Annotated in this window: 62 protein-coding genes and 1 pseudogene (2 of these 63 cut by a window edge); 39 read left to right on the top strand and 24 right to left on the bottom strand. The window is 38.8% G+C overall.

Annotated elements, in window-relative coordinates; all coding sequences use genetic code 11:
- Positions 1-373, top strand: partial view of a spermidine/spermine N(1)-acetyltransferase gene (gene paiA, locus AC59HZ_RS08965; protein WP_496545468.1) — the 3' portion only. 143 nt of this gene lie to the left of the window's left edge; only the last 373 of its 516 coding nucleotides appear in the window; its start codon lies beyond the left edge, outside the window; the stop codon is at positions 371-373.
- Positions 374-460: 87 nt separating this feature from the next.
- Here paiA and AC59HZ_RS08960 read toward each other — a convergent pair whose 3' ends face one another.
- Entirely contained in the window at positions 461-877 is a 417-nt protein-coding gene (locus AC59HZ_RS08960) for a MerR family transcriptional regulator (protein ID WP_496546016.1), read from the bottom strand.
- Positions 878-1,141: 264 nt separating this feature from the next.
- Between AC59HZ_RS08960 and AC59HZ_RS08955 the strand changes: the two genes are divergently transcribed.
- The 6 genes from AC59HZ_RS08955 (at position 1,142) to AC59HZ_RS08930 (ending at position 5,868) form a co-directional block, all read left to right on the top strand.
- Positions 1,142-2,182 (top strand): NAD(P)-dependent alcohol dehydrogenase, encoded by a 1,041-nt coding sequence (locus AC59HZ_RS08955; protein ID WP_496545467.1) that lies wholly within the window; start codon positions 1,142-1,144, stop codon positions 2,180-2,182.
- Positions 2,183-2,485: 303 nt separating this feature from the next.
- Entirely contained in the window at positions 2,486-3,850 is a 1,365-nt protein-coding gene (gene glnA / locus AC59HZ_RS08950) for a type I glutamate--ammonia ligase (RefSeq protein ID WP_496545466.1), read from the top strand.
- Positions 3,851-3,978: 128 nt separating this feature from the next.
- Entirely contained in the window at positions 3,979-4,197 is a 219-nt protein-coding gene (locus tag AC59HZ_RS08945; RefSeq protein ID WP_496545465.1) for a DUF1540 domain-containing protein, read from the top strand.
- Positions 4,198-4,286: 89 nt separating this feature from the next.
- Positions 4,287-4,418, top strand: coding sequence for a hypothetical protein (locus AC59HZ_RS08940; RefSeq protein ID WP_335443977.1), 132 nt, complete (start codon positions 4,287-4,289; stop codon positions 4,416-4,418).
- Between the two features lie 97 nt (positions 4,419-4,515).
- Positions 4,516-5,007 carry a CDP-diacylglycerol--serine O-phosphatidyltransferase gene (pssA, locus tag AC59HZ_RS08935; RefSeq protein WP_223587618.1) on the top strand — a complete coding sequence of 164 codons (492 nt, stop codon included), beginning with the start codon at positions 4,516-4,518 and terminating at the stop codon, positions 5,005-5,007.
- Positions 5,008-5,313: 306 nt separating this feature from the next.
- Positions 5,314-5,868, top strand: a complete 555-nt coding sequence (locus tag AC59HZ_RS08930) for a DUF4865 family protein (RefSeq protein ID WP_496545464.1) — start codon at positions 5,314-5,316, stop codon at positions 5,866-5,868.
- Positions 5,869-5,925: 57 nt separating this feature from the next.
- Here the strand turns inward: AC59HZ_RS08930 and AC59HZ_RS08925 are convergent, their stop codons facing one another.
- Together AC59HZ_RS08925 and AC59HZ_RS08920 are read right to left on the bottom strand one after the other, a co-directional pair.
- Positions 5,926-6,876: an LCP family protein gene (locus tag AC59HZ_RS08925; RefSeq protein WP_496545463.1), complete on the bottom strand. Its 951-nt coding sequence runs from the start codon at positions 6,874-6,876 to the stop codon at positions 5,926-5,928.
- 145 nt (positions 6,877-7,021) lie between these two features.
- Positions 7,022-7,480: a BclA C-terminal domain-containing protein gene (locus AC59HZ_RS08920; protein WP_496545462.1), complete on the bottom strand. Its 459-nt coding sequence runs from the start codon at positions 7,478-7,480 to the stop codon at positions 7,022-7,024.
- Between the two features lie 188 nt (positions 7,481-7,668).
- Here AC59HZ_RS08920 and AC59HZ_RS08915 point away from each other — a divergent pair, with 188 nt between their 5' ends.
- The 3 genes from AC59HZ_RS08915 to AC59HZ_RS08905 all read left to right on the top strand — a co-directional run bounded on the left by AC59HZ_RS08915 (position 7,669) and on the right by AC59HZ_RS08905 (position 9,931).
- Positions 7,669-8,613, top strand: a complete 945-nt coding sequence (locus tag AC59HZ_RS08915) for a Gfo/Idh/MocA family protein (RefSeq protein ID WP_496545461.1) — start codon at positions 7,669-7,671, stop codon at positions 8,611-8,613.
- A 137-nt stretch (positions 8,614-8,750) separates the two neighbouring features.
- Entirely contained in the window at positions 8,751-9,197 is a 447-nt protein-coding gene (locus AC59HZ_RS08910) for a MarR family winged helix-turn-helix transcriptional regulator (RefSeq protein ID WP_496545460.1), read from the top strand.
- Positions 9,198-9,295: 98 nt separating this feature from the next.
- Positions 9,296-9,931, top strand: coding sequence for an FMN-dependent NADH-azoreductase (locus tag AC59HZ_RS08905; protein ID WP_496545459.1), 636 nt, complete (start codon positions 9,296-9,298; stop codon positions 9,929-9,931).
- 93 nt (positions 9,932-10,024) lie between these two features.
- Here AC59HZ_RS08905 and AC59HZ_RS08900 read toward each other — a convergent pair whose 3' ends face one another.
- Complete coding sequence (locus tag AC59HZ_RS08900) at positions 10,025-11,398, bottom strand: dipeptidase (RefSeq protein WP_496545458.1); 1,374 nt, start codon at positions 11,396-11,398, stop codon at positions 10,025-10,027.
- 319 nt (positions 11,399-11,717) lie between these two features.
- Here AC59HZ_RS08900 and AC59HZ_RS08895 point away from each other — a divergent pair, with 319 nt between their 5' ends.
- Together AC59HZ_RS08895 and AC59HZ_RS08890 are read left to right on the top strand one after the other, a co-directional pair.
- Positions 11,718-11,972 carry a hypothetical protein gene (locus AC59HZ_RS08895; RefSeq protein ID WP_496545457.1) on the top strand — a complete coding sequence of 85 codons (255 nt, stop codon included), beginning with the start codon at positions 11,718-11,720 and terminating at the stop codon, positions 11,970-11,972.
- Positions 11,973-12,071: 99 nt separating this feature from the next.
- Positions 12,072-12,263 carry a hypothetical protein gene (locus tag AC59HZ_RS08890; RefSeq protein WP_496545456.1) on the top strand — a complete coding sequence of 64 codons (192 nt, stop codon included), beginning with the start codon at positions 12,072-12,074 and terminating at the stop codon, positions 12,261-12,263.
- Positions 12,264-12,311: 48 nt separating this feature from the next.
- Here AC59HZ_RS08890 and AC59HZ_RS08885 read toward each other — a convergent pair whose 3' ends face one another.
- The 3 genes from AC59HZ_RS08885 to acpP form a co-directional block, all read right to left on the bottom strand.
- Complete coding sequence (locus AC59HZ_RS08885) at positions 12,312-13,127, bottom strand: EcsC family protein (RefSeq protein WP_496545455.1); 816 nt, start codon at positions 13,125-13,127, stop codon at positions 12,312-12,314.
- A 106-nt stretch (positions 13,128-13,233) separates the two neighbouring features.
- Positions 13,234-13,908, bottom strand: a complete 675-nt coding sequence (gene rpiA, locus AC59HZ_RS08880; protein WP_496545454.1) for a ribose-5-phosphate isomerase RpiA — start codon at positions 13,906-13,908, stop codon at positions 13,234-13,236.
- A 547-nt stretch (positions 13,909-14,455) separates the two neighbouring features.
- Entirely contained in the window at positions 14,456-14,686 is a 231-nt protein-coding gene (acpP, locus tag AC59HZ_RS08875; RefSeq protein WP_496545453.1) for an acyl carrier protein, read from the bottom strand.
- A 183-nt stretch (positions 14,687-14,869) separates the two neighbouring features.
- Here acpP and AC59HZ_RS08870 point away from each other — a divergent pair, with 183 nt between their 5' ends.
- The 3 genes from AC59HZ_RS08870 (at position 14,870) to AC59HZ_RS08860 (ending at position 17,152) form a co-directional block, all read left to right on the top strand.
- Positions 14,870-15,742: a LysR family transcriptional regulator gene (locus tag AC59HZ_RS08870; RefSeq protein ID WP_496546015.1), complete on the top strand. Its 873-nt coding sequence runs from the start codon at positions 14,870-14,872 to the stop codon at positions 15,740-15,742.
- Positions 15,743-15,889: 147 nt separating this feature from the next.
- Entirely contained in the window at positions 15,890-16,207 is a 318-nt protein-coding gene (locus AC59HZ_RS08865; protein WP_496545452.1) for a hypothetical protein, read from the top strand.
- Between the two features lie 18 nt (positions 16,208-16,225).
- A complete protein-coding gene (locus AC59HZ_RS08860) occupies positions 16,226-17,152 on the top strand; it encodes an AEC family transporter (protein ID WP_496545451.1) in 927 nt (308 codons plus the stop codon).
- A 283-nt stretch (positions 17,153-17,435) separates the two neighbouring features.
- On the opposite strand, the gene AC59HZ_RS08855 is transcribed toward AC59HZ_RS08860, so the two are convergent.
- Positions 17,436-18,308 carry a nuclease-related domain-containing protein gene (locus tag AC59HZ_RS08855; RefSeq protein WP_496545450.1) on the bottom strand — a complete coding sequence of 291 codons (873 nt, stop codon included), beginning with the start codon at positions 18,306-18,308 and terminating at the stop codon, positions 17,436-17,438.
- A 185-nt stretch (positions 18,309-18,493) separates the two neighbouring features.
- Here AC59HZ_RS08855 and AC59HZ_RS08850 point away from each other — a divergent pair, with 185 nt between their 5' ends.
- Positions 18,494-19,120, top strand: a complete 627-nt coding sequence (locus AC59HZ_RS08850) for a DNA-3-methyladenine glycosylase (RefSeq protein WP_496546014.1) — start codon at positions 18,494-18,496, stop codon at positions 19,118-19,120.
- A 12-nt stretch (positions 19,121-19,132) separates the two neighbouring features.
- Here AC59HZ_RS08850 and AC59HZ_RS08845 read toward each other — a convergent pair whose 3' ends face one another.
- The 6 genes from AC59HZ_RS08845 to AC59HZ_RS08820 form a co-directional block, all read right to left on the bottom strand.
- Positions 19,133-19,912 (bottom strand): DUF3891 family protein, encoded by a 780-nt coding sequence (locus tag AC59HZ_RS08845; RefSeq protein WP_496545449.1) that lies wholly within the window; start codon positions 19,910-19,912, stop codon positions 19,133-19,135.
- Positions 19,913-20,031: 119 nt separating this feature from the next.
- Positions 20,032-20,673 (bottom strand): amino acid ABC transporter permease, encoded by a 642-nt coding sequence (locus AC59HZ_RS08840; protein WP_496546013.1) that lies wholly within the window; start codon positions 20,671-20,673, stop codon positions 20,032-20,034.
- 33 nt (positions 20,674-20,706) lie between these two features.
- Positions 20,707-21,345, bottom strand: a complete 639-nt coding sequence (locus AC59HZ_RS08835; protein WP_496545448.1) for an amino acid ABC transporter permease — start codon at positions 21,343-21,345, stop codon at positions 20,707-20,709.
- 153 nt (positions 21,346-21,498) lie between these two features.
- The gene (locus AC59HZ_RS08830) at positions 21,499-22,305 is read right to left on the bottom strand and encodes a transporter substrate-binding domain-containing protein (RefSeq protein WP_496545447.1); all 807 of its coding nucleotides are present in this window, start codon (positions 22,303-22,305) and stop codon (positions 21,499-21,501) included.
- Positions 22,306-22,320: 15 nt separating this feature from the next.
- On the bottom strand, positions 22,321-23,049 hold the full coding sequence (locus AC59HZ_RS08825) for an amino acid ABC transporter ATP-binding protein (RefSeq protein WP_496545446.1): 729 nt from the start codon (positions 23,047-23,049) through the stop codon (positions 22,321-22,323).
- 270 nt (positions 23,050-23,319) lie between these two features.
- On the bottom strand, positions 23,320-23,826 hold the full coding sequence (locus AC59HZ_RS08820) for a CotY/CotZ family spore coat protein (protein WP_496545445.1): 507 nt from the start codon (positions 23,824-23,826) through the stop codon (positions 23,320-23,322).
- 208 nt (positions 23,827-24,034) lie between these two features.
- Here AC59HZ_RS08820 and helD point away from each other — a divergent pair, with 208 nt between their 5' ends.
- The 6 genes from helD to AC59HZ_RS08790 all read left to right on the top strand — a co-directional run bounded on the left by helD (position 24,035) and on the right by AC59HZ_RS08790 (position 29,062).
- Entirely contained in the window at positions 24,035-26,341 is a 2,307-nt protein-coding gene (gene helD, locus AC59HZ_RS08815) for an RNA polymerase recycling motor HelD (RefSeq protein WP_496545444.1), read from the top strand.
- 200 nt (positions 26,342-26,541) lie between these two features.
- A complete protein-coding gene (gene spxA / locus AC59HZ_RS08810) occupies positions 26,542-26,937 on the top strand; it encodes a transcriptional regulator SpxA (RefSeq protein WP_496545443.1) in 396 nt (131 codons plus the stop codon).
- A 28-nt stretch (positions 26,938-26,965) separates the two neighbouring features.
- Positions 26,966-27,100, top strand: coding sequence for a BA3454 family stress response protein (locus tag AC59HZ_RS08805; RefSeq protein ID WP_496545442.1), 135 nt, complete (start codon positions 26,966-26,968; stop codon positions 27,098-27,100).
- A 109-nt stretch (positions 27,101-27,209) separates the two neighbouring features.
- Positions 27,210-27,623, top strand: a complete 414-nt coding sequence (locus AC59HZ_RS08800) for an RrF2 family transcriptional regulator (protein ID WP_496545441.1) — start codon at positions 27,210-27,212, stop codon at positions 27,621-27,623.
- Between the two features lie 75 nt (positions 27,624-27,698).
- Entirely contained in the window at positions 27,699-28,016 is a 318-nt protein-coding gene (locus AC59HZ_RS08795; RefSeq protein WP_496545440.1) for an IDEAL domain-containing protein, read from the top strand.
- 17 nt (positions 28,017-28,033) lie between these two features.
- Positions 28,034-29,062, top strand: a complete 1,029-nt coding sequence (locus tag AC59HZ_RS08790; protein ID WP_496545439.1) for a pirin family protein — start codon at positions 28,034-28,036, stop codon at positions 29,060-29,062.
- 171 nt (positions 29,063-29,233) lie between these two features.
- Here AC59HZ_RS08790 and AC59HZ_RS08785 read toward each other — a convergent pair whose 3' ends face one another.
- Entirely contained in the window at positions 29,234-29,491 is a 258-nt protein-coding gene (locus AC59HZ_RS08785) for a hypothetical protein (RefSeq protein ID WP_496545438.1), read from the bottom strand.
- Between the two features lie 413 nt (positions 29,492-29,904).
- Between AC59HZ_RS08785 and AC59HZ_RS08780 the strand changes: the two genes are divergently transcribed.
- The gene (locus AC59HZ_RS08780; protein WP_496545437.1) at positions 29,905-31,095 is read left to right on the top strand and encodes an iron-containing alcohol dehydrogenase; all 1,191 of its coding nucleotides are present in this window, start codon (positions 29,905-29,907) and stop codon (positions 31,093-31,095) included.
- A gap of 284 nt (positions 31,096-31,379) precedes the next feature.
- Here AC59HZ_RS08780 and AC59HZ_RS08775 read toward each other — a convergent pair whose 3' ends face one another.
- The gene (locus AC59HZ_RS08775) at positions 31,380-32,231 is read right to left on the bottom strand and encodes a hypothetical protein (RefSeq protein ID WP_496545436.1); all 852 of its coding nucleotides are present in this window, start codon (positions 32,229-32,231) and stop codon (positions 31,380-31,382) included.
- Positions 32,228-32,428 (bottom strand): hypothetical protein, encoded by a 201-nt coding sequence (locus AC59HZ_RS08770; RefSeq protein WP_496545435.1) that lies wholly within the window; start codon positions 32,426-32,428, stop codon positions 32,228-32,230. The genes AC59HZ_RS08775 and AC59HZ_RS08770 overlap by 4 nt, the downstream gene beginning before the upstream one ends.
- Before the next feature lie 134 nt (positions 32,429-32,562).
- Between AC59HZ_RS08770 and AC59HZ_RS08765 the strand changes: the two genes are divergently transcribed.
- The 8 genes from AC59HZ_RS08765 to AC59HZ_RS08730 all read left to right on the top strand — a co-directional run bounded on the left by AC59HZ_RS08765 (position 32,563) and on the right by AC59HZ_RS08730 (position 43,453).
- A complete protein-coding gene (locus AC59HZ_RS08765; RefSeq protein WP_496545434.1) occupies positions 32,563-34,260 on the top strand; it encodes a sigma-54 interaction domain-containing protein in 1,698 nt (565 codons plus the stop codon).
- Between the two features lie 204 nt (positions 34,261-34,464).
- Positions 34,465-35,571, top strand: a complete 1,107-nt coding sequence (locus AC59HZ_RS08760; protein WP_496545433.1) for a DUF917 domain-containing protein — start codon at positions 34,465-34,467, stop codon at positions 35,569-35,571.
- Positions 35,552-37,132: a hydantoinase/oxoprolinase family protein gene (locus tag AC59HZ_RS08755; protein ID WP_496545432.1), complete on the top strand. Its 1,581-nt coding sequence runs from the start codon at positions 35,552-35,554 to the stop codon at positions 37,130-37,132. Before AC59HZ_RS08760 ends, AC59HZ_RS08755 begins: the two co-directional genes overlap by 20 nt.
- A gap of 15 nt (positions 37,133-37,147) precedes the next feature.
- Complete coding sequence (locus AC59HZ_RS08750; protein WP_496545431.1) at positions 37,148-38,464, top strand: purine-cytosine permease family protein; 1,317 nt, start codon at positions 37,148-37,150, stop codon at positions 38,462-38,464.
- Positions 38,465-38,496: 32 nt separating this feature from the next.
- Positions 38,497-39,591, top strand: a complete 1,095-nt coding sequence (locus tag AC59HZ_RS08745; protein WP_496545430.1) for an S-methyl thiohydantoin desulfurase family protein — start codon at positions 38,497-38,499, stop codon at positions 39,589-39,591.
- Complete coding sequence (locus AC59HZ_RS08740) at positions 39,591-41,171, top strand: ROK family protein (protein WP_496545429.1); 1,581 nt, start codon at positions 39,591-39,593, stop codon at positions 41,169-41,171. The genes AC59HZ_RS08745 and AC59HZ_RS08740 overlap by 1 nt, the downstream gene beginning before the upstream one ends.
- An 89-nt stretch (positions 41,172-41,260) precedes the next feature.
- Positions 41,261-41,986: an aspartate/glutamate racemase family protein gene (locus AC59HZ_RS08735; protein WP_496545428.1), complete on the top strand. Its 726-nt coding sequence runs from the start codon at positions 41,261-41,263 to the stop codon at positions 41,984-41,986.
- A 192-nt stretch (positions 41,987-42,178) separates the two neighbouring features.
- Positions 42,179-43,453 (top strand): LysM peptidoglycan-binding domain-containing protein, encoded by a 1,275-nt coding sequence (locus tag AC59HZ_RS08730; RefSeq protein WP_496545427.1) that lies wholly within the window; start codon positions 42,179-42,181, stop codon positions 43,451-43,453.
- A 70-nt stretch (positions 43,454-43,523) separates the two neighbouring features.
- Here AC59HZ_RS08730 and infC read toward each other — a convergent pair whose 3' ends face one another.
- The 5 genes from infC to AC59HZ_RS08705 form a co-directional block, all read right to left on the bottom strand.
- Positions 43,524-44,000: a translation initiation factor IF-3 gene (gene infC, locus AC59HZ_RS08725; RefSeq protein WP_496545426.1), complete on the bottom strand. Its 477-nt coding sequence runs from the start codon at positions 43,998-44,000 to the stop codon at positions 43,524-43,526.
- 130 nt (positions 44,001-44,130) lie between these two features.
- The gene (locus AC59HZ_RS08720) at positions 44,131-44,286 is read right to left on the bottom strand and encodes a type II toxin-antitoxin system antitoxin (RefSeq protein WP_098573206.1); all 156 of its coding nucleotides are present in this window, start codon (positions 44,284-44,286) and stop codon (positions 44,131-44,133) included.
- 13 nt (positions 44,287-44,299) lie between these two features.
- On the bottom strand, positions 44,300-45,160 hold the full coding sequence (locus tag AC59HZ_RS08715) for an SPFH domain-containing protein (RefSeq protein WP_496545425.1): 861 nt from the start codon (positions 45,158-45,160) through the stop codon (positions 44,300-44,302).
- Between the two features lie 166 nt (positions 45,161-45,326).
- On the bottom strand, positions 45,327-46,478 hold the full coding sequence (locus tag AC59HZ_RS08710; protein ID WP_496545424.1) for an SLC13 family permease: 1,152 nt from the start codon (positions 46,476-46,478) through the stop codon (positions 45,327-45,329).
- 110 nt (positions 46,479-46,588) lie between these two features.
- Positions 46,589-47,242 (bottom strand): fumarylacetoacetate hydrolase family protein, encoded by a 654-nt coding sequence (locus AC59HZ_RS08705; protein WP_496545423.1) that lies wholly within the window; start codon positions 47,240-47,242, stop codon positions 46,589-46,591.
- Between the two features lie 157 nt (positions 47,243-47,399).
- Between AC59HZ_RS08705 and AC59HZ_RS08700 the strand changes: the two genes are divergently transcribed.
- A complete protein-coding gene (locus AC59HZ_RS08700; RefSeq protein ID WP_496545422.1) occupies positions 47,400-47,840 on the top strand; it encodes a cell wall hydrolase in 441 nt (146 codons plus the stop codon).
- A gap of 50 nt (positions 47,841-47,890) precedes the next feature.
- Here the strand turns inward: AC59HZ_RS08700 and AC59HZ_RS08695 are convergent, their stop codons facing one another.
- The gene (locus AC59HZ_RS08695; RefSeq protein ID WP_496545421.1) at positions 47,891-48,268 is read right to left on the bottom strand and encodes a hypothetical protein; all 378 of its coding nucleotides are present in this window, start codon (positions 48,266-48,268) and stop codon (positions 47,891-47,893) included.
- 394 nt (positions 48,269-48,662) lie between these two features.
- Between AC59HZ_RS08695 and AC59HZ_RS08690 the strand changes: the two genes are divergently transcribed.
- Both AC59HZ_RS08690 and AC59HZ_RS08685 read left to right on the top strand, forming a co-directional pair.
- Complete coding sequence (locus AC59HZ_RS08690; protein WP_496545420.1) at positions 48,663-49,577, top strand: VOC family protein; 915 nt, start codon at positions 48,663-48,665, stop codon at positions 49,575-49,577.
- A gap of 201 nt (positions 49,578-49,778) precedes the next feature.
- A complete protein-coding gene (locus tag AC59HZ_RS08685) occupies positions 49,779-50,723 on the top strand; it encodes a hypothetical protein (RefSeq protein WP_496545419.1) in 945 nt (314 codons plus the stop codon).
- A gap of 46 nt (positions 50,724-50,769) precedes the next feature.
- Here the strand turns inward: AC59HZ_RS08685 and AC59HZ_RS08680 are convergent.
- A pseudogene (locus AC59HZ_RS08680) lies at positions 50,770-51,426 on the bottom strand (DsbA family oxidoreductase); the annotation flags it as partial.
- A 201-nt stretch (positions 51,427-51,627) separates the two neighbouring features.
- Between AC59HZ_RS08680 and AC59HZ_RS08675 the strand changes: the two are divergent.
- The 5 genes from AC59HZ_RS08675 to AC59HZ_RS08655 all read left to right on the top strand — a co-directional run.
- Entirely contained in the window at positions 51,628-51,750 is a 123-nt protein-coding gene (locus AC59HZ_RS08675; RefSeq protein WP_496545418.1) for a hypothetical protein, read from the top strand.
- Positions 51,751-51,977: 227 nt separating this feature from the next.
- Complete coding sequence (locus AC59HZ_RS08670) at positions 51,978-53,570, top strand: FMN-binding glutamate synthase family protein (protein ID WP_496545417.1); 1,593 nt, start codon at positions 51,978-51,980, stop codon at positions 53,568-53,570.
- Between the two features lie 2 nt (positions 53,571-53,572).
- Complete coding sequence (locus tag AC59HZ_RS08665; protein WP_496545416.1) at positions 53,573-55,204, top strand: acetolactate synthase large subunit; 1,632 nt, start codon at positions 53,573-53,575, stop codon at positions 55,202-55,204.
- A 16-nt stretch (positions 55,205-55,220) separates the two neighbouring features.
- Complete coding sequence (locus AC59HZ_RS08660) at positions 55,221-56,648, top strand: aldehyde dehydrogenase family protein (protein WP_496545415.1); 1,428 nt, start codon at positions 55,221-55,223, stop codon at positions 56,646-56,648.
- Between the two features lie 137 nt (positions 56,649-56,785).
- Positions 56,786-57,332 carry the 5' end (the start) of a spore germination protein gene (locus tag AC59HZ_RS08655; protein ID WP_496546012.1) on the top strand. The gene runs 965 nt beyond the window's last position, so only the first 547 of its 1,512 coding nucleotides appear in the window; its start codon is at positions 56,786-56,788; its stop codon lies off the right edge, out of view.

The following is a 57,332-nucleotide window of genomic DNA, read 5'->3' as shown; positions in this document are numbered from 1 at the left end:
ACAATTAGAAAAAGAATTATCCAATATTTCTTCACAATTCTTTTTTGTTTATTTTAATAATGAAGTCGCAGGATATTTAAAGGTCAATACCAACGATGCCCAGTCTGAAGCAATGGGTAATGAATCACTTGAAATCGAGAGGATTTATATAAAGAACAAATTTCAAAAACATGGGCTTGGTAAATATCTACTAAATAAAGCACTGGAAATTGCGATGGAAAGTAATAAAAAGAAAATCTGGCTTGGCGTATGGGAAAAAAATGAAAATGCGATTGCTTTTTATAAGAAAATGGGGTTTGTTCAAACTGGAGCCCATTCTTTTTATATGGGGGATGAAGAACAAATAGACTTTATCATGACTAAGCCACTCTAACAACTTTTTTGAAGGAATCAGCAGTATATGTAGAAATAAAGCCACCTGTATTTCATATACAATTTATGAAATACAGGTGGCTTTCTTTTAACTAGTAACGGAAATTCCTATTTTAGTGTTTTTATGTATATTCTCCGTGCCGGCATCCAATGCAGTCTTGTAATATAAGCATTTATGCTCAATGACTTCCATTGTTTTTTTTAGTTCTTCCATTTGTGCTTCTACAGTAGCTTTTCGTTCTAAAAACATGTCATATCTTTGTTGCAATGTGGAATCCCCATCAGAACACCAATCAATGAAATATTTAATTTCCTTGATTGGCATACCGGTTGATTTAAGACATTCAATTACTTTCAAAGCGGCAATATCGGATTCTTTAAACAATCGTATTCCGCTGGATGTCCGTTCTACAAAAGGCAAAAGACCCTCCTTGTCGTAGTAACGCAGGGTATATGGTGTAAGATTCAATTCTTTTGCAACTTCTCCGATAGAATATGTTTTCATCATTTATCTCCTATTCTGATTGATATAGACTTCGAGTTAACTCTAAGAGTTTATGGGATTTTATCACGGTATTTGCTGTATGTCAAAGACGTCCGACAGATCAAATGTTTTTTTAATTAACAGATTGACTTAGAGTTGACTATAAGGGTTAACATTAATTTTGCAAGAGAAAAGAGTAGGGATAAGAGTGATTGAAGGAGAAAGCATTAATGCCCGGTACAACCTAATTCTCTTGAAAAAATATAATTTATCGGAGGTTTTTTTATGATAACTGCTAAAGCACGAGCTGTAGATGGACCAGACAAACCCTTTCGAGTAGCTGAAATTAATCGACGCGACCTTGATTTGCATGATGTTCTAATTGAAATTAAATTTGCCGGTATTTGCCATTCTGACATCCATACTGCTCATGGCGAATGGGGTCCCGTGAACTATCCACTCGTACCTGGACACGAGATTGCGGGGATCGTCACGGAAGTAGGAGCAGAGGTCACAAAGTACAAAGTCGGTGACCGAGTTGGGGTCGGATGTATGGTGGACTCCTGTGGAAAATGTGAAAACTGCCGCCGAGGGGAGGAACAATACTGTCTAAATGGAAATGTCCCTACCTACAATGGTGTTGATAAATATGGAGAGCCAACACAAGGTGGCTATTCTACTCATATTGTCGTAACGGAGGAATTCGTAGTGAGAATTCCCGATAGCATTGAACTTGACGCCGCAGCACCCTTACTCTGTGCGGGAATTACGACATATTCTCCACTTAACCATTGGGGAGCCGGTCCAGGAAAGAAAGTAGCGGTTGTTGGTATGGGAGGTCTTGGTCATATGGCCGTTAAGATCGCACATGCGATGGGTGCCGAGGTCACGGTTCTATCACAATCATTAAGTAAAAAGGACGACGGCTTGCAATTCGGCGCAGACAACTACTATGCCACAAGCGATCCAGAAACATTCCAGAAACTTGCCAGATCCTTTGACTTAATTATTAACACGGTAAGTGCGAAAATTGACATTAATGCATATTTCTCCTTGCTGACTCTGGATGGTACTCTAGTAAACGTGGGTGCGCCAGCAGAGCCATTGTCAGTAAATGTGTTTTCTCTCATCGGTCATCGCCGTTCATTTGCAGGTTCAATGATTGGCGGTATTCGTGAAACTCAAGAAATGTTGGAATTCTGTGCGAAACACAACATTGTTCCTAAGATTGAAGTAATTTCAGCCAACCAAATTGACGAAGCCTACGAACGCGTATTAGCTTCCGATGTGAAGTATCGTTTCGTAATTGATACCAGCACAATGTGATTTGCGTAAATGATAAATTCTATGGTTATTTCGAGGATGTCCCAAAAGCCTAGCTTTTAGGACATCTTTTTTTATATATGTAACAAGAATACATATATTTGTATATTTATAAATAGAAACCCTTCGATCCATGGCGAAAAAATCAGCACCCTATTCAAATATATGAAAACGCTTACCTAAATTTCAGAATAAATATTCAAAAAAGTATGCAAAAAAAGATTGTCAAATGACCTTTTTTTAACTATAATCAAGTTATTAAATAGATGTGAGAAAATATAACATGAGACAGAGAGGTAATGTAACATGACTGAAACACTTATTTCAAATGTACCTGTAGATACTGCAATTCTTGAACAAATCAAAGAGACGATTAAAGAAAAAAGTGTGGAACTATTACACTTACAATTTGTCGATATTGAAGGAATTCTTAAGCACGTTACGGTAACAACTGAACAATTAGAAGATGTAGTCGAAGGCAAAATGATGTTTGATGGTTCTTCGATTAAGGGCTTTTCCCCAATTAATAAATCGGACCTTTACCTGCAACCAGATCTTAATACATTTGCTGTTCTTCCTTGGACAGTCGAAACTAATTATTCAGAAGCACGCTTCTTATGCTCTGTAAAGAATCCTGATGGAAGTCTTTTTGAAGGGGATACTAGAAACGTTCTCAAGAAAACCGTTGACCGTGCCGCTGACAATGGCTATACCATTTCAGTTGGACCAGAATTAGAATTTTTCCTTTTTAAAACAGACGAAAATGGTTATGCAACTCAAGAACTCGGGGATAAAGCAGGCTATTTCGAACCATCTCCACATGATCTTGGCGAGCGCGTTCGCTTAGAAATCTACCGTGCGTTAAAAGCAATGGGCTTTACGATTGAAGCCTCACACCACGAAGTAGCAGAAGGGCAGCATGAGATTAACTTTAAATATGCGGATGTCCTAACGGCTGCTGACCTTGCTACTACATATAAATGGGTCGTGAAGACGGTAGCGAAGAAATTCGGACTACATGCTACCTTCATGCCAAAACCAGTTTTTGGAATCAACGGATCTGGAATGCATGTTAATATGTCCTTCTTTGAAGGAAGCGAAAATGTCTTCTTTGATCCTTCAGATGAATTACAATTATCGGAAAAAGCATATCAATTTATTGCAGGTGTTCTTGAAAACGTGAAGAGCTTTACAGCAGTAACGAACCCGCTTGTAAATTCTTATAAGCGTTTAGTGCCTGGATATGAAGCGCCTTGTTATATTGCTTGGTCTGCTTCCAACCGTTCAGCTCTCATTCGAATTCCAGCTAAAAAAGGCTTGGCTACACGTGTGGAATTACGTTGTCCAGATCCATCGTCTAACCCATACCTAACCTTTGCAGTTATTGCCTCTGCAGGCTTAGACGGTATCGAAAAAGGACTTGAAGCACCAGCTCCAATTAATGAAGATATCTTCCACATGAATGAAGAGGAGCGAGCGTTCCGCGGAATCGAAAACCTGCCTGGCAGCCTAGCAGCCGCTATCAAGGAACTAGAATCAGGAGAAATTGCTGCTAATACACTGGGCGAGCACGTATACAACGAATATGTTTCCTTGAAGAAAGCCGAATGGGATAGCTATCGTACAGCTGTTCATACGTGGGAAATTGAAAATTATCATTCCAAATTCTAATAAAATACTTAAAAGGAGCCTATTTGGGCTCCTTTATTTGTTGGTTAGAGAAGAATTCACCTTGAATGAAATAATCGTTATTGTAAAAAATAAAAAAAGCAATGGACATTAAATTTGGAGGTAATAAAATGCCTAAGGTTGAAGTTTCTTGTGCGATCGCTAACTGTACGTATTATGGGGAAGGTAATGTTTGTACAGCTGAAAAAATCATGGTGGAACTAGATAGTCATGCCAGATATGATACGGAAATGTCTTCCGAATTAGGTGAAAAGAATCATCAGGATAAAGCTGTCAACTCAGCTGAAACATGTTGTAAAACATTTGAACCAAAACGAAGCGGATTTTAGAATTATTTTTCAAAAATATCATGCACATATCTTAACCTCTCACATATAGTAACTTCTGTGAGTATTTTGTTTGAGAGGAAGAAAAAGATATGAATAATAATGACTTCATTTTAAAAAACGAGTTAAAAGATGGAGAGAATGGATATAAGATCATTGAAATTAATGTATCTGATCCATCTGAAAATTTATTTGCAGTCGTGACTCCAATTAAAAAGCAATAAGAAAAAGCAGCGCGTACTTTGAATAATGAATAATGGAATAGGAGATAGAAAATGCTATAGAGGTAGAAGGAGTGTTAAAAGTCAGGGGGATTCTACCTTGTTGCAACCTCTAGTAAAATCTGTTCCTAATTTGTTTACAATCGGAAATTTATTATGCGGGGTATTTTCAATTACCTTCAATATGAGCGGTTATTTGAAAATGGCCTGCATTTTTATTTTCTTATCGGCAGTCCTAGATCTTCTGGATGGACGAATTGCGAGAAAATTAAAGGTGAATAGTGAATTTGGGGTAGAATTGGATTCATTAGCTGACATTGTTAGCTTTGGCGTCGCTCCTGCCCTTCTTTTTCATTCGCTGGCAGCGCCATCATTTTTTACCTCATTAGCCTTTATTCTTTTTCCTACGATGGGGGCATTAAGGTTGGCAAGGTTTAGCATCAAACCAACCATTGGGTACTTTAAGGGGCTGCCTATTCCTGCTGCTGGACTACCCTTAGCCGGAATGGGATTATTTCTATACAGCAATGCATGGATTACCATGATCCTGGCTCTTTTAATGGTAAGTCCCATTAAAGTTAAAAAAATATAATTTTTGTTAAAAAAGCTTGTCGCCTTTTTGAAAAGGGACTAGCTTTTTTGCTTTGGCTCTGTTAAACGATATTGTTTTTTTATACTTTGTTGATTGGAGCGGAAGGCACTCGACTCCTGCGGGAGTACGGGTCTGGGGAGACCCCACGGGCGCTAAAAGCGCCGAGGAGGCTCCCCGGCACGCCCGCGGAAAGCGAGCGCCTGGAGCGGAAATCAACAACCAAATTTAACAGAGCCTTTGCTTTTTTTCTGAGAATTTTTGGTAAAATAGCATTACAATAAAGAAGATAAAGGAGGTAAAAGTTAAATGATTGCGACACAATACAAGATAACCTTGCCAAGTGACTATGATATGAATATTATCAAAAACAGAGTAAGAGATAATGGTCATAAAACAGATGGATTTGAAGATCTCAAATTTAAACTGTATTTGGTAACAGAAAAGGGGACCAATAATAATATTCAAAATAGTTATTGTCCATTATATCTATGGAATGGCAGCAACGGGCTAAACAAGTTTTTATTTAATGGCTATTATGACAATATTTTACGATCTTTTGGCTGGCAGCGCGTAAATGTTGGAATTCCTCTAATTGATACGACTACATCGAAAATCAAAGAAAATAGGTATCTATTTCAAATCAAAAGAAAAATCCAACCACAGGAAAGTTTAAATAACTTAATAGAATCAATCGGAGAAAATATCCCAAAAATGGACCATGCAGAATATTTAGTTATCTATAACCCGGATATGTGGGAGTATGATGTCCTTTACTTTTTGAGCGATTTAGGCGGGGGAACAAAAATGGATGGAGTACTATATAACATTCTTCATATATCAGAAGGAGAACATTTTTATTAGGAATTCATCTCGAATCAAATCTCAAGACGGCACCCTGTGATTCAGGTGCCGTCTAAATTATTGGGGATCAACACTTTTACTGTCTAAAAAATTGCTAAGAGTTTCTTTATTTTTCTGGAAGTCCACGTCTAATACTTCACCAAGCTCATCAATATTTTTATTTTGAAAACTGCCCTCTTCAGGGATACGCAAAGTTTCTACATTTCTGCCTTTTTTAGTGAGCATGTCCTTGCCCATCGCCAAAAGAGTGGAGCTATCAATATTTGTATCTATGTATGTATTCAAAAGTCCTATTAGCTCAGGAAGTTTTATGATACTATGTAGTCCTACAGCTTGTTCAGTCAATTTTGAGACCACTTCCTGCTGTCTCTCGATCCGGCCGAAATCACTTAAACTGTCATGTCGGAAACGGACATATCCTAGCAGCTCTTTACCATGTAGTTGTTGTTTACCTTCTTCTAATGTCATACCTATTCCATAAGACATCTCATGTGGTACGTCTACTTCAATCCCTTTGGGAACAAGAAGATCGACAGCTTTTTCAAATCCTTTAAAGTCAACAATCGCATAATATTGTATATCTAACCCAAAATTTTCTTTTATGGTTTCACTTAATAACTCATGTCCTCCAAAAGCATAAGCTGCATTTAATTTTTGCTGCCCATGTTCAGGAACAGAGACTAACATATCACGCATTAGCGAAATTAGTTTCATTTTATGAGTTTGTGGATCATAATGGGCAACCATAATGGTATCCGTACGGGCATGATCCTCACCCCGTGAGTCACTTCCTAATAACAGAACATTAATGGCACTTAAATTTTGTTTCTCTTCTTGAACTGAAGGTTTTCCCTCCTTTTTTTGAAGTGGATGATCAAGCACCTGCATGGTTCCCTCAATGTATTGAAAAACTTGAAAAATACCAGCTGCAAGGATTCCTAATAAAAGGAAGGCACCAAACACTCTACCCCATTTAACTCTTTTTCTTTTCTTTCTCGTCCGTTCCAAACTTTGCACCACCTAGGTTGAATTAAAGATACAAACCCCCTTGAAATAGTGATTATCCCATATTTAGGTTACATTTCCTTGATATTCTGATTACATTTTTCTTAATTTAATAACCTCGCCATACTTAATCGTGGCGAGGTTATTTTCAACTTAGCTTTACAATCGATAAGGAAGCCGCATTTATACTTTGGCCAGCAAGCATAGTTAATAGGGTATCTGTTGAGGAACCTATATTTCTAAGCTGGAGGGTGGAATTTTTGTGAATATGGATAATCGCTTGTCCTACAAGCATTAGAGTAGCGTTATCCACTTGTCTTGTAATGCCAAAGTTAGTAAGATTATCTTGGACCAATGAATGATTCAAGATAATACCATAAACCGAAGTGGAAGCGAGACCATCTAATAGTAAAGTATACTCTATCTTATAGTCTCCGGATTCCAAGATGGTTAAAGAACCTTTTTGTTGGGAAAATCTTATATTTTCCAATGGCCCATGTTGATTAAAACGGATATTTTCATCTTTTTTTACAAATATCTTATCTGTACCCGTGAGTGTTACAAATCCATAGGCCGCTGAGGAATTCTTTGAGTTTTGATCCGACACTATTTATTCACCACCTTTATAAGCTATTAATATATGATATTAGAAAATGCTAGAAATGTTTGTACGGTAGAATTAAAGTTTTATGGTAATCTGCAATAATTGTTATTTAAAAAAGGCAATTACTGACGAGAAAGCGATTTTATATTTGATAATAATGTATAATGTAGGATAAAAAGGGAGGGATTTTCATGTTACATATCGGAATTATTGGCTTAGGAGCAATTGGTCAACGCTTAATTAAAAAATTCAAGGAACATCCCGATGTTGAAATCACAGCCGTTTGTGATCATTTAGAGTCACTAGCTTGTGATACAGCTAAAGTACTTGGTGGTGTTCAAGCTTATACAGACTATAAAAGCTTGATTGCTGATCAACAGGTCGACCTTGTCTATGTCGCAGTACCACCGAAATTTCATCATCCCATTGTGATGGATGTCCTGAAAGCGAAAAAGCACGTCCTATGTGAGAAGCCTTTAGCAAACTCATTGGATGAAGCAAAAGAGATGGCTCAAGCTGCAAAAGAAGCAGGTGTCATCCATGCGATGAACTTCCCGCTTAATTATGAGCAAGCAGCCACTAAATTTGCGGAATTGATAGGCCAAAAATACGTTGGCAAGCTGCGCCGATTACAACTCACCATGCATTTTCCAGAATGGCCGCGTTTATGGCAAAAAAATGACTGGGTAGGCGAGAGAGAGCAAGGTGGATTTGTTCTAGAGGTCGGTGTTCATTTTATCCAACAAACCTTAAAGCTATTTGGGGGCATCAAAAATATCCAAACCCGCTTAGAATTGCCAAATGATCCGCAAAAATGTGAGACTGGTGTGGTCGCAACGGGTGAGCTTGAAGATGGAACTCCGGTTTTAATCGAAGGCTTAAGCCACATAGCTGGTAAAGAACATATCGGGTTTACTGCCTTTGGATCAGAAGGAATATTATCACTAGAAAACTGGGGTGATTTAAGAGGGGGAAAAAATGGTGGAGAACTAAATCCCATTTCGTTTGTTGAAACAAAACCCAATCGCTTAATAGACGAATTAGTAAAAGCGGCAAATGGCCAGGAAGCAGAGCTTTATGATTTTGAAGTGGGGTATCTAGCACAAAATATTCTTGAAGAACTGCGGAAAATGTAAAGGTATTGAAAAATGAATTAATAAACGTTTCTTACATTATGTAAGGGGCGTTTTTTGGTTTTTTGATTGTTCCAATTATTGACAGGGTATTTTCATTTCAATAAAATTAGTTCATATGGAATGATAGGGGCTTTTACATGAAAGTTGTATTTAATGATTTTTTAAGTATTTTGATTCATCAAACAGACCTGACCCTAACCAGCTATATCAAAGCCAAGCTAGCACCGTTAAATATTGCGCCTGAACAAAATTTAATTTTGATGCTTCTCTGGAAAAAGGACGGGTTGACACAAAATGAAATTGCCAAAAAGCTCGAAAAAGATAAGACCAATGTTGCCCGTATGATATGCAATCTTGAAAAAAAAGGATTTATCACTAGACATATAAATGAAATTGACAATCGTTCGTTTCATGTATTTCTCACTGAAAATGGCAAAAAACTTGGTGAAATCATCAAACCGCTGGCGGAAGAATTCAACCGTACGGTGTGTGCAGGTATTTCAGATGAAGAACAACAAATTGTTAAACAAGTATTGTTAAAAATGAGACAAAACGTGGAAGTGAAATGTATTGAGCCAGAATAGTTGCACATGCAACTATTTTTTTGTTAGAATGAGCAGGTCTTGTAGTTGCTATAGCAACTAATATGATAGTTTTTTAATTATGAAGGGATTGGATAGAAATGACAAAAGTATTGTATATCACGGCTCATCCGCATGATCACTCTCAGTCATATAGTATGGCAGTTGGAAACTCATTTATTGAAACTTATAAACAAGTAAATCCAACTGATGAAATTGTGCATATTGATCTTTATAAAGAAAATATTCCACATATTGATGCTGACGTATTTAGCGGATGGGGGAAACTTCGTTCAGGGCAAGGCTTTGATGAGCTTTCTTCAGGGGAGAAAGCAAAAGTGAGCCGACTCTCTGAATTATCGGAACAATTTATTGCAGCCGATAAATATGTATTTGTAACCCCGCTTTGGAATTTTTCATTCCCGCCAGTCATGAAAGCATATCTTGATGCAGTAGCTGTTGCTGGCAAAACGTTTAAATACACAGAACAAGGTCCAGTTGGTTTATTGACTGATAAAAAGGCGCTGCATATTCAAGCTCGCGGAGGTTTTTATTCTGAAGGTCCCGCAGCTGAATTGGAAATGGGACACCGTTATCTAAATGTGATCATGCAATTCTTTGGAGTTCCATCCTTTGAAGGAATCTTTGTAGAGGGACAAAATGCTATGCCGGATAAAGCACAAGAAATTAAAGAAAATGCTATAGCTCGGGCAAAGGATTTAGCACATACCTTTTAATTTTGCACAAGAGTCAGCCTTAGGGTTGGCTTTTTTATTTTCCATAGTTTTGATAAAAAAGGGCTATCTCCCATGGAGCAGCCCTTTTGCTTCTTATAGTGATTGTTCGAGATCATACCAATAATAAGATAGTGTTTCCATGCCTTTATCGAAATTCTCTAAGTTGAAATGTTCGTTCGGTGCATGGAAATTTTCGTCTGGTAATCCGAATCCCATCAAAACTACTGGTTTTTCTAAAATTTGATCGAAAGCGGCCACAATTGGAATCGAACCACCTCCACGTGTATAAGAGGTCGGTACTTTATACACTTTTTCATAAGCTCTTCCGGCAGCTTGAATGGCCGAATGATCAAATGGTGTAACATATGCGGGGCCTTTATCAAAAAGAGACACATTGACCGTTACTCCCGGTGGGGTATGGGACTGTACATGTTTTTGTAGGTGTTCCACAATCTCATCAGGATCTTGATCAGGTACGAGTCGGCAGGTGATTTTGGCATGTGCTTCCGCTGGGAGAACAGTTTTAATGCCTTCACTTTGAAAGCCGCTATAAATGCCGTTTACTTCTAGCGTTGGCCGGACCCAATTTCTTTCTAAGGTGGTATAGCCTTCTTCCCCAAACATTTCAGGAACACCTAATTGATCAATAAAAGACTGATCGGTAATCCCCAGTGATTCATAAGCCGCTTTTTCGGCAGGGGTTAAGTCCGCTACTTTATCGTAAAAGCCATCCACTGTGATTTGTCCTTTCTCGTTGTGGAATGAATTCACAATCGCCACTAGAGCATGGATAGGATTTTGAATCATCCCTCCGAATAATCCGGAATGGAGGTCGCTTTTTGGACCTTTTACATCAATTTGTATTCCACATAATCCTCTTAATCCATAGCAAATGGCTGGCTTGCCTCGCTCCATCATGCTCGTATCAGAAATAACAATCACATCAGACGATAATAATTCCTTGTTTTCCTCAACGAATAAAGGCAGGTTAGGGCTTCCGATTTCCTCTTCGCCCTCAATTAGGAATTTAACATTAATCGGCAGGGTTCCAGTTGTTTTAAAAATGGCTTGCAACACTTTGAGGTGCATGAACACCTGGCCTTTGTCATCACTAGCCCCGCGTGCGTAGAGCTTCTCATCGCGAATTTCTGCCTCAAATGGAGGGTTGTCCCATAAATGAAGTGGGTCAACAGGTTGAACATCGTAGTGGCCATAAATCAGAACTGTCGGTTTTCCTTCTGCGTTTAACCATTCGCCATAAACTACTGGGTGGCCCTTCGTTTGGTGGACTTCAACCTTTTCCATACCGATTTCTTGAAGTGACTCCGCAACCCAATTGGCTGCTTTTTGAACATCATCCTTATGCTCAGGAAGAGAGCTAATACTCGGAATTGCCAAAAACTCCTTTAATTCAGCTAAATGCTTATCTCTGTTTTCCGAAAGGTATGTAAGAATTGCTTGATCCATGAAATACACTCCTTATTAATTTGTCTCCTTTATATCTATTTCTTTCTAAATAGAATTTTTCCTTCTTAGATCAAGAGCAATTCATTTGTATGTTGGTTTTCTATTTGAACATGTTGATAGGGAAGTTTAAGATTGTCCGAGATGAAGGGGAAAAAAGGGAGACGAACAGTGGCGAGTTCAGAGTGCCGTTAACAAAGAAAAATGAGTAGCAAGGGTTCTGTCTATGGGTCATTGCCCGAAAGTGAGGAATTTTCGTCTTTAAGGTAAATGAACGGCAGTTTCATTGCCCCAGGGAGGATAATTTTTGTCCCTAAGGTAAATGAAAGGCGGATTTTTTCCCCGAGGGAGGGCAGTTCAAGATTCATATTCAGAAACCGTTACTTTTAATGAAGATGAACCGAATACGGATGCACCAGATGTAATCGAAACAGCCTCTTCTAATGAGGATTTTACAAATATTGATAACGACACATATGAAGAAGAGGATAACTCATCCTTCAATTGGCTCTGGCTGATCCTCCCTTTGGCAGCGATAGTGATCGTTCGATTTTTATTACGGAGAACTAAGAAATAGAAGAAGGGATCATATCAAAAATCCCAAATCACAATTTAGAAGAATTTTATCCAAACAAACGCAGACAATAGTAAAAAAATAAACAAATGAGGTGAACAAATGAAGGATAATGAAAAAGACCCACAATTTCAAAGTGGTGAAATGGCCAATAAAGAGTTTAAAGGACTTTATGGACTTGATCCGGAAATGAGTTTACTTTCGGTGAATTTTGCAAGTGGAGAGAACTCATATTTAAACGAACATTATCAGGAGGATCCAAACGAAAACTCCGAATGCAACAATAATGATTAATAAAAAGGGGGTCAATTCTATTTGTATAGATGTGACCCCTTTTTATCATCAGGCTTTTTCTAATTGGTTAACCCTTTCCAATATTCTTCGTTTTCGGAATAACATCTGACCAGCCTCGGCGACATCTCCAATGGAGGAACGATTAATAAAGGCACCAAATATCATTCCGGCAATCGGGATCATTTGAAAAAGCTTTTTCCAGCCAAAATTATCACGATAAGTAGTCACAACTTCGCGCCATCCCTGTAATTGTGAAATCATTTGATTGTTCCGATTTTCTTCCTGAAAGGAAGATAGCTCTTCTAAAATAGCCTTTTTCCCAACAATATCGGAGGACGAAAATTGCAGACATTTTACAATAAATATCCTTTCCACCTTATCTTTAGGATCAAATCCGTAACTAATGGCCATCTCTTGCAATACTTTAAGGGACAATCCTAATAGGACAGGAACATCAATTGCTAAAGTAAAAATCCCGCCAATCCCTGTTGTTGCTCCTTGGATGGTTGCAAATTTTGTTCGTGAATTTTTGATTTCATTTGCAACCTCATCCATCTTGCTTAGGGGAAACTGGTCCAGATCCTCGATTCGCAGTAGATCCTGCCCAGGTAAAGATTCTTTCGGGGAAAACTTCTTTAGAATGCTTTCTTCCTTAACTAAATATTGTCCGCCCGTTTGTATGTAATTTCCTAATTCATCAATCGCCAATCCAATTTTTTCTTGGATGAATTTAGGCGTAATTTTATCCAGCAGTTTAAAGGGCAGACGGCCAATTTTTTCCCAAAACCATAAATCCTTTTGCGCGTTCTCCCAATCCTCAATCTTCTTTAATTCTGTCTTTAAAAAATCAGTTGTTTCCAACATAAACCAACTCCAAATGTTTTTAAAAAATAGATTTTATTAGTATACGTATAAAATACAAAGGAGTTTCAAATATTTCAAAACACATTGAAGTTGGATATCGAAATTTCTATTTTACACTGGTTATGTTTACATGATCATGATCCCCGACAATTAATATATCAACAATATTTAAAAACAAACCATGTTCAACAACGCCAGTCATATTTTTTAAAAATAAACTTAATTGTGCCATATTTTCTATTGCCTTCAAATGCAGGTCTACAATATAATTCCCGCTATCCGTTTTGTAGATTTCCTTTTGCTTCATTCTTAATTGAGGATGAAGTTGATGACTTTCCAGCGTTTGTAGTACATGAATATATCCAAAGGGAACGATTTCTACAGGTAAAGGGAAATGTCCGATATTTTGTGTTACCTTACTTGAATCAGCAACCCAAATAACCTTGTCTGAAATAGAAGCAACAACTTTTTCAAACAGCAGTGCACCGCCGCCGCCTTTAATTCCATTAAATTTGTGGTCTACCTCATCTACTCCATCGATGGTTAAATCAATTCTGTCGATCTCATTAATCGATAATAAGGGAATTCCTAGCTGTTCACACAATGCTGTTGTCGATTTAGAGGTAGAAACACCCTTGATTTTTAACCCATTCTTTACTAGCTCTCCCAACTTCATCAAACTGTAATAAACAGTAGAACCGGTACCCAATCCAACTGTCATTCCTTCTTTAATGTAGCGAACTGCTTCTTCGCCAGCTAATAGTTTTTCCTTCAAATTCATTCCCTCATTTTTAAAAAATTATCCTTCAATATATTTTATACATTTCTAGCCTCAAATAAAAAAAAAGTGACCTAAAGCCACTTTATTAAGGTAAAGCATTTTTATTATGAGCATTCATCACAGCAATAAACCTTATGACCTTTTACATCCTTTTCTACATAGATGAAATAAGGTTCACCAAAGTCAATTGGAAGTCCACAATGTATACAAAAAATGGTGTCTTCATAAGGGAGAATGCATTCCTCGTCCAACCTAACACCTCCATAATGATAATTTTATAGCAGAAGCTGAAAAGAGGTTGTCCTAAATTTCAAGTAAAGAATTTAATAGTTTTTATATTTAATATATTTTATGCAAAAAAAAGAGAAAGGTATTACGGATTTCTGAACTTTTTCTATTTTTATTATTGGGTTAAAATATACCTTAATGGGGAGAAGAACTTTTCTGGGGTTATATGGTGATAGTAGATTTTTGTGTAAAAGGGTTCAGCGGATGCCTTCTGCACTACATTCGTCTACAGTGCATGGGACGATCCGCCTTCTGTATATTATTTACGGTTGTTAATAAAGTTTACGACATCTCCAACCGTTTGAAGTGTCTTTGCAACTTTGTCACTTATTTCGATCGCAAATTCATCTTCAATTTCCATCGTCAGATTTACCATATCTAGCGAATCAGCTACGAAATCATTTTTGAATGATGATTCTGGTTTAATTTCCTCCATATTGACACCCAGTTGGTCTGAGATAATGGGTTTTAACTTTTCAAATGTGGTCATTGCAGTATCCTCCTATGTATATCATAGACACCATTATAACAAGCTAATTTGTTACGTAAAACATAAATCTATTTCCAATTAACAAATATGGGCTTTTAATCCTTATTCTTATATATTATATGGTAATCTAGAATTAATTTAATGGTTAATGCTATTTCAAAAGTAATGAAGGGAATAGAACAAATGGATGAACAGGACTGGATAATCTTAAAGGTGCTTTACGAAAAAAAGAATATCACGAAAACGGCAGAGAGTTTATATTTATCCCAACCATCCTTAACGAAAAAAATTCAACAAATAGAGAAGGACTATCAAGCAGAAATTGTTAAACGGGGAACAAAAGGTGTTCACTTTACACCCCAAGGAGAATATTTAGCTCAATGTGCGGATGAAATGCTGTATCGTCTCCAACAAATTAAGGATACAGTATCAAATATGGATGAAGAGGTTAGCGGAACCTTACGATTAGGGGTTTCAAATTACATAACAAGGCACAAGCTGCCACACCTTTTAAAGCTTTTTCGTGAACAGTTCCCAAAAGTAAATTATAAAGTGACGACGGGATGGAGCAGGGATGTGTTCAATCTTGTTTATAATGGGGATGTTCATATTGGGATGGTCCGTGGTGACTATCAATGGTCAGATTCAAAAATTCTACTCTTTGAAGAAAATCTCTGTATAGTATCATTAGAAAAAATTGAACTTCGTGACCTGCCTTTACTACCGAGAATTGAATATGAAACAGATGCTTTACTTAAGACGATGATTGATAATTGGTGGAGCGGGGAATTTTCACAGACACCTTTTATTGGCATGGAAGTGGATAAAGCCGATACATGTAAAGAAATGGTAGTGAACGGTTTGGGATATGGAATTCTTCCCAGTGTTCTTGTTCAGGAGCATCAAAACCTTAATCAGATCATTCTTAAAGATAAAAAAGGGAATCCGATTATAAGAAGAACATGGATGTTCTATCATGAGAAATCTCTTGAGACCAACGTAATTAAAGAGTTTGTAGAATTTGTGAAACAATTGGATTTTAAATCTACTATATAAGAAAGCGTGGGCAAATGCTCAGGCTTTTTTTCTTTGAGAAAATTAGGAAGTGTTGTTATTCCTTTTTTGAATGGATATCGATAATTTATTAGTATTTCAACTGTTTGGATATTGTTTTTAAAATGAAATGGATGAGGGGGAGAGGAATTGGAGGGCAATTCAACGAAACTGATTTCATTTTTAATGAAGTATGAAGGGAAAGATTTCGATGCCATCCTAAAGGATGAAATCGAAGGGACTGTAGGATTTAGTTTTACGAGCTACATTAATAAGGCGAAAATTCATATCCAGGCTGGGAGAATAACAGTCAGCGAACCGAAAACAGGAAAATACTTTTGCCTGCCGCTTTGCGGCATCAAACAGATTTGGGGAGAAACCAGTGGACAGTATGACATTGCATTAACCATAAAATATCACAATGACTATTGCATCTTTATACAAATATTTGAACCTTATTATTCTTAAAATGGAGAGGATGATTTTATGGGCCTTTTATTTCATATTACTTTGAATGTTATTTTACCCATATTTGCTCTTATTGGAGTTGGAGCTTTTCTACATAGAAAGTTTAAATTAGACATGAATACCTTATCTAAATTAAATTCCTATTTACTTATGCCTGCTGTGAGTTTTTCCAATGTGTATCAGAGTAAAATAAGAGGAGATACACTCCTGGATATTCTTAGTTTCCTTATCATACAAAGTCTTTGTCTAATGGTCGTCAGCACAGGAATATCTAAAATGGCGAGATTAGAGAGCAGTCTGTCGGCTACCTTTAAAAACAGTGTAGTCCTTAGCAATTCGGGTAACTTTGGATTACCTGTCAGTCAGGTTGTTTTTCAGCAAAATCCTCTTGGACTATCGATACAAGTTGTGGTCATGATTTTTCAAAATCTACTAACCTATACTTATGGATTATTTAATTCTGTTTCGGTTGATAAGGCAAAATTTCAAGCGATAAAGGCATTTTTGAAAAATCCTGTCTTCTACGCTTTTTTGTTAGGAGTTTTTCTCCATGCGGTTTCAATAAGAATTCCAGAATACATTTGGACTCCTATTAAAAATACTTCAAACGCATTTTTAGCAATCGCACTAATTACACTTGGTGCACAAAGTGCTTTCCTAAAAATAAGAAATTTTTCGCTCCCTTTAGTTCTTAGCCTTATTGGACGGCTTATCCTGTCACCATGTATTGCGTTCATCATTATTTTAGCATTACACCTGGAGGGGACAACTGCACAGTCATTGTTAATAGCGAGTTCTTTTCCAACTTCAAGAAATAGTTCTTTGTTTGCACTGGAGTATGGAAATCATCCTGAATATGCAGCACAAACCGTTTTATTATCTACAGTATTCAGTATGATGACAGTAACCTCAGTAATTTTTTCTGCTCATCTGTTATTTTCTTAAATAGTTATGAGTTAGTTTAAAAACAAAAAACGAACGCACCATTACGGTGGTTCGTTTTTTGCGGTGTCTAGTCTTAATTGTTGTCTTTTACAGCCAGCCCAATGATCATCACTATAAGTGTAAGCAACTGGATCATAACCTCAAGGCTTATCCTAGCTCCCCTCCTAACCTAAGTGAGTTTCATCCCTCTGGCTTCTCCATGTAAAAGTTAAGACTTACGTTTCCTATTAACATAGATATTCTTTAAAACAAGTTTTATGACTAGACACTAGTTGGTTTACAGTTAAATATAATTTGCTTTTTCGAGAATATCCTTTATGTTTTTCAGTTGAAAAGCTCCGTATATTCTATCTCGGGATGTGAGTTCATGAATAAAATACTGTTGTAATTGCTCTTGATTCGTAATCCGCTTTACGATACTGTTATCCGACCAATCGTGGAGTTCCTTTTCATCGTGATTAAAAAACACCAAAGTGTTGATCCATGTTTTAATTTCTTGACTTTGTAAATAATTGGATAAGAGGACGGCTGTCTGTTGAATCTGACAAATAGGGTTATCTAATGTTTTTACCGTTAATTCTCCCGAATTACCCTTATCAAAAATGAGCGTTTTCTCTTTTTCACGGTCAACTAAATCTGTTAAGAAAGAAAACTTGTGGCTGCCCATCCTATCTAATCCCATGACAATATGGCCTTTCCAGTGTTTGGTTTCTATTAAGTAGATCCCAGTTGATAAAAGTACAAGGTGATCGATCTGCTTGATAGTTTCGTTTCCTTCCGGGATAAAAATATTTGGCATGATAATCATTTCATCTGGTGGAATGATTCTTTTTCGAATTAAATCATTTTTAAAATTTTCTAGTATTTGATGGGTTTTGATTTCCCCAGGGTTTCGATAATTTTTTCGGATCTCTTCCTTTTCAATCAACAGCTTTTCTATTTCTCGTTGGTAGGATTCAGACAAAAGGAATACTCTCTCATCATAGGTGGTGGCTGCCGTTTCCATAGAAGCTTTTTGTATTTCCTTCAATGCAGCAAGCTCTTCGAAATGGTTGTTTCTTAATTCTTTTTGTTTAGCCTTTTCTTTTTTTACTGTATAACCTAACCAGGCAGCTGATGCAGCGAGTAATAGTGTCGAAATAATTAACCAGATCATTGCTTTTCTCCTTTTTCTGCAGAAATCGATACGGTTTATCGAACATCTTCCATTTGTGCTATATTATAACAATTTTTTTGACAATCGACTAAGAAATTGAAATTTAATTATAAAATGGTAAATTCATACCATACAATGTTTTTCCATCTTTAATCATTTTTGTGGAGGTATCCAATTTGGGAGATTTGGCTAACGAAATTGTTCCCTTACCACAGTCGTTTTTTGAACAGTCTACAATTGAACTGGCAAAGGCTTTACTTGGATGTCTCCTTGTGAGAGAAACGAGCGAGGGGATAGCTGCTGGATATATTGTGGAATCAGAAGCCTACATCGGTCCAAGTGATCGGGCGGCACACAGCTTTAATAACAGACGGACGGCAAGAACGGAGGTCATGTTCCATCGTTCCGGCCTTGCCTATACTTATTTAATGCATACACATTGCCTTTTCAATGTAGTCAGCGGAGGAGAAGAAAATCCTGAAGCCGTTTTGATTCGGGCCCTTGAACCCGTATACGGCATCGGACTGATGAAAAACAGGAGAGGCATTGATGATGTGAGAAAACTGACGGACGGACCCGGTAAACTGACAAAATCATTGGGAATTACAATGGCCGACTATGGACACCCATTGACTATTTCGCCATTATATATTGCCAAAGGCTTCCGTCCGGAAAGCATATCCGCTGGGAAACGGATTGGAATTGATAATTCTGGTGAGGCCAGGGATTATCCTTGGCGATTCTGGGTTACGAGTAATAAATTTGTTTCTAGGCATCAAAAGGCTGAGTATGTGATTGATCAACACAACTAAGGGCGGCATTTCTTAGTTTACGCCAGCCTCCAACGTCACACTTTTATAGAAAAAGGGGGTTATGGAATAGGCTGATAATAATCCGTTAGAGATTATATCTTCTTTTTTAACCTCCTTATACTGAAATTGCACTTGTACTTCTTTTTCTAAAGGAGACACCGAAAGCGAGACCGTTTCTTGATCAGACCATTTGACTTGGATTGGCTTATTTTTGGCAAACGAGAAAGAAGGGGAGATGCCGTTATGATAAAAGGGATGCTCTTTTTCTTTTTTTGCTCCGGGTTCGTTTAAGCAAATATATAGTGAGAGGTTATCGCAGAATTTTAAGATGCTTAGATGGTACTGTAACTGCTTTTCCTTATTCATTTTTCCTAATATCCCACAATGTTTTAATAATTGCAGCTGCCTAGTGATTTCATCCTCTACAAATTTTGATCCGATTGGATCCTCTTCATATTGAAGAAACGAGACATAATGTAAACTGCAAAGAAGACTGGCATATTTGCTCATTTTTTCGACTTCATCGATCCCTTTTTTGTAATAAGCAACTTTTAAATCAAGGGGGAAATCTATAAATGAGTGCGGTTTTTGCTTGTTGCTATTCCATAAAGGAGCGGCATCTGGTTCGATCCAGCCTCGATCATGTTCATAAATACCAAGCACCACTTCCGCTTTTCTTTCCACGCCATTAAAATAAGAATCCTTCCAATTTTGCGCAATTTCCCCTGATATTTTGGCGTGGTCATGCTGGGTGATCATGATAAAGCTATGTTCCCGTTCGCGAATAATCATTTTTCTCAACCTTTCTGCTTTTTTCGTTATTGTATAAGATGTATATTAAAATTCATTTCAAAGGATTATTTATTTTTTGCAAAACGAAAAAATCCAGCTCAATGTAGGAGCCGGACTTGTTATGTTTGCTTTAATTCTAACCTTCTCGCAACAAGTGACAACCCATAATTTACGATAAAGTACATGAATGCCACCAGGAGAAAAACAGGTATCACATAGGATCCCTTTTGGGCGTAAATGATTTGTCCGTTGTGCAATAAATCTGGCAACGCGATGACGACAGCTAATGATGTATCTTTAAGCAATGAAATAAATTGGCTGACAATAGGAGGAACCATTCTTCTCAGAGCTTGGGGCATAATGATGTAACGTAAGGTCTGCAGGTAGCTAAGCCCTGAAGCACGTCCTGCTTCGATCTGGCCTTTTTCGATGGAATTCAATCCGCTTCGGATAATTTCTGACAGCATGGCTGATTCAAAAACAGTTAATGCTGCGATCGCGGCAGTCGTAATTTCCATTTCAATACCGATTTCAGGCAAGGCAAAATAGGTGAAGAATATGATCAGCAACAAAGGAAGGTTGCGAATCGTTTCAACCAACACAGCAAGTAAAGGAGAGACGACTGGAATCTGCATATACCTTAGCGTGCCAATAAGACCGCCAATAAGGAAGCTGAGCACAATGGAAATGGCAGCAACTTTTAAAGTGATCCCGAAACCCTCTAGCAAAAATTTCAAATTGTCGAATGTGTAGACTTCCATGAAAGGGGCTAGAAAATCCATTACTGAACCTCCTTAATTACTTCTTGCCAGGCGCTTTTCTAAAAATCGGACGCCAAGACTTAATGGAATGGTTAAAACTAAATAAAATAAGGCTACAAAAATATAAGTATCAAAAGTGACGTATGTTTTTGCCGATATTAAATCCCCTTGATACATTAAATCGCCGCCTGCGACAACAGCTAACAAGGATGAATTTTTTACTAAATTAATAAATTGGTTGCCAAGGGGAGGGATAACGATTTTTATAGCTTGGGGGAGTATAATCCATCTCATGGCCTGACCGTAACTCAAGCCTGTCGATCTGGCGGCTTCCATTTGTCCCTTAGGTACTGACAGTATTCCGGCCCGGATGGCTTCAGCAATGAAAGCAGTAGTGTAGACGGTTAATCCGATGGTTCCAGCAATCATTCCGCCAAAGTTTCCGGCTAGGTAGGTGAAAAACACTATAAGCAGTACAGGTATATTTCGGATAAATTCAATATAAGCCGTCCCCAGCCAGTTAAGGGGTTTAATGGGGGCAATTCTCATGATGGCCAGAAGGGTTCCTAAAATAAAGCTGCTTAATAAAGCTATTAAACTAGAAATAAGGGTAATTTTTAAGCCTTCTAAAAAGGAATCCAGATGATTCGTTAGTATCGTGAAATCCAGCAATCGATCTCCTCCTCATAAATCAGGAAGGGAAGGTCCGTTTTAGACAGACGACTCCCCATCCTGACGAGAAACCGGGTTTAAATCATTATTTTTGGCTATTTTCGTAAAGAAATTAGTTTTTTACAGCGAATAAACTCCTTTAACAAAAGAGCCTTAATTTTTAATCCATTTCTTCTTAATTTCATCGTATTTTCCAGAGTCCTTCAGGCTTTTTAATGCTTTATTCAACGCATCGACAAGCTCTTGATTGCCTTTTTTAACGGCGATTCCGTACGGCTCTTGGGTGAAAGTTCCTCCAACCAGTTCAAAGGACGGATCTTCTTCGGCCATACCATAAAGGATGGAATCATCTGTAGTCAGGGCATCACCCTTACCAGCCTTTAAAGCGGTAAAAGCTTCAGCATAGTTTTCGTATTCGAGAACAGTGGTTTCAGGTGCCTTCTCACGAATATTGATTGCAGATGTTGAGCCTTTCACCGCCAGCACCGTCGTGCCTTTTTTCAAGTCTTGCAATCCTTGAATCTTGCTGCCTTTTTTTACAAGCAGGGATTGACCGGCATCAAAATAGACGTCAGTGAAATCCACTTCTTTTTTACGTTCTTCCGTGATGGTCATCGTGGCGACCACTGCATCCACCTTGCCGTTATTCAGGAGGCCTACCCTCGTTTTCGAAGTCACTTCAACGTACTCCGGCTTAACATCCTTACCAAACATTTCCTCTGCCAACGCTTTGGAAAGATCGATATCGAATCCTTCAACCTTACCAGTCTTTGGATTTTTCAATCCAAACAAACGAGTGTCATACTTAACGCCAAACACGATTTTTTTATCTTCTTTGATCTTGGCAAGCACATCCTTGCTGGAACCAGAAGTGGCCTTGTCCTTCCCGCAGCCGGCTAGAAATAGGGCAGCCACTATGGTTACCAACACCATTTTTACGAAATGTTTAGTTTTGAACAATTCATTTCCCTCCCATTAATGATTTAAAATACGGCTGAGAAATAGACGAGCCCGTTCTTCACGTGGATTCTCATAAAATTCAGCCGGAACTGCTTCTTCCAAAATTCTCCCTTCATCCATAAAGACAATTCGATCAGCAACTTCCCGGGCAAAGCCCATTTCATGGGTGACGACGACCATCGTCATTCCTTCTTTTGCGAGGGATTTCATTACATCCAAGACTTCACCTATCATTTCGGGATCTAGTGCCGAGGTAGGTTCGTCAAAAAGCATGATTTGCGGTTTCATGGCAAGGCCGCGAGCTATGGCAACACGCTGCTGCTGGCCGCCGGAAAGCTGAGATGGATAGGCTTCCGCCTTACCTAATATCCCAACTTTATCTAGATAATGTTTGGCTGTTTCCTTCGCTTCCTTTTCGGATTGGCCTAATACTTTTTTGGGAGCTAAAGTAATATTTTCAAGCACCGTTTTGTGGGGATATAAATAAAAATGCTGAAAAACCATGCCGATATTCCGCCGCAGCTGATTAATATCTGTTTTTTTATCTCCAACAGATATCCCGTTTACGGTGAGCTTCCCGTCCGAGATGGTTTCCAAATGATTGATACAACGCAGCAATGTACTTTTACCGGAACCGGAAGGACCAATTACGACAACAACTTCACCTTGATGGATGGTAAGATTAACATCTTTTAAGACGTGAAAATCTCCATAAAACTTATTTACCCGTTCAAATACAATCATTTATGACCTCCTGTTCTAAAACCTATTAGTGGTGAGAGTTCTAATTTGGAAAATTTTAGAATCAATTAGAGTATATTCAGGCCTTGTCCAAATCAAACCGCGACCTTTTACTCGTTTTAGCTAGGAGTTTTTAACTAAATGAAAAATATGTAAAAGAGGATACTGCTGATATATGTTTGGTGTAAAGGTGTGCCAAAAATGGCGCACCTTTTAAAAATGGGGTATAAACATGAAGGGTTAATGCTGAGGCAAATTTCAAATTTAATAATATTAGTCGCAAATATTTAAAAATACATCGGCAATACATTGAACGGCGCAGAAGCATTTTAAATCCACTGTAACACAGTCGTTGCTTGCCATGAATCGATCTACTTGGCAGACTTTACTAAGATCGATACAGCATCTGTCTTTGCTGGACACAAGAAAGACTGGACAAAATCTGCCTTTGTCGCCATTACCAGGTACTAATACTCGAAGGGTAGCACAGCAGTTATCAAAGACATCTTCTACACGGAAGAAGATAGATACACATGCTTCGTTTTCACCACTAAAAAATGCATGAAATGGAGTACCATCAGCATTTGATAAAACGAAAACACGAGTATCGAACGGTTCACTTTCTGTTGGTGATACTAATGAACCAAGAGGCTCATTAAAACAACTAGAACACCCTGTACATTCCGTTGGACTAACAGCATTGTTTTGTATGTCATTTATGGTCCGAACGACCTCACACACACAGTGACCATCAAAATCATGGCCCATTCTATTTCCCATATATGTTTCCTCCTTCATTTTAATAAATTGTCTTACATTAATAACATACGCTAACCGTATAGGGACGGTTCTCGCGGTTCAACAAGAGAGGCTTGGCCACAAGCCCAAGTACTGTCCCCCTGTCTAAAACTTGACTAGTATAAAAGTTTTGTTTAATCTTAATATCCCATGCTTGCAAAATTGAAACGAGAGGTGAGGAGTGAATAGGATGAGCGCCCAGGATCAAGTGTCTGTACGTGACCATAAAGACTATCAAGCAGAAGTAGAACGTTTAGAGTTTACTAAGGAGTATATCCGAACTGTTTTAGACATTTCGAAGGGGAATAAGGAATTTTTCGTTGAAAATATGAAACAATCTTTTGCCGAGCTGAATTCTAGGGATAGCAGTACAAGCTATACCGATCTCCTCGCGAATGCAAGTTTCCTTGAATTAGCGGAAAGTGAACTCAAAAGGTTAGAAAGCGTAATTGGCAAACCCTATTTTTCAAGGATTGATTTTACAAGCGATAGTACGAAAAAGGAAGAGTCGTTGTACATAGGTAAGGTGTCCTTGTTCGACCGGGTGACACAGCAGCCGATTATCGTCGATTGGAGATCGCCGATTGCAAATGTCTACTATGACGGACGGCTGGGTGAAGTGTCTTATGAAGCTTATGGTGAGACGCAAACCGGATATTTAGCTTTAAAGAGACAGTATGAAATTGTCAATGGTTTATTAAAAGAAATCAGGGACATCGATTTAACGACACATGATGAACTTTTACAGAAATCCTTGTCTGGCAAAGCGGACAATCGATTAACCGAAATCGTGGCGACTATTCAAAATGAGCAAAATGAAGTAATCCGGGCATCATTGAAACACCCAATTATCGTGCAAGGGGCCGCCGGAAGCGGGAAAACAACAATCGCACTCCATAGAATATCCTACTTTCTCTATTCCTTAGGTTATCAATTTCCTCCAGAAAAATTAATGATACTCGCACCAAACCGACTATTTATTGATTATATATCTGCTGTCCTGCCGGAACTCGGAGTCAACAAGATTAATCAAACCACCTTTATTGATTTTATGAGAAGCTGCCTTGGCCAGAAAATAAAATTATTTTCTCCTAATTCCAAGCTGATGAAGCTCCTCGAAGATACCGGGAAAAATAAGTCAATCAAATGGGTTTCAAGCTTCAAGGGTTCACTCGAATTTAAGGAATTAATTAGAAATTATGTGAATGAATTGGAATTAAATCTTGCTCCAAGCAAGGATTTCATCGTTGAAAAATCCGTTCTGATGAAGGCACAAAAACTCAAAACACTATTTTTAAAAGAATATACTTATTTACCAATCTATAAACGGGTTGGAAAAATAAAAACATTATTAGAAAGTGATTTAAAAAAGAAAAAATCCATCATGTTATCAAACCTTAACAAGAAATATGAAGAAGCACTTGAGAAGTTTGTTTATAGCAGAAGACTAGAGCCGGAAATAAGACAACAAAAAGTGGTTAACCTGATGGATAAGAAAGAACAAAGGATAAAGAGGGTAGAGCAGGAGTCAAAAGTAGCTGTCAAAAAATATATGGAAGCGTTTGTCATGAAAGATATTTTTACTTTGTATAAGGAACTAATGTCTTCTCCCGAACGGCTCAACAAGCATTCCGCTACGCTTACACAACAAGAATGCAAGCTTCTAAGTAAATATTGTCAGACGATTTTTGAGCGAGACGCCTACGAACTTGAAGATTTAGCCCCGATCTTTTATATGAAGGCAAAATTGGAAGGGATCGATGAAAAATATAAGATGCGCAGTATTTTCATTGATGAAGCGCAGGATTACAGCTATTTTCAATTTGCCGCATTAAAAGAAGGCTTTGATACAGACCTGTTTACCATTGTCGGGGATTTGGCTCAAGGAATCCATTCCTATCGCGGAATGAATAGCTGGACACCAGTATTAAAAGATATCTTCCCGAATGCGAATTATCAAGCCTTACAAAAAAGCTACCGAACAACCGTTGAAATTATGAATTTGGCAAATGATATCCTTAAGTTAATTGACCAAGATCTGCCGAAGGTTGAACCCGTTATTCGTCATGGCCAAAAACCATTGTTTAAAAAGATGGACCCCACGAATCAGGAACAGATAAGGCTGCAGGTCGAACAAGATATAGCCTCACTTAAAGAGGAAGAGCTTCACTCCATCGCGATTATTGGACGGACTGATAGAGAGTGTCGAAGAATCCATCAGCTCTTTAAAAATAGTCAGCTTCCGATTCAATTATTAGAAGAAAGAGAAGAAATGAAGAAGGGACATATTGTGATTTTACCTTCTTATTTATCTAAAGGGTTGGAGTTTGATTCCGTGTTAATCGTATGCCTGGAAGAACCATACTCACAAGTAGACCTAGACATCAAATTGTTATACGTGTCAATGACAAGACCGATGCATCGATTGTATTTGTATGGGAAAGATCCGTCAGACTTTTTATTAAATAGGACGGAATCTTTACATTTCGATTCTTAAAGTAAGCTTCAAGAAAAGCAGGTATTGGGCATGTATGAGCTCAGTTACCTGCTTTTTTATGCTTCGCTGCAATATTTTACTGTAAAACAAAAATTTACAGTTGACTTTATCAACTGTAACGTTTAAATTTACAGTATAGAAACTGTAAAATTTATTATTACAATTCATTTTTGATAAAAAATTTTAGGGGTGTGTAAACTATGGTAACTCTTTATATAACACCAAGCTGTGGGTCATGCCGAAAAGCAAAAGCTTGGCTTGAAGAGCATCAAATTGAATATATCGAACGAAACATTTTATCTGATTCGCTTACAGTCGATGAGATAAAATCAATTCTCCGGTTAACAGAAGAGGGGACTAGTGAAATTGTTTCGACTAACTCAAAGGCTTTTCAGGAATTAAATGTAAATCTGGAATCTCTGCCGCTTAATGAATTTTATCAATTAATCATAGAGAATCCAAAAATGTTGCGCCGGCCTATTATCCTAGATGAAAAACGATTACAAGTAGGGTATAACGAGGACGAAATTCGCAGCTTTCTGCCCCGTAAGCTTCGTACATTTTTGAATACGGAATTACAAAGACTCGCTAATTGATCTGGTTTTTAAAAGGAGGAAGTAAGAAATGATTGAAGTATTCGTTACAGTTCATTATAAAGATCGAAATTATCAAACCAACGTTATTGTGGAAAAAGATACGACTTGGAAAAAAATTAAACGGATAGCAGAAGAACAAGTCAAAAAGCAATGGAACGTATAACCGAGCTAAATGCTTGACTAGTTAATCAGTTATGTTTAGTATTACAGTCGTTGATTAATATTTCATATAGATACAGATAATACATGTAAGTGATTTTAAGGAGGAAGCCATGAATAGTGATTATACCCTTGCCATTCATAGTTTAACTTATCTTGCGCTTCAGCCGGACCGAATGTCAACAAGTGATGCTATTTCCGAAAGTGCCGGAGTGCATCCGGTTCGTATACGAAAAGTGTTAAGTTTGTTAAAAAAACATGGATTCATTAAATCGAAAGAGGGAACTGGCGGCGGATTTATTTTTGCGCTTGATCAAAGTGAAGTGAATCTTTGGGATATATATAAAATTACTTCAGAAGGTGCTCTGCAGCCTAAATGTCCTGAATCAAATGAACAATGCATTGTAGGCGCGAACATGCAAAGAGTCCTCTGCAGCATTTTCTTAGGTGCTGAAGAATATATGGGCGAATATTTAATGAATTATACAATTAAAGAGGTTGTTGATCTTGTTAGAAAGCGGCTATGACCGAATAGCATGGCTGCATATTTTTTTATGGTAAATGTAATAAAAAAAATTACAGATAAGTGAAGGTGAAAAGGTATGTTTTTAAAACCAGGTGACTGGATTAAGGGAGAATCACTAGATGGTGAATTAATCATTGGATATATTGATTCACTGTTACCTGATATCCCGGACGGGGCAGTAAAGGTTACTGTCGTAACAAGTGATAATAATAAAAAGATAGGAAAAACAATTCCTTTTTTAAATAAACAGCTTAAAGCACTACCTGTTTCCAATGTGACCAATAAGACTCAAATTCAATTCCTCATCGACTTGGCATTAGCAACAGGTGATAAGGAATGGTTTATGGAACTTTCTTCTGAATTAAACTCCATGAAGCAGCATGCTATGGAGTAATACTTTTACGATTTAAAATGGAGGAAGAGTATGTCAGAAAAAAAGATTTAAAAATACAAAAGCTGGGCTTTCCATGGCAAACGGAGGATCCGTTCCTTGCAACGATGTATCATAAAGATTCTTATCCTCCGGGGAACGACATGCAAGGACCAAGCACTTCATTAGAAGGCAGGAACCTAGGCGAAGATTTTACGTTGCGTGATGGCTTTCGAATGTATCATGGAAAAACGGTTCCAGGTTTCCCTGCGCATCCTCATTGTGGATTTGAAACGGTAACAGTTGTTTTAGAAGGATTTGTCGATCATTTTGATTCCATGGGAGCATCGGGTCGTTATGGCGATGGAGATGTGCAATGGCTGACCACCGGAAAGGGCTGTCAGCATACAGAAATGTTCCCGCTGGTTCACCAAGATAAAGGCAACCCGCTTGAGCTCTTTCAAATTTGGCTAAACCTTCCAGCAAAAAATAAATCAGCTGATCCAGATTATAAAATGCTGTGGGCAGAGGATATACCTGTGATCCAGTCTATCGGTTCAAATGGGAAGAAAACAACGGTGAAACTGGTAGCAGGGAGATTGCAGGGGAAGAGTAGTTTAGAGCCAACCGATGCCTCTTGGGCCAAGGACTCTAACCACCATGTGGGCATTTATCTCATTCATATGGAGCCGAACGCCACTTTCACATTGCCATCTGTTTCGGAAACATTAAACAGAAATTTATATTATTATCAAGGTGATGAAATTATTATAGATGGTAATGTTATTCCAGTTTCTCACCGGGTAAAACTGGCAGGTGACCAAGAAATCGAGATCACAAATGGAGCGATTGAGGGATATATCCTGGTTCTCGAAGGGGAACCGATCCAAGAACCGGTCGTGCAATATGGGCCTTTCGTCATGACAACCGAGCAGGAGATTCGTGATGCATTTAGCGAGTTTCGACGAACACAGTTCGGGGGCTGGCCATGGGGCCGTCTTGATCCGGTCAACGAGCTTGGCGCTGGAAGATTTGCCCGCGATAAGGATGGGAATATTGAAAAGAGATAATCTCCACAAGGAAGAGTTGGAAGTTTTTTGGAATTGCAATGTGATTAAATAATATGTAATAAGCAAATATAGACCTCGTTGGAAAAAGTGTAACTTTTTTCAACGAGGTTTAATAATTGGAAAGATATTTTTATATCAAACCCTTAACCACGAGCCAAAGGGAATAGTTCCTTAAATGTTGTTGAATGAACAGAAAGCAATATCGTAAGCTTCTTCGAGTTCTGTCAGTACTTGCTCCTTGGTTTCTCCTTCCTGAAGGAAAATATGGCCAATCACTGAGGTGATTTTTTGTGATGCGTCATCAATCGATGACCAGCCAACCTCAATTGTGTCAGGAATTAGAGTGTCATCCTTACCCCAGATAAAAATGGACATACCCCCAGATTCTAGGATATCAGTAAAAAATTGCACCTTATTATTAATGACCATACATAACACTCCTAAATTAGAATATTAACGTCATCGTACTAATAAAACTATCATAACACATTTCCATATTGGTATATAATGGGGATAAAGTGATAATTAATTTGCTCTGAAGGAGGTACTGGTGTGTTTATTGGTCACTATTCAGTCAGTTATGTTTTGAAAAGGAAGGACAATGGCATCCCTTTATGGCATTTATTTTTAGCTACTCAATTTATAGACATTGTATGGAGTATATTCATTTTTCTTGGAATTGAAAAAACAGCCCGACCTGGAAAGGCCTCAAAAAACGATTCGAGTAATTTTAGTCAATAATATGTTATTAAACAGACCAATTTCTTTTTCTATGATTCTATTACGTACCATTCATAAACCGGGCCTACATAGAATAGGCTGACTTTTGGAGGGGACTTAAATTGGACACTTTTAAATTTTTTAGAGCGCCACATGTGATTATTTATGGTAGAAACGCGTTTGAAGAGATTGGCAAACAGGCATCACAAATAGGGAAAAAGGCTCTAATCGTTAGCGATACGATTATCAATCACCTTGGATTTGTACACGCTTGCCAGGAAATGCTTTCCGAGAATGATGTTGAGAGTGTAGTCTATCTCGGTGTGAAGTCGGAACCGACAGACAAATTTGTAGAAGAGTCCTTGGAACTTTTTCGAGTGGAAAATTGTGATTTGGTCATTTCCCTTGGAGGCGGAAGCTGCATTGATACAGCAAAGGCAGTTGCGGTCCTGGCCACTAATAATGGCTATATTGGTGACTATATGAACGGTGCCAAGGCAGCGGTTGTTACACCAATTCACCATATTGCCATTCCAACGACAGCAGGGACGGGGTCGGAGGCGACAGATGTAACTGTTATCACGAACACTTCAAACGATGTCAAAATGATGATCAAACAGCCTGCGTTTATGCCGTCGGTTGCCATTGTTGATCCGATTCTAACAGTGCCGTCGCCGCAGCATGTAACGGCGGCAACAGGTGTAGATGCCCTTAGCCATGCTATCGAGGCATATATTTCAAGGAAGTCCAATCCAATGACGGATGTTATAGCTTTATCCGCAATGAAATTAATCGTCAATAATCTCGTAATTGCCTATGAGGATGGAGAAAATATTGATGCTAGGGAAGCCATGTCATTAGGTGCGCTTCAAGCAGGTATAGCTTTTTCTAATGCTTCGGTGTGTTTAGTCCATGGTATGTCTAGACCGATTGGTGCACTATTTCATGTTCCCCATGGTTTTTCAAATGCCATGCTCCTGCCTGCTGTACTAGAATTTTCCATGGACTCATGTATTGAAAGATTAGCAGATTTGGGCAGGATTTTTGTGCCTGAAAAAAGCCTGTCAAATAAAGCTGCAGCTGAGGTGGCAGTGACTGCTGTTAAGCATCTTTGCAAGGTATTGAACATTCCTAACCTGAATGAGTGGGGAATCGATAAACATAATTTCGATAGTTTCATCAGTAAAATGGCAGTCGATGCTATTGCCAGCGGCAGCCCTGGGAACAATCCAAGGGTACCTGCAAAAGAAGAAATTGAAGAGCTTTATCAGGATTGTTTTGACTATGATTTTGGGTATGTGTCTGCAAAATGAGCATTATCAGAAGGAACATAGAGGGTATCAGTATTGAAGCCGTTTCTGATTCCCTCTAGAAATCTTCGATAATCAGGCTTTTAATGTTAATTGATTTTTTCGTTATAGTTGCTCGACTTACGCTCTTGTTTTTTCAAATACTTCCTCCGGGCCGGATGCCATTTCAGCCTTTTTCTTGTTCATTAGCAGAGTAATGTCCCCACATTTCTCCGAATTTTAGTGGCGAATCACCGTCCCCATGGCACACCTTTGGCCTTACACAAGGCCTTGTTTTTAACAAAAAGTCATTGATTCAACCAATCATACTTGAGGATTTCGCCCTTAATAGAATTATCAAGTGGTCGATCTCCGATGAGTCCTGTTTCGCGCATTTCATTCAGCCTATTATGATAATACTGAAAAACCTTCTCGTTTAAGATTCCATAAAAGTAGGCAATTGGCTTCCTAACGACATTTGTAAATTTTAGTTTTCGGATTAATTGCTTGAAGGACTGGATGGCGAGATCAACAATTAGATCGGTTGCATGGTCTAAATCATAGTCTTTAGCAATCAAATGGACCATCCTCCAATATTCTTCGATTACCTTTGCTTCAGGATAGAAGCATTTAACCAATTGCACAAATGGCTGAGGAACACGATTACTCACATAGGTGTGGTCTAATTCATTGGGTTCTTCTTTACGTTTATTTATCTTTTGATCTTTTTCAGTTTTTAAAAGATTAATAGTTTCTTTATGGCGGTTCATCGTTTCTTGTTTGGGTGGTTCACAAGCAGGATAGCGATTGATTACATAGAGGTTGCTGGACTGCGAACCGTTTTTCCGTTCAGTTTCAAAAACAGTCAAAATCCCGATTTGTTTACCTTTAAGAATCATCCGTTTAAAAGTCGAACGAGAAAGGATATTTTCTTTGTATTCTTGATTAATCGACTTTAAAATCGTTCCGATTTTAGCATTACACACGCCTGGGATTTTTGCAGAGAACCGTATTAATCTTTTTAATCCTATTAATTCACCCTTTGAAAAGTCTTTCTTGTGATCGAGCAGCCACATTTCCATATGGTGATTAAACTCCTTCAAGCTTTCGAACTGCGAATACTTTTCAAATTCATCGATATTACCAGATTTTAGATTCATCGTTTTGAGCCACCCTTAGACCATTGATTTAGACCTTCTAATGTGAGGCAATTTAACATTTCCGGCATTTCTACGATATCGGGTTTGCCAAAGTAACTCGAATCGTTAAAAATCATTTTTGAGGCCATTTTTGAACCCAAATGCTCATTTTTGGCTTCAAAAATGATTTTTGAAGCCGTTTTTTGCAATTTCGTCACTTTTTTATATCAATTTTTGTTTTTGTGCAAACTCAACTAGTGATTTCCATTATTGTTTTTGCTTCAGTTTTGATAAAATTTTCTTAATGAATTTATATATAGAAAGAATTGCTTTAATGGCATAGGTGATACATATGGATACAGATTTTGATTTTAAAAAAATATTTGACGCTTATCCTGTAAAAGTTGAACTTCTTCCTGATGACATAAAACAGAGAAATTGTCCCATTCTCAATAAAGTGATGAAAACGGGTATGGATATTTTCGTAAAAAACAAAATGGAGCATACGTGCGAAAGTTGTTTGATAAAAGAATGTTTCCAAACCAATATCTTTATGATAAAGGCAATTTTTCAGGAGAGAAAAGTAGTAGGCGTTCTAGTGGCTGTAGCTTTAGAGGGGTATGAATCTTGGTTGATTGAGAACGAAAATAAACTGGACGCCCGGCTGGATTTTTGCAGGGAATGGATCTGTAAAACGTTAGAAAATAACCAATTGCGGCAGACGAACCACTCGATTTTAGAAGAAGTAAATGGGATTTTTTCGTTTATCGAAGAGCCAGTGTTAATCGTTGGCCCTGATGGAACGATACATAATGTAAGTAATCGTGTTTGTTTGGAATTTAATATAGTGAGAACGGTCTTAATCGGTGAGAATATTTCAGAAATCCTCTCTCAAAACGATTGGAAAAAAATGAAAGCAAGTAAAAAACAGCAGGAATGGAAGACTTCATGCTTGCTACCAACTGGGAAGTTAAAAGCATTTACAGCCATGGTGAAACCCTTGCTTGCAGATGGACTTTTTGTTTCTTACCTTATCCGTTTAACTCCGCTAAAAGATTTGAAAAAGAAGATTGCAGAACAACGCGTCCTTTATAGCTTTCATGATATAAAGGGGACTTGTGAATCGATACAAAATGTCGTCGAAATGTCCAAAAGGATTGCACCAAGTGATACAACGGTTATCGTAAGGGGAGAGAGCGGGACAGGAAAAGAAGTGTTTGCCCAGGCTATTCACCAAGCAAGCTACAGAAAGGATGGTCCTTTTATCGCTTTAAATTGTGCTGCTATTCCTGAATCCTTACTGGAAAGTGAGCTATTTGGGCATGTCAAAGGAGCTTTCACCGGGGCAACTGCCGATAAAGCGGGGAGATTTGAACTAGCAGATGGTGGAACGATTTTCTTGGATGAAATTGGCGATCTTCCGGTTCCTTTGCAGGCAAAATTACTTCGTGTGGTCCAAGAGCGAAAAATCGAAAGAGTTGGTGATACAAAGAGTACACCTGTAAATGTCCGCATCATAACAGCTACACATAGAAATCTGGAAGACCTTGTGGCAAGGGGGGATTTCCGCGAGGATTTGTATTACCGGTTAAATGTGATTCCCATCATGATTCCGCCTTTAAGAGAACGGAGAGAAGATATTCCCATCCTCATTGAATTTTATTTGAATAAATTTTCTAAAGAGCATTTTCGGTCGCCAAAAAGAATATCTGCCGATGTGTTTGAACGATTGCTATCATACTCATGGCCAGGCAATGTTCGAGAACTGCAAAACGTGGTTTATCATTTCGTTCAATTGGAAATCGGGGACTTAGTGACAGTTGAAAGCCTGCCGGGTTATTTGCGGACGACAGCTAAAATAGGTGCGGTTCAAGAAGAGGTGAATCCTTTGCCTCGCAGGACTGGGAGGGAATATGACGAGAAAGAAAAGATTATCGAATTATTAGATCAGTTTGGCCGGGATACTGGTGCTAAAAAGAAGGTGGCAATCCATTTGAATATAAGTTTGCCTACTTTATATAGAAAGATTAATAAATACAAAATCAAATAAAGTTTAATAAAAAGTGAGAAAATTTGAGAAAAGATGAAAAAACATGAGAAAAAGGGCTTTTTTGAAGGTGAATTAGAATTATCATTATCAAATTTTTCTCATAATTCTCAAAATTAAATCAGTAACATCCTTTTATCCTCTGGCTTCAGAGGTTTTATTATTTTGGCACGATCCTTGCATTAGGAATAGGAAAGGGGACAATCTATGACATGGCAAATTAAAAAGCAGGATATTCCATTATTAGCAATAGGTGCAAAATTGATTGGCTGTGGAGGTGGTGGCAGTCTCCTTACCATTCAGAACTTACTTTTATCGATGATGAAAGAGGAAGACACGATAACTGTAAAGACCCTAGTAGATCTCGAAGATGAATGGGTGGTAGGAACGGGTATGATGGGATCAACGGTTTTTTACAATGAACGCATCCCTTCCGGCGAAGAGGAAAGTCAGGCTTTACAGTTGTATGAGAATAATGTCCAGCAAAAGGCGGTAGCCGTCATTTCCGTTGAAATAGGTGGAGTGAATGGATTAGTCCCCATCTTGACAGCCTTTCTAAACAACTTGCCGGTAGTCGATGGGGATTACATGGGCAGGGCCTTTCCTGAAATATGGATGACAACCTTTCATCTCAATCAAAATTCTATTTCCCCACTTGTCCTTCTAGCCGAAGAGACAAGAACAATCATTCAGAGGGTTGAAGATATTCAACTCGTTTCAGAAATGGCAAAGGATTTTATGGTGAAAAACGGGGGAAATGTTCATTTTGCAGGTTTTGGGGCAAAAGCGAGTAAAGTAAAATCATCCATGATTCCTGGTTCCCTTCATTTAATTCTTCGCTTAGGAAAAGCTTTAACCAAAGAATCACCGGGTAGTGAAAAAATGGAAGAAATGATGGCTGTTTTCGAAAACTCCCTTTATGGAAAACCCATTCCCATTATCTCAGGTGTTGTTTCGGAAGTGAGCAGGTGGTTCGAATCTGAGAGCTTAATTGGGAAATTCGCCGTGGATGGCCAATCTTCTTTTTCCAATAAAAGAGTGGAGATCGAATTTAGAAATGAATTCATTTCCATTAAGGAAAAAAATTATATCTGCACCACGCCTGATTTAGTTCTTGTCTTAGATGCTGAAAAACTAACTCCCTATAATGTTTCCGAAATCCAACGTGGTCTGTCCGTCATCATACTGGCTGTTCCTGCCCCCAACATCCTTCGGACTAAGGAAATGCTTGAATATGTAGGGCCCCAAAATTTTAATTTAGCTGTTTCTTATCAACCATTGCAGGGAGAACACGATGATGAAGCTTGGAATTGACGTAGGTGGAACGAATACAGATGTAGTCATCGTAGGGAACGAAGGGAAACTGCTTTCCTGGAAAAAGCAACTTACCTCTAAAGATATTATTTCTGGAATAGAAGCAGCCACGAAAGCCGTCATCCAGGACGCACGTATAGGTCCAGAACAAATTGAAGGAATTTTTATCGGGACGACCCATGTACAAAATGCCCTTTATCATCCTGTACAACTATCGAAAACCGCGGTAATTCGCATCATGAAAAGTCCGTCACACGTGAAACCAGCTTTATTTTGGCCCGAACATCTGAAGTGTTATATTGGGAAGGTTTATCATCTTCAGCATTTTTATGACGATTTAAAACAAACTCTTGTGTCTCAGGAATTTGATAACCTTTATCGGGATTTAATAGAGGAAAACATTGAAGCGATTTGTATTGCAGCAGTAAATTCGCCATTAAATCCGAAAGAAGAGTTTTACTTACGGGATCAATTAAAAAATGTTTTCCCAGAGATGCCAATTACGATGTCCCACGAAATAGGAAGCTTTGGCTTCATTGAAAGAGAAAATGCTGCCCTTTTAAATGCCATATTATCAAAGGTTATTCGTCAAGCCATGATGGAATTAACCGATTTATTTCGAAAGCTGAAGCTTAACTGCCCATGCTGGCTTACACAAAATGATGGTTCATTAATTGAGCTGCATGAAGCCATCGATTACCCTATTTTCACGATTGGTTCCGGGGCAACGAATAGTTTCAGAGGGGCAAGCATTTTAAGTGGTTTACGAGAATGTATTGTCGTAGATTTTGGTGGGAGTACTATTGAAATCGGGAAAATTCGCAATGGGCAACCGGAATCGACTGAGAGCTCATCCTCTTTTTTAAACATTGATGTCAATTTGCGAGTACCCAAGATGTATTCATTGCCAATTGGAGGTGGAAGCCTGATTTCGATAGACAAGGGAGTTGTTCAAATAAAAGAAACAATTGCCAATGATCTCGAGCATCAAGGTATTTCTTGGGGAGGAGATTCGTGGACTATAACGGACTCATTCTTAAAAGTAAATCCAGAGATGTTTGCAGACGAAAAGCTGACACTTGATGGGTTGGAAAAGTTATCCTATGAAGATTGTCAAATGGTCATTAAAAAAGTAACGCAGGAAATTAAGGACAAGATTGCTCGTCTAGGGGTGAACAGCGATGGACTACCCGTTGTTCTAGTTGGCGGAGGCAGCAAATTACTAGTTAACCGTTTATTCGGTAAATACAAAAGAGTGTACCATCCACTTTGCAACCATATTAGTAATGCCATCGGTGCATGTTATGCACCTCTGAGTGCCCAGTACGATAAGGTGTTTTGGTTAATGAATCAGACGAAAGAAGAGATTATTGAGCAAGAAAAAGGCAAGCTTTTTCAACAGCTTCTTCGTAAAGGAGCAAAAGAAGATAGCATAAAGGTGGATTCGATTGAAGAATTTCCTTTTGATTATTTTAAGGGGGAAGTATTGAGAATTCGAATGAAGGCGATTGGAGATTTGCAAATGACACCTGCAGGCGAAGGTACGTCTATAAAAATTTAATAGGGGTTGATCCAAATGGAAAAGAAAATTAGCTTAGGTGATGACTACTCGTTATCAAGGGTACCAGAAACAGCACGTCATTCTTTGTGGAGCATTACGATTGTAAGGGTAGGGGCTCTCGCCACCATTTCACAGTTTATTTTGGGTGCCGCTTTAGGCTATGGAATGACTTTTTGGCAGGCATTTTGGGCTACGATGTTCGGCAGTGTCATATTACAGGTCATTAGTTTTCTATTAGGGTATGCAGGTGCACGAGAAGGTCTTTCAACGAGTCTATTGTCACGCTGGACCGGGTTTGGCCGCTATGGATCAAGTATTATCGGGGCGATTATTGCGATTGCCTGTATCGGCTGGTTTGGTGTACAGAACTCCGTGTTTGCCAATGGACTAGTTCAATCTTCAAATGGTAAACTAACTCTTCCTGTTGCGGCAACCATTACGGGATTAGGTGTAACAGTACTTGTTATTTTTGGCTTTAAATTGTTGAGTGCAACGGCATCCATTGCCGTACCTGCCTTTTTATTAGCTGTGGGTGTTGGAATCTATGAAGTTCTTAGCAAACATTCGATTTTCGATTTAACACATAGCCAGCCTGCAGGGGAGCCATTATCACTTGGTATGGCGGCGACAATGGTAGCTGGAGGATTTATCATTGGGGCAGTCATCACGCCTGACTTTAGTCGTTTTGCGAAAAATGGTAAGGATGTATTTTGGATGACGATGATCGGAACCTTTATCGGCGAACTTGGGATTAACATGATTGCGGTGCTAATGGCACTTGCGGCAAAAACAAATGACGTTGTCAGCATTATGATGCAAACATCCGGCTGGCTTGGGGCTATCGTGGTTGTATTTTCTACCATTAAAATTAATAATTTGAACTTATATTCTTCTTCATTAGGTTTTACGAACATTTTTGATTCCGTCTTTAAACTTAAATTAAATCGCGGGATGGTCACCCTTGTCATAGGTGTAATTGGAACCATTCTTTCCGTCATGGGGATCCTTGATAAATTCGTAGACTTCTTGATTCTTTTAGGCGTATTTATTCCGCCAGTTGCTGGAATTATGGTTATTGATTATTTTGTTTTAAAAACGCACCGCAAAGTATTAGACGAAAGCAGACTCGCTGGGACATTGCCAGAAAAGGTTGAAAAAATGAGTCCAATAACGCTGATTGCCTGGGCTGCAGGTTTTGCGGCCGGATATTTTGTCAAAGCAGGTATTCCATCGATCAATTCTCTTTTAGTAAGTGCAGTCGTTTATTACATTGGAATGCTAGTCATAAATTCTGTTTTTAACAAAAATGCTTCAAAGGGGCAAGCTGCCTAATAAATTTTCTGAATATTGGAGGTTTTTAGAATATGAGAAAAATTGGAAAACAACAAATTGAAGATATAGCAGTGGGAGCTGCACTGCTCGGAACAGGCGGCGGTGGTGACCCGTACATTGGAAAACTGATGGCCCTGCAGGCGATAGAAGAATATGGCGAAGTAACTCTTTTAGATCCGGATGAAGTACCTGAGGACGCATTAGTGGTTCCGTCCTCGATGATGGGTGCACCAACCGTTATGCTGGAAAAAGCACCTAGCGGAGAGGAAGCCATAGAGGCTTTTAAAAATCTAGAAGAATTTTTAGGGAAAAAGATATATGCAACCTTCCCGATCGAAGCTGGCGGTGTGAACTCCATGCTTCCGTTTGCCACAGCGGCAAGATTAGGTCTTCCTGTGATTGATGCGGATGGAATGGGGCGTGCCTTTCCTGAATTGCAAATGGTGACCTTTTATTTAGATGGTATATCTGCCACGCCTGGGGTTTTGGCGGATGAAAAAGGAAACACCTTGCTTCTCTCAACGATTAATAATGTTTGGACAGAGCGGATTGCCCGTGCAGCAACCATTCAAATGGGCGGTTCTGTCATGTGTGCGATTTATCCTATGACAGCGAAGGAATTGAAGCAGAGCGGAATTCATGGAATCCTGAAGCTCGAGGAGGAAATTGGAAAAGCAATCCGTCTTGCTAAAGTGAACAATGTCAATCCAATTGAGCAAGTCTTGAAAACAGTGGGAGGCATTGAACTATTCAGTGGAAAAATTAGTGATATTAACCGGAAAACAGAGACAGGCTTTGCCAGAGGAGAAGCGAAAATTGAGGGGTTAAATGAGTATAAAGGTGAAACGTGCACTTTAAGCTTCCAAAATGAACATTTAATCGCACAGACCGAACAACGTTTGCTTTGCGTTACGCCTGACCTTATTGCTGTTCTTGATGCAGAAACCGGACTTCCGATTACAACTGAAGGAATTCGCTATGGTGCCAGATGTGTTGTCATTGGTATTCCTTGTCACCCGAAGTGGAGAACAGCAAAGGGGATTGACACGGTAGGTCCAAAATACTTTGGCTACAATGTGGATTATGTACCTGTAGAAGAGCTTGTGAAAAAAGGAGTGGCTTTATAATGAGTATCTATCGAATTGGAATCGATGTAGGCGGAACCCATACGGACGCCGTCCTATTAGATCAAAATAACCAGGTAGTTTCTGAAACGAAAGCGGCAACGACAGAGGATGTCGCGACAGGCATTTACAATGCCATGAAAAGAATTATTGACGATGCCAATGTTCCCCGTGAACAGATCAAATATGCAATGCTTGGAACAACCCATTGTACCAATGCCATCGTGGAACGGAAACGCTTGAATAACATTGCTTCGATCCGGATTGGGGCACCGGCAACATTAGCCGTAAAGCCGCTGATTGGCGTGCCGGACGATCTCCGCGCGGCACTTGGCAAGCATGTTTATCTTATCCGTGGTGGACACGAATTTGATGGCCGTGAGATTGTGGAATTAGACGAAGAACGTTTATATGAAATTGCTTATGAAATTAAAGGGAAAGTAGATTCTGTAGCTATTACATCTGTATTCTCACCAGTGACGCAATCCCATGAACAACGAGCTGCTGAGATTTTGAAAGAAGTTCTTGGGGAAGATGTGCCGATTTCATTATCATCTGAAATTGGTTCAGTTGGATTGTTGGAAAGAGAAAATGCCACGATTTTGAATGCATCGGTTGTCAATGTAGCGAAAACCGCTGCAGATGGCTTCATCAATGCCTTAAAAGCGGAAGGCATTGATGCGAGAGTATTTTTCGGTCAAAACGACGGTACATTAATGTCAGTCGAGTACGCGGTTAAATATCCTATTTTCACCGTAGCCTGCGGACCAACAAACTCTTTGCGCGGAGCCTCTTATTTGAGCGATCTAACCGACGCGATTGTGGTGGACGTTGGCGGGACGACGTCTGATGTGGGTGTGTTAGTCCAATCGTTCCCAAGGGAATCGTCATTAGCAGTTGAAATCGGCGGAGCAAGGACTAATTTCCGTATGCCGGACCTTGTTTCCATTGGCCTTGGCGGAGGTACCATTGTTCGGATCCAAGAAAACGGTGAATTCACGGTTGGACCAGATAGCGTTGGTTACCGTCTGCCTGAGAAGGGGTTAATTTTTGGAGGAGATACGTTAACCACAACTGACGTAGCGGTCGCACTTGGTAAGGTTGAATTGGGGGATACATCAAAGGTTGCCCATTTAGATCAATCACTATTAGAGAAAGTCTATCAAAAAATGGTTGAATTGGTCGAGGAAGCGATTGATAAGATGAAAACAAGTGTGGTACCAGTGCCGGTTATCCTCGTTGGCGGAGGCAGCATTCTACTTCCGGAAACTTTAAACGGCGCATCTGAGGTAATCAGACCTCAGCATTCCGGCGTTGCCAATGCCATTGGGTCCGCGATTTCCCAAGTAAGCGGGCAGGTCGAAAAGGTCTACACCCTCGATACCATTGGCAGGGAAAAAGCGCTGGAGGATGCCAAATCTATCGCAAGGAGCGAGGCCATCAATGCAGGAGCGGATCCCGAATCGCTTGTTATTGTAGATGTTGAAGATGTTCCGCTTGCCTATATGCCAGGAAATGCCACCCGCATCCGTGTGAAAGCAGCCGGTGATTTAGCGCAATTTCAACCTCAGCAATTAGTGTAGTCTGTTAGATTTCTATTTTAAGCCTAATTTTAAAGGGCCAGTGGGTAATTTCCTGCTGGCCGTAAATCTATAAAAAGGAGTGCAGATAAATGAAAATCAAAGTTATTATGCCTGTAACTTCGGATATTTTCAATGAGGAAGTTAATAAAGAATTTACTTATTATGCTTCTGAATCCACAGAAGTCGGTGTTGGCAACCTAGATTATGGCCCTGAATCTGTAGAAAGTGAATATGATGAAGCGCTTTGTATTCCAGACTTTTTAGAAAAAGCAATCGAGGCAGAAAAAGAGGGTTACGATGGGGTCATTAGTAATTGTTTTGGAGATCCCGGTGTGAAGCCTGCAAGAGAAGTTTTGAATATACCAGTTGTTGGTCCATGTGAATCCTCTATGCTATTTGCCAGTGCTTTGGGAAAATCATTTTCGGTCGTAACCGTTTTACCGAACGTCGTCCCAATGATTGAAAACATTAGTAAAACAGTAGGAGTAAATGGAAATCTTGCTTCTGTCAGATACATAAACATTCCCGTTCTAGAGGTTCATGAAAAGGATAAGTTGAAAAAAGCATTGTATGAGGAAATGATTAAGGCCATCGAATTGGATAACGCCCATGTGCTTGTTTTAGGATGCACCGGCTTTTTGGGGGTAGCAGTGGAGCTTCAACAGCACCTAAAGGAAAACGGTTATGATGTTCCGGTGATCGATCCTGCATTTGCAGCAACACGAATGTTAGAAAGCTTAATTACGATGGGAGTAAAACAAAGTCGCTTGACCTATATGACTCCACCATCAAAAAAGAGAGTAAAAAGTGTTTAATATGATCCTTTTTAACGGGCACTGTGATAGGTTCACAGTGCCCGTGTTGGTGTGAAAATGAGTGTGACGGGCACTGTGGCGAGTTGAGTAGTGCCCGTGTTGGTACAAAAAAAGAGAGGATGGACATTGTGGTGAAATTCTGAATAACGATTAATTGGCATAAATTCTTTAATATAGGGGAGGGGTGACTAGATGTCTGTCCATGTTGTTGGTACTGGAGAAAATCTGTGGTCTATTTCCAAGCAGTATAATGTATCCATTCAATCAATTGTTAGTGTAAACGGATTAACATCGACAGCTCTTGTACCAGGTCTTGCTCTTTATATTCCAGACAAATCGTTGCCAATCCGTGCTTATCGAATAAAGAAGGGCGATTACCCATGGAAATTAGCCCAAGCATTTAACTCTAATCTTGCATTGATGAGTGCAGCTAATCCGGGAATAGATCTCAATCACCTTCGGGTCGGCCAAGTCATAAACATTCCCTCATCCATATATTTGGAAATTACTACTCTAGGGTTTTTGGTACCTTCAGCAGAGACGACAACCTTTTCGATAATAGAATCATTATCCAGTCAGTTAACCTATTTAGCGATCGTAAATTATTCTTTTACCGATAAGGGTTTTGCTTTTATGGTAACCGAAGATTCTGCCTATATTACTAAATGCAATCAAGTAAACATTACACCATTATTGATGATTCGAAACTTTACTGCCAAAGGATTTAGTGCGGAGCTGGCAGGAACGGTACTGGGAAATTCAACTTATCGACAGAACTTAGTGGCAAGCATCGTCAATCTAACAACAACTAGAGGGTTTGGCGGTGTAAGCCTTGACCTTGAATTTATCCCTCCGGCAAATCGTAACGATTTTAATTTGTTCTTAATAGAATTAAAGAAACAATTGGATGGACGAATTTTACAAGTAAACGTTCACGCCAAAACAGCGGATTTACCGACCAATCGAATTGTCGGAGCATATGATTATGCAGCCATTGGAAATGCAGTCGACCTTATGGCGGTCATGACGCTCGATTATGGCTATCCGGGCGGCCCGCCCGATCCGATTTCACCAATTGGATGGGTAGAACAAGTGATTAACTACGCGCTAACCAAAATAGCTCCGGGTAAAATGCTGATCGCCATGGCGTTATATGGGTATGATAAAGTGGTCACTACAAAGGAAACGAAGGGATTATCAGTGCTGGCAGCACAAAATCAGGCGATCTTAAATGGAGCACATATTCAATTTGAAGATTCGGCTAAATCACCATGGTATCGATATTGGAGCGGCACAAATGAGCATGTCGTTTGGTTTGAAGACATTCGAAGCTATATTGAAAAGTATAACCTTATTGATATTTACCATTTAGTCGGCACAACTTATTGGCAAATCAGTCTGCCAGCACCACAGAATTGGGCGTATTTAAGGAAAAATATTAAAGTGATAAAAACTAGAAATTACTAAAGAAAAAACAAAAATGCGAGGGGTCTATTGACTCTCGCATTTTTGTTGATGTATGAATTTTGCATGTGTTTTATGGTTTTAACAAAATCGATAATATTCGGCCTTGTAATGTAGCGTTTGTTTTTGAATTTACTAAGTGATTGACCTCTTGGCAAAAATTAGCGAGAAGTTCTTCACCAATTTCTGTATGCGTGATTTCCCTTCCACGAAAACGGACACTTACCTTTACATGATAACCTTTTGATAAGAAAGAAATCGCGCTTCTTACCTTTGTATGAAAGTCATTTTCGCCAATCGAGATAGACATACGGATTTCTTTTGTCTCGATTGTTTGCTGATTCTGTTTGCTCTGCCTTTCTTTTTTCTGTAAATCAAATTTGTATTTTCCAGCATCTAAAATCTTACAAACCGGAGGATCAGCCTCACTGATTTGGATAAGGTCTAATCCCAACTCAAACGCCATGTTAAGGGCTTGAACGGTAGGTAACACTTGTTGACCGCTTTCTGATACGAGTCTCACTACTTTTGATTGAATCGCTTCGTTCATAATAATCTTTTTAATAAATGAATCCCTCCAATTAGGAAAAATACTCGATTATTACATATTATGTAAATTTAAAGGGGCGGTTCCCATGGCTTAAAATGTTAATTAAGACCACAAGAACCGTCCCTTTGGCTTATTCTTTTTTTAATCTTCCTGCCTTTTTGGCTGCCTCTTTTAGGATGACTTCGATTTGGGCGTTAACACTTCTTATTTCATCTTCCGCCCATTTCTCCAGAACTTCATATAATTTAGGATCGATTCGAAGCGGAAATGATTTTCTTTTGCTCATTTATTACACAACCTTAATAAATACTTCCTGTATTGATGATGGGCTGCGTTCCTTTCTCAGAAACGATGGCGACCATTAGGTTATTCACCATTTGGGCTTTTTTCTCCTCATCCAACTCTACAATTTCCTGCTCCGCGAGCTGGTCAATGGCAGCCTTGACAAGTCCTACGGCACCGTCGACAATTACTTTTCGTGCTGATAAAACAGCTTGAGCTTGCTGCCTTTGCAGCATGGCAGAGGCGATTTCCGAAGAATACGCGAGATGCATAATCCGTGCCTCGATCACGTCGACACCGGCAACATCCAGTCTTTTCTGCAAATCCGACACGAGTACATCTGCGACTTCATCACTATTTTGTCGAAGGGTCAGCGTGTTCTCTGCAGTTCCGAACGAATCATAGGCATAAGTGCTGGCAATATGACGAATACCGGTTTCGCTTTGGATTTGAATGAAATTTTTATAGTTTTCCACATCAAACAGGGCTTTTGCGGCATCTCTTACTTTATAGACCACAACAGCAGCAATTTCAATTGGATTTCCTTCTAAATCATTGACCTTAAGCTTCTCACTGTTAAAATTGGTAACTCGTAAAGAAACACTTCGTTTGAAGGTGAATGGAATGGTTGCCCATAACCCTTGGTCTCTAATGACACCCAGATAGGTTCCAAAGAAAGTTAATACTTTGGCTTCGTTTGGCTGAACAACGGTTAAACTTGTCGCAATAATGAGACCTAAAAGAACGACAAATACTCCACCAACTTTTCCAGGAATATCTGTTCCAGTAACCAGTAAATAAACTCCGAAAATAATACACAAAAGCGCCAGAATTAGTGCGGCAAAACCATTCATTTTAAAAACGGATTTTTCTCTCATACGTTTCCCTCCCAAAGTAAAGTGATATGAAAGTGATATCACATTTATATCATATTACATTTGTTAAATAAAGTAAATTTATTATTATTTGAAAATCAATAATGAGGAAGGGCCGCTATCCTAAATCAGGAATAGCGGCCCTTCATTCTACCGGGGGTACCGTTTGTTAAATAATTTTTAGTAATTTCATGATTACATACTGAATAAGTACGAAAAACGCCAAAAAGGAAAAGTTATAGATACTAAATTTAATTAAATATTGCTTGGCTTCACTTGGATTTGACTGAATAAACAGTTTGTAAGAGATGACACTGGCGAGAGAAGCAATGATCGTTCCCAGCCCGCCAATATTGACCCCCAGTAACAAAGGTTTCCAATCCATTGTGAAGTTTGCAAGCAGGATGGAGGCAGGTACATTACTGATCATTTGGCTGAAAAATATCGAACTGAAATAAACAGAAGCAGGGTTCTTTAAGCTTGTACCAGCTAAAGTTTGTACGGCTTCTGAATGAGATATATTTCCTATAAAAATAAAAAAACAAATAAAGGTTACTAGCAGCAAATAATCAATTTTTAGTAATACTTTTGCGTTAAATAAAAATGAAATCAACAATGTGATTATGAATGCGATTTTATAAGGGATGATTCCAAAAATAGAAGCAATAATGACGCCAAGTACCAATCCCCAAACCAATCCTTTTTTCCAATCAGCTATCGTAACTGGAGTAAGATCTACTTTTAGCTCATTCCCCTGAAGCCTATGAATGAAAAAATAGAGAGAACTGACGCCAAGAATAGCCATGAATAGGACTGTTGAAAAAAAGGGCATCGGCTTAAGCCCAAAATAGGAATAGATAAACAAATTTTGCGGGTTTCCCATTGGTGTCAGGCTGCTGCCGATATTGGCAGCGACTGTCTGGAGGATAACCGTCTCCATCATAGGCATTTTTGTCTTTTTGCTGATGACAAGAGTCAAGGGCACAAATGTCAGTAACGCTACATCATTTGTGACAATCATTGAACTAAAAAAACACAGCAAAATCAGAATCGCTGAAATATCTTTACTGTTCTTGCATTTATTTAAAAGGCTAATCGCCAATTTATCTAATATCTTAAGCTCTTCCAACGCCTTAATTACTAGCATTAAGTTGAATAGACAGACCAAAACATGAAAATTAATATACTCCATTTTCGGAGTCTGAATGAAACAACTAGCAGCTGCAAGGATGATGGAAATGGTAAAGACTAGGTCTTTTTTTAAAAAACGAAACGATACAGATAACTTATATTTTTGTCTTACAACAACAGATTCTTTCATGGTATATCACCGCCGGAAAATTTCACAACGTTATGATTCTACCATGAACGTTGGGGGATGGATAGAAAAATTTCGGTGCCACAGGGACGGTTCCCATGGTTTAAATCAGATTAGTTGAAGCTGAGAGAACCGTCCCCATGGCTTAATTTAATCACACAATCCCCAAGAATTTGGTTATCCCATTTTAAGGACAAATGATCTCCGTTCAATATTGGTCCGACTCCTTCTGGTGTTCCTGTAAAGATGATGTCACCTTCACTCAAGCCAAAATGATCGGAGGTGAAATCAACGATTGTCTGTAAATCAAAAATCATATTTTTAATATTTCCTTGTTGGACCATTTCGCCATTTTTAATAAGCGTAAAGTCCTTTTCTTTTAATTCGTTAATTCCAGGAAATCCAATGTATTTACTCACAACAGCGGAATTAGGAAATCCCTTTGCAAACAGCCATGGATAGCCTTTTTTCTTTAATTCAGTTTGAACATCCCTTAAGGTAAAATCGATGCCAATCCCCATTCGGTCGATCACTTCATCTGCCTTCATGCCTTTCTCGTGTTTTCTTCCAATATAGATCACAAGTTCTGTTTCATAATGGATAGATCCGCGATTTCCAGGCAGATAAATCTCCTGGCCATTGGCTTCTACAAATGCATGAGTTGGCTTTGAAAATAGAAAAGGGGAAGTGGGGACTTCATTGTTTAATTCTTTTGCATGGGCCACATAATTTCGGCCAACACAATAAATGTTTCTAATCTGCCTCATAATCAAAACCTCTTTCAAAATTGTGTTGATATTTCTGCATAAACAATGAAAGTGTATCTTTACTTATAAAAATGCGCAAGTCTTTGTGCAATTCTTATTTATTAAACAATGTCAACATTGTAGGCTATTTTTCATACAATATTTTTGGGGTGATAAAATGCCAAGAGCTAATTACCGAACTTCTGACGTTGACTTAATGGCAAGGATGATGAGAGCAGAGGCCGAAGGTGAAGGAAAACAGGGAATGTTATATGTTGGAAATGTCATTGTAAATCGTCTTGTAGCAAATTGTTTAGACTTTAAAGGGTTAAGAACAGTTAACCAGGTTATTTTTCAAGTACAAGGAGGAAATTTTTCCTTTGAAGCTGTTCAAAAAGGGAATGTATTTTATCAAAGAGCAAGAACTGCTGAAAAAAGATTAGCAAAACAGAATTTGGATTATTGGAGAGATCACCCAGCAAAATTTGCATTATGGTATTTTAATCCACATGCTCCATGTCCTGCAACATGGTACGATCAACCAAAATCTGGACAATTTAAAGAACATTGTTTTTATGAACCAAAACCTGCAACATGTGATAGTGTTTATATGGGTTAAAGCTAACCCTAATATATAAAAAGCAGGAAGGAAAAAATCTTTCCTGCTTTTTACACTGTATGGGCATTAACCACGAGCCAAAGGGAAACTTCTGAAACTGTGTTTGAAGCATTGTGGAGGATTAAAACCATGACATTCGGCTCTTTTGGGCCATTTTGTAAAGAAAAGATATGTTCCATTGGACTCGTTAAGTATCCCGCTGTGATAACGTTTTCGTTTTCTCGAGCTTCTAATCGAAAGTCTAGATATTCACGACTATTTATCTGGACACCTGGTCTCCACGTATAACGTTTAAAACCATGGCCAAGATCCTCTTCAATAGCATGTTTATAACTCAAATCGAACCGTCTTTTATTGATAATATCGGGAGATTGTTTTGGTTGATTGGTAAAATGCAGCCATCCATTTACAGATGAAAAATTACTCATTGGAATCACTCCTTGTCTATAAAATATTAAACACGCAAATTAGTAGATGTAATTTTTGGACGAGTCATTTAGGTAGTTCATTATCATATGTATATTGGACTTTATGAAGGCTATTCCATAATTCCTTTATTATAATATTTATCAAAATTTTATATTTCTTATATAGGAGGGGGGTGCTATTTTTAGTGCACCTTATTTGCTTATAATAGATTAAGAAGTTTACAAAATTTTGGGTGTACCATTTTGGTACACTATTTTTGGTGAATGTCACAGGAACCATCTCTATGAATTCTGTGGATGAAAATGGTAAAATAAATTGAAATGATAATTTGTTTCTTTAAAAAATGGAATGTTGGTCCCATTCTTATCGAACAAAAATGATGGAGGAATATCTATGTCCAAAACAAATCAAAAAATCGTTCCGCATTTATGGTATGACAAGGAGGCAAAAGAAGCTGCCGAGTTTTACGCATCCATTTTCCCGGACTCTAAAATTACGAATGTAACAACAATCCATGACACACCATCTGGCGACTCCGATATAGTCACTTTTGAGCTTTGGGGGCAGAAGTTCATGGCCATCAGCGCAGGGCCTTATTTCAAGCTCAATCCGTCGGTGTCTTTCATCGTTAATTTTGATCCTTCGCGAGAAAAAGACGCAGGCGAAAAACTAGATGAGGTTTGGAACAAATTGTCCGAAGGCGGCACAGCGTTAATGCCGCTTGATAAATATCCGTTCAGTGAGAAGTTTGGCTGGATACAGGACAAGTTTGGTATGTCCTGGCAGTTAATCCTAACCAATCCAGAAGGTGAAGAGCGGCCTGCAATCGTGCCGTCGCTTTTGTTTGTCGGTGATAAATGCGGCAGCGCGGAAGAAGCTATTAATTTTTATTTATCAGTATTTAAAAACTCAAAGCAGGGACTTCTCACCCGCTATCCTAAAGGCATGGCACCTGACAAGGAAGGAACAATTATGTTCTCTGATTTTAGCTTAGAAAATCAGTGGTTTTCGGCAATGGATAGTGCGCATGAGCACAAATTTAGTTTTAACGAGGCACTCTCCTTTATGGTTTACTGCGACACACAAGAAGAGATTGATTACTATTGGGAAAGGCTCTCTGCAGTTCCTGAAGCCGAGCAATGCGGCTGGCTGAAAGATAAGTTTGGCCTATCCTGGCAGATTGTGCCAAGTGAGATGGACAAGATGATGAGCAAGGGCACACCGGAGCAGCTTGCTCGCGTAACGAAAGCCTTTCTTGAAATGAAAAAATTTGATCTTGTAAAATTACAGGAAGCATACAAGAGATAATGAGAAGCTCTTCTCGATAAAATAATCTGAAGGCCCGACTAGCTCCTCTCCATTAGTCGGGCCTTTTCAGACGAAAAATTCCGATTGTCTCCTAATAGAACCGTCCCCAAGGCCTTTCCTATTAATTTTATCATCTCAAAATGGTCTTTTTGTATTTCTTTGAAACTATAATGATACAAACTTTTAAGTAGGTGATGAGGCATGGAAATAGTAATCCGTGATATGAATCTTGAAGAAGATTTACCAACGGTTTTGCAACTAATTAACCAATATGAGAGAGAACCGATTGATTCAAGATTTTTTAAACAAATGCTTACCGCTCAAAAACAGGCCAAGGTTGTTAAACAAGTTGTGCTTGAACGGGATAAAAAATTGACCGGTTTTGCCTATATGGTTAGTGGGGCACCAATAGCACCGGCTGGATTCCTACTCCAGAGAATTGTTACAGATATTCATTGCCAGAAACAGGGGATTGGCCGGATTCTTGAATCCGTTTTATGGCAGTACATACAAGATATTAAACCTAAAGGTTTATCTACTAGTGTGAATGAAACGAATCCTGAATCTAAAAAATGGGCAGAACGGCATGGGTTTACTGAGCAGGAAATCGTCTTTGAATCCGTTTTGGACCTCTCTTCTCAAAATCTTCTAAATGTGAAGGAACTTCTAAAAACGTTTGAAGAACAGGGTTTTTCCTTAAAAACCATGGATGATTATCCAGGCGAGGATTGTTTTGAAGAAGTATGCGAATTGTTTCGATCTATAGCAAAGGATGTTCCCGCTTCCTATGGCAATTCGGAAGAAATAGAAAAGGGAACGGCTGCATCTTTTTTAAAATCAGTACCTTCACAAAACGTGATTTTAGCAGCGAAGAATGAACGTCTCGTAGGCATCACGTTAATGAATGAACGGGTGAGGAATGAGGAGATGTATAATTCCTTCACAGGGACCGTAGCGGACATTCGGGGCCAAGGAATCGCATATGCCTTGAAATTACAAGCCGTTAAACATTGTATTGAATCGGGCCATACACGTATGAGAACCAATAATTCATCCATTAATTTTCCAATGCTGGCTGTAAATAAAAAAATGGGATTTGTCAGGCAGCCTGGAAAATGGATCTTAACAAAGCCGCTCGAATGGTGATTTCGTAATGAAAGCGCCGGATGGAGGCGCTTTCTAGTTTTATGGTTTATTTTTCGGGAATCTCGCAACCGTCATCATCACAAGTGGCACCGCTTTGGCCGCCTAAGTTTGTGAAGGGACCATCCTGTTGCATGACTTGCTGGAAAGCCTGGACAAATGTTTCGAGAGGCTGAGCCCCGGTCAGCGAATACTTTTTGTTAATTAGGAAGAAGGGTACGCTGCGAATCCCGTATTGTTGTGCTTGAACTTCATCTCCATAAACAGCATCACTCATTTCCTTACTTGCGAGCATTTCTTTCACGGCCGAGACGTCCAATCCAATTTCTTCCGCCAGCTGTACAAGGGTGACATGGTCACCAATGTGTTTGCCCTCGGTGAAGTACGCACGCAGGAGTCGTTCGGTCATTTCCTTCATCATCCCATGCTTTTTAGCAAACATTGATAATCGATGGGCATCAAAGGTATTGGTTAAAATGACTTTATCAAAGTGATACTCCAATCCAGCGTCCCGAGCCATGCGTTCCGTTTTGCGGCAGCTCGCCTTCGCTTGGTTGATACTCATCCCATATTTTTTTGACAAACTTTCGTAGACATTATAGGGAACATCTCGTTCTGTGGAGGGATCCAATTCAAAGCAGCGATACACGACTTCAACAGGAAAATCGATTTTCTGAATAGCGTCATCCAGACGCTTTTTGCCAAGATAGCAAAATGGTCAAGCAAAATCAGTCCACATTTCAATTAACATGACAACTTCCTCCTTAATCGGTTATTTCTTTAGTATATCAATTCAATTCTTTTTCTAAAAAAATAAAAAATTCAATTATTTGGTAAACCCTTGCCCCTGACAAAATGGGTTGGACATGCATACGAATACCATAAACAAATTAGGGGGGAATGGTGATTGAAGAACAGGAAAATAAAAAGAATAGCAGTTGATTCCATCCTTTTTTCAGATGTTGACGATTGTGAAACAGACGATGAAACAGATGATTGGGATGTTCAATTCGAAGGAAGTGTAAGTTAAATATTTTAGGACTTTTAGTTGAGATACCGAATACAGGTTGAGACCACTAAAATCGTCCAACTGGCCTGAGGTTGCCTGAACTCTGGTGTGGTAATACGCTACCACTCTGGGGTCAGGCTTTTTACATTTAGCTCATATTAAGGATAAATTTCCCCATAAAGAGAATCTTATCATTATAAATCCCATTTTATATATTAATTAAGTGTTTACTTATGGAGGAAATGATAATGAATATTGCCGACGTTTTAATCATCATTGTATTTGTTTTATTGGTTTTGTTTGTATTGGTCTTACTAGTTGTAGGATTGTATCTATTATTTATCGACCGAAAGCAAAAACAGCATCCAATTCTTCGCAATTATCCACTTTTAGGACGTGCAAGATACTTTTTGGAGACAATTGGACCTGAGCTTCGTCAGTACTTATTTGATAGTAACAATGATGGAAAACCTTTTTCTCGAATCGATTTTCAACATATTGTAAAACAAGCAAAGTATAAACGTAATGTGATTGGATATGGTTCACAACGGGATTTTGAAGAAGCTGGTTTTTATATTCGGAATTCCATGTTTCCTAAATTAACAGAGGAATTAACAATGGACCAAGAGACAAAAGTAACGACGAATCGTTATCTCTTGTTAAAAGAACCTTTATTTACACAGAAAAAAGAAGTGTTAGAGGAAAATGAATCATCCGCCTATTTATTAGACGATAAGGATGCGATCGTGATTGGAAAAAATTTAAAGCACCCTTTCATTGTAAAAGGACAAATTGGGATGTCCGCAATGAGTTATGGTTCATTAGGAGATCATGCCATTACCGCACTCTCCAAAGGCTTAGCTATAGCGAAGGGGGCATGGATGAATACAGGTGAAGGTGGGCTTTCAGAACATCATTTAAAAGGCGGCGTAGATATCATAATGCAAATTGGCCCCGGATTATTTGGGGTAAGAGATAGAGAGGGAAATTTCAGCTGGGAAGCATTAAGAGAGAAAAATAAAATTCCTGTAATTAAAGCTTTTGAGCTTAAATTAGCTCAAGGGGCAAAGACACGCGGCGGTCATATTGATGGCGAAAAAGTAACAGAGGAAATCGCAAGAATCCGGATGGTAGAACCATTTAAATCCATCGATAGCCCTAATCGTTTTAAAGAATTTAGTGATTTTCCGTCCTTATTTAATTTTATGGAACGGATTCGTGAGGAAACAGGAAAACCGGTTGGAATGAAATGCGTTATAGGAAGTAAGCATGAAGCCGATGAATTGGCAAAAGCCATCAAAGAAACCGGAATAGGCCCCGATTTTATCACCGTAGACGGTGGTGAAGGCGGGACAGGTGCTTCTTATCAGGAACTGGCTGACAGTGTTGGATTACCTATTAAAGCTGCTCTGCCATTAGTAAACAATGCCCTTTTATCATATGGCGTCCGTGATCGAGTGAAAATCATTGCCTCAGGTAAACTTTTTTCACCAGATAGAGTCGCAATTGCTCTTGCGATGGGGGCGGATCTCGTCAATATTGCACGGGGATTTATGATTACAGTAGGTTGTATCCAAGCCTTAAAATGCCAATCAAATGCTTGTCCAGTCGGTGTAGCCACAACCGATCCCGATTTACAAAAGGCGCTTGTCATTGATGAGAAAAAGTATCGTACGGCAAATTATTTAATTAGTATGCGTAAAGGGTTGTTCCGCCTGGCAGCGGCAGCTGGTTTGGATTCCCCTGTGCATTTTAAACCTGAACATATCGTTTACAAAGACGAAAGAGATCATGTTTATTCATTAGAAGAAGTGTATCAATCCATTGTAAAGGGTGTGTAATAGTGAAGGCAGCTGAATTATTAGTGAAGTGTTTAGAGGAAGAGGACGTAGAATATATCTTTGGGATACCAGGCGAGGAAAATATCGATCTAATGGATGCTCTGCTGGATTCAACAATTAAATTTATCGTAACCCGACATGAAACGAGTGCTGCTTTTATGGCAGGGACTTATGGAAGATTAACGGGAAAACCTGGTGTGTGCTTAGCAACCTTAGGGCCGGGCGCAACAAATCTGTTAACAGGTGTGGCAAATGCCAACATGGATTTGAATCCAATTGTGGCGATTACCGGCCAAGCTAGTTTAGACAGGCAACATAAAATTAGTCATCAGTATTATGATTTAATTCATATCTATGAACCTGTAACAAAATGGAATGCACAAATAAAAAAGGGAGAAATCATACCTGAGGCAGTTCGTAAAGCATTTCAAGTATCGACTCAAGATAAACCAGGTGCTGTCCACATCGATCTCCCAAATGATGTTGCTGGAATGGAGGTAAAGGGAACTCCATTAAAGGGTACAATCCATACTTTAACAGAAGCAGGGGAACAGGTCATTAAAGAGGCAGCCCAACTTATTGAACAGGCTGAATACCCTATTATTTTAGCTGGTAACGGAATAACGAGAGGAAATGCTGCTGATCAATTACGGGCTCTAGTGGAAAAGATCAATATACCAGTCGTCCATACTTTCATGGGAAATGGAGCTCTTCCCTGGAACCATGACTTAAGTTTACTTACCGCAGGCATTGGTGGGAATGATTACATTACTTGTGGATTTAATCATTCCGATTTAATTATCGCAATTGGTTTTGATATTGCAGAATATGCTCCTTCTAAATGGAATCCTAATGGTGCCACCTCCATTTTACACATTGATACAGAAGAAGCAGAGACCGATCAACATTATCCTGTAAAACTAAACGTAGTAGGAGATATCAAACAGAATTTAGAAAAGTTACATAACGTTCTTTCCCAAAGAGAAAGGAATAATTCATGGGTATTGAACGTCCGGAATAAGGCACTGACTGAGCTGAAGCAATTTAGTGACGATACAAGCTTCCCACTCAAACCTCAGAAAATTATTTCCGATTTACGTGCTGTTTTACAGGAAGAGGATATTGTGATTTCAGATGTGGGGGCACATAAAGTATGGATAGGGAGAATGTTCCATACCTATCAACCGAATACTTGTCTTATTTCTAATGGCCTGGCATCAATGGGGATCGCTGTCCCTGGAGCAATAGGGGCGAAGCTTGCCGAGCCGAATCGTACCGTAGTAGCGGTATGCGGGGATGGATCTTTTCAAATGACTGGCGCTGAGTTAGAAACAGCCAAACGGCTGAATCTCCCTATTATTGTTTTATTATGGAGAGATGAAGGGTATGGATTAATTGAATGGCATCAGTTGAAAAAGTTTAACCGTACTTCCCATATCAAATTTGGTAATCCTGACTTTGTTCAGCTTGCCTCTTCCTACGGATTTGAAGCTTTGCAAATTAACAGCGCAGAGGAACTTAAACCTGCATTAGAAAAAGCCATTGCCATGAACAAACCAGTTTTTATTGATTGCCCAGTTGATTATAGTGAAAACATGAAATTAACGGAGAAGTTAAGTCATCTTCAATGCTAAGAAAGGGAGGGTCAACATGCGGCTCGGTTCGATTATTAATGGTCAAGAGCGAAATGAACCTAATCGTGAAACACTTGAAGTAAAAAATCCCTACAACCAAGAAAAAGTAGCGGAATTAGCTTTAGCGACAGAAACCGATCTGAATGAGGCAGTAGAAAATGCCTTTGAAACTTTTCATTCTACGATGAAGAAGATGCCTGCTCATCAACGGAGTGATATTTTACGAAAAGCTGCCGACCTATTAGAGGAAAAGCCGGAGGATTTTATTGACACAATTGTCCGAGAGGCTGGTAAACCTATCAAATATAGCAAAGATGAGATCAATCGTTCCGTTCAAGTCCTCCGATTTGCTTCGGAGCTTGCCAAAAATATTACAGGAGAAGTTCTGGCAATGGATGCAGCCATTGGCGGGGAAAATCGAATGGGGCTTGTGAAACGAATCCCATTAGGTGTGGTGGGAGCCATCACTCCCTTTAACTTTCCGCTGAATCTGTCCTTGCATAAAATAGCACCAGCGATTGCTGCAGGTAATACGATTGTTTTCAAACCTGCCGAGAAAACACCTGTGTCGGGTTATAAATTAGTAAAGTTATTTCAGGAAGCGGGCCTTCCGAATGGGGCATTAAACTTGTTAATGGGAACGGGAGAGGTAGGGGCACCTCTTGTCACTCATGAAAAAGTCCATAAAATTTCGTTTACAGGAAGCTTAGCAGTTGGAAAGAAAATTCGCGAAACCGCCGGCTTTAAAAAAGTAACCCTTGAATTAGGTTCTAATTCCCCTAATATCATTTTCGAAGATGGAGACATCCAAACGGCTGTAAAAAGATTAGTAATTGGAGGTTTTTCTTTTTCAGGACAAGTTTGTATTCATGCGCAAAGAATCTTTGTACAAAAAAATGTTTATCAGTCATTTTTGGACCAGTTTATCAATGAAACAAGGGCATTGAAAATTGGGGATCCAATGGAGGAAGCTACAGATATTGGACCCATGATCACCGAGAAAGAAGCCGAGCGAGCTAAGCTATGGATTGATGACGCGGTAAGAAATGGGGCAAAAATAGAAGTGGGGGGTGAACGAAACGGAACCATTCTTTCCCCGACCATCATGACCAATGTTGATCGTAATATGAAAATCATCGCAGAAGAGGTTTTTGCACCGATTGTATCAGTCATTCCGTTTGATACAGAAGAGGAGGTCATCGGATATGCCAATGACTCCATTTACGGTTTGCAAGCGGGTGTCTTCACCCAGGATATTGACCGAGCCATCAGGGTAGCCGACCAATTAGAAATTGGCGGTGTTTGGATTAACGATATCTCTACCTACCGGCAGGATAATCTGCCTTACGGCGGTGTAAAACAAAGTGGTGTAGGCAGAGAAGGAATTAAATATGCAATAGAAGAAATGACGGAACTGAAATTTATTGGCATTAAATTAAAGTAGGACCGTGGGGACGGCTCTCATGACCCATAAATAGTATCCCTTTTGAAAGATATCAGCTTGAAATGAGTCTGAACCTTCCCCCAACTACTGGTGTGTTAATTATTTAATTGAAAATACAAATCCATTTGGTGATACAAATGTCTTTCAAGTTTATTGATCGGTTTTTAAATAGTCAAAAGTCTGAGAACGAAACAAAGTCAATAAATACTATTTTTCAACAAGCTGCTAAATCGAGTGATTTCTATCAATTTTCATTATCTGAAGAACAGGATATTACAATTAGTTACTATAAAAGTATGGTAGATCCCAAAAAAATAAATAACCTCCTTCTTCCGTCAATTCAAGAACATATAAAGAAAATCAGTAAAATTCATGATATAAAAAAATTTATTCCTTTTGATGACGTCCAAATTACAAGTAATCCTCTAGATATTGAGAAAAGGCTAATCAAAGGCTATGTTATTCTTCAATTCAAGGATTCCGATGAAGATTTTTTGATGATAAATATAGAAAATACGAATCTTGGTTATCGAGAAAATAATGATACTGAAAATGAATTTAGTGTTATTGGCCCAAAAGTTGGGTTTGTAGAAAACATTGGTATTAATCTTCATCTGTTAAGAAAGCAATTAGCTGTTCCAGAGTTAGTATTTGAGGAAATAACAATAGGTACAATGTCCAAAA

Source organism: Neobacillus sp. DZ-9 (assembly GCF_059587065.1).
Note: the sequence above shows the minus strand (reverse complement) of the source record. Positions and strands in the feature narration are given on the sequence as shown.

Coding starts and splice junctions, on each gene's coding strand:
- AC59HZ_RS08960 (WP_496546016.1), bottom strand. CDS start 877: ATGAAAACATATTCTATCGGAGAAGTTGCAAAAGAATTGAATCTTACA.
- AC59HZ_RS08955 (WP_496545467.1), top strand. CDS start 1,142: ATGATAACTGCTAAAGCACGAGCTGTAGATGGACCAGACAAACCCTTT.
- glnA (WP_496545466.1), top strand. CDS start 2,486: ATGACTGAAACACTTATTTCAAATGTACCTGTAGATACTGCAATTCTT.
- AC59HZ_RS08945 (WP_496545465.1), top strand. CDS start 3,979: ATGCCTAAGGTTGAAGTTTCTTGTGCGATCGCTAACTGTACGTATTAT.
- AC59HZ_RS08940 (WP_335443977.1), top strand. CDS start 4,287: ATGAATAATAATGACTTCATTTTAAAAAACGAGTTAAAAGATGGAGAG.
- AC59HZ_RS08930 (WP_496545464.1), top strand. CDS start 5,314: ATGATTGCGACACAATACAAGATAACCTTGCCAAGTGACTATGATATG.
- AC59HZ_RS08915 (WP_496545461.1), top strand. CDS start 7,669: ATGTTACATATCGGAATTATTGGCTTAGGAGCAATTGGTCAACGCTTA.
- AC59HZ_RS08910 (WP_496545460.1), top strand. CDS start 8,751: ATGAAAGTTGTATTTAATGATTTTTTAAGTATTTTGATTCATCAAACA.
- AC59HZ_RS08905 (WP_496545459.1), top strand. CDS start 9,296: ATGACAAAAGTATTGTATATCACGGCTCATCCGCATGATCACTCTCAG.
- AC59HZ_RS08900 (WP_496545458.1), bottom strand. CDS start 11,398: ATGGATCAAGCAATTCTTACATACCTTTCGGAAAACAGAGATAAGCAT.
- AC59HZ_RS08895 (WP_496545457.1), top strand. CDS start 11,718: ATGAAAGGCGGATTTTTTCCCCGAGGGAGGGCAGTTCAAGATTCATAT.
- AC59HZ_RS08890 (WP_496545456.1), top strand. CDS start 12,072: ATGAAGGATAATGAAAAAGACCCACAATTTCAAAGTGGTGAAATGGCC.
- AC59HZ_RS08885 (WP_496545455.1), bottom strand. CDS start 13,127: ATGTTGGAAACAACTGATTTTTTAAAGACAGAATTAAAGAAGATTGAG.
- rpiA (WP_496545454.1), bottom strand. CDS start 13,908: ATGAATTTGAAGGAAAAACTATTAGCTGGCGAAGAAGCAGTTCGCTAC.
- acpP (WP_496545453.1), bottom strand. CDS start 14,686: ATGACCACATTTGAAAAGTTAAAACCCATTATCTCAGACCAACTGGGT.
- AC59HZ_RS08870 (WP_496546015.1), top strand. CDS start 14,870: ATGGATGAACAGGACTGGATAATCTTAAAGGTGCTTTACGAAAAAAAG.
- AC59HZ_RS08860 (WP_496545451.1), top strand. CDS start 16,226: ATGGGCCTTTTATTTCATATTACTTTGAATGTTATTTTACCCATATTT.
- AC59HZ_RS08855 (WP_496545450.1), bottom strand. CDS start 18,308: ATGATCTGGTTAATTATTTCGACACTATTACTCGCTGCATCAGCTGCC.
- AC59HZ_RS08845 (WP_496545449.1), bottom strand. CDS start 19,912: ATGATTATTCGCGAACGGGAACATAGCTTTATCATGATCACCCAGCAT.
- AC59HZ_RS08840 (WP_496546013.1), bottom strand. CDS start 20,673: ATGGAAGTCTACACATTCGACAATTTGAAATTTTTGCTAGAGGGTTTC.
- AC59HZ_RS08825 (WP_496545446.1), bottom strand. CDS start 23,049: ATGATTGTATTTGAACGGGTAAATAAGTTTTATGGAGATTTTCACGTC.
- AC59HZ_RS08820 (WP_496545445.1), bottom strand. CDS start 23,826: ATGGGAAATAGAATGGGCCATGATTTTGATGGTCACTGTGTGTGTGAG.
- helD (WP_496545444.1), top strand. CDS start 24,035: ATGAGCGCCCAGGATCAAGTGTCTGTACGTGACCATAAAGACTATCAA.
- spxA (WP_496545443.1), top strand. CDS start 26,542: ATGGTAACTCTTTATATAACACCAAGCTGTGGGTCATGCCGAAAAGCA.
- AC59HZ_RS08805 (WP_496545442.1), top strand. CDS start 26,966: ATGATTGAAGTATTCGTTACAGTTCATTATAAAGATCGAAATTATCAA.
- AC59HZ_RS08800 (WP_496545441.1), top strand. CDS start 27,210: ATGAATAGTGATTATACCCTTGCCATTCATAGTTTAACTTATCTTGCG.
- AC59HZ_RS08795 (WP_496545440.1), top strand. CDS start 27,699: ATGTTTTTAAAACCAGGTGACTGGATTAAGGGAGAATCACTAGATGGT.
- AC59HZ_RS08790 (WP_496545439.1), top strand. CDS start 28,034: ATGGAGGAAGAGTATGTCAGAAAAAAAGATTTAAAAATACAAAAGCTG.
- AC59HZ_RS08785 (WP_496545438.1), bottom strand. CDS start 29,491: ATGGTCATTAATAATAAGGTGCAATTTTTTACTGATATCCTAGAATCT.
- AC59HZ_RS08775 (WP_496545436.1), bottom strand. CDS start 32,231: ATGAATCTAAAATCTGGTAATATCGATGAATTTGAAAAGTATTCGCAG.
- AC59HZ_RS08765 (WP_496545434.1), top strand. CDS start 32,563: ATGGATACAGATTTTGATTTTAAAAAAATATTTGACGCTTATCCTGTA.
- AC59HZ_RS08760 (WP_496545433.1), top strand. CDS start 34,465: ATGACATGGCAAATTAAAAAGCAGGATATTCCATTATTAGCAATAGGT.
- AC59HZ_RS08755 (WP_496545432.1), top strand. CDS start 35,552: ATGATGAAGCTTGGAATTGACGTAGGTGGAACGAATACAGATGTAGTC.
- AC59HZ_RS08750 (WP_496545431.1), top strand. CDS start 37,148: ATGGAAAAGAAAATTAGCTTAGGTGATGACTACTCGTTATCAAGGGTA.
- AC59HZ_RS08745 (WP_496545430.1), top strand. CDS start 38,497: ATGAGAAAAATTGGAAAACAACAAATTGAAGATATAGCAGTGGGAGCT.
- AC59HZ_RS08740 (WP_496545429.1), top strand. CDS start 39,591: ATGAGTATCTATCGAATTGGAATCGATGTAGGCGGAACCCATACGGAC.
- AC59HZ_RS08735 (WP_496545428.1), top strand. CDS start 41,261: ATGAAAATCAAAGTTATTATGCCTGTAACTTCGGATATTTTCAATGAG.
- AC59HZ_RS08730 (WP_496545427.1), top strand. CDS start 42,179: ATGTCTGTCCATGTTGTTGGTACTGGAGAAAATCTGTGGTCTATTTCC.
- infC (WP_496545426.1), bottom strand. CDS start 44,000: ATGAACGAAGCGATTCAATCAAAAGTAGTGAGACTCGTATCAGAAAGC.
- AC59HZ_RS08720 (WP_098573206.1), bottom strand. CDS start 44,286: ATGAGCAAAAGAAAATCATTTCCGCTTCGAATCGATCCTAAATTATAT.
- AC59HZ_RS08715 (WP_496545425.1), bottom strand. CDS start 45,160: ATGAGAGAAAAATCCGTTTTTAAAATGAATGGTTTTGCCGCACTAATT.
- AC59HZ_RS08710 (WP_496545424.1), bottom strand. CDS start 46,478: ATGAAAGAATCTGTTGTTGTAAGACAAAAATATAAGTTATCTGTATCG.
- AC59HZ_RS08705 (WP_496545423.1), bottom strand. CDS start 47,242: ATGAGGCAGATTAGAAACATTTATTGTGTTGGCCGAAATTATGTGGCC.
- AC59HZ_RS08700 (WP_496545422.1), top strand. CDS start 47,400: ATGCCAAGAGCTAATTACCGAACTTCTGACGTTGACTTAATGGCAAGG.
- AC59HZ_RS08695 (WP_496545421.1), bottom strand. CDS start 48,268: ATGAGTAATTTTTCATCTGTAAATGGATGGCTGCATTTTACCAATCAA.
- AC59HZ_RS08690 (WP_496545420.1), top strand. CDS start 48,663: ATGTCCAAAACAAATCAAAAAATCGTTCCGCATTTATGGTATGACAAG.
- AC59HZ_RS08685 (WP_496545419.1), top strand. CDS start 49,779: ATGGAAATAGTAATCCGTGATATGAATCTTGAAGAAGATTTACCAACG.
- AC59HZ_RS08670 (WP_496545417.1), top strand. CDS start 51,978: ATGAATATTGCCGACGTTTTAATCATCATTGTATTTGTTTTATTGGTT.
- AC59HZ_RS08660 (WP_496545415.1), top strand. CDS start 55,221: ATGCGGCTCGGTTCGATTATTAATGGTCAAGAGCGAAATGAACCTAAT.